Here is a 54,900-nt window from a genome sequence, read left to right on the forward strand (position 1 = left end):
GTACCGTGCAGTCTGGAGCGGTCAGTTCGAGTACTACGAACGGGCCAAAGCACGACTTTTGATTGTTGTGCCGTTGACGCTCGTGATCATCCTTTTGCTGCTCTACCTCAATTTTCAGCGCGTGACCGAGACGCTGATCGTCATGCTCTCGCTGCCGTTCGCTCTTGTGGGCGGCCTTTGGCTGATGTGGTGGCTGAACTTCAATTTGAGTGTTGCGGTGGCGGTTGGCTTCATTGCGCTGGCCGGAGTCGCGGCCGAGACCGGCGTGATTATGCTGATTTATTTGGACCACGCCTGGCAGCATAAACGCGACGCAGCAGCCTCGTCGGGTCGAGCGTTGACGCGCGCGGACCTCTACGAGGCCATCATGGAAGGCGCTGTCGAGCGCGTGCGGCCCAAGATGATGACCGTGATCGCCATCATGGCCGGTCTGCTGCCGATCCTCTGGAGCCACGGAACCGGCTCCGAGGTCATGCAACGCATCGCCGTGCCGATGATCGGCGGCATGGTGTCCTCGACCGTGCTCACTCTGTTGGTCATTCCGGCGATTTACGCCCTGGTCAAGGGCTACCGGCTGCCCAAGGCAACCGCTTCAGAGGTCGTCCAGGCGGAGGGCGTGGCATGACAACCCGTGGGGAAAGGCCAGACCACCGGCAACGTCGAACCCGCTTGGCCTATGATGGGCCCGTGATTCGCCGTGCGGGCGTCGACGCCATGGGAAGGATGCGCTCTAGTCGTATAGGGGAACCAGCGAAAAGGGGAACTGCGCATGCGTAGCGCAATGCTTCTGTTGACCTTGACCCTTGCCGTTGGGGCCGCTACCGGAGCGCACGCCTCAGAGCTGTCGGCGGCCTTCGAAGCGGCCTGCCTGCGCGTTCCAGAGATCCCGGTGCTCATCGCTCGCAGAGCCGAGGTGGATGCCCGCGCACGCGCTGCCGGTGCCCTGCTGCCGGGCGGCCCCTGGGTTACGGTCATGCATCGCACCGACGCGCTGACCCACGACCGCGGCACGCGCGAGTACGAAGCGGAATTCGGCATCCCGATCTGGCTGCGCGGCGAGCGGGGCGCGAGTCTCGCGGCGGCCTTGACCGAGGCTGAGCGGCTGGAGGCCGAGATCAGAGCGCGGCGGCTGGAGGTCGCCAAGCGCGTGCGTGAAGCCTACTGGATGGTTGCGGAAGCCCGCGAGAGAGTCGCCGTCGCGGAACGGAGACGGTCGACGGCCGCAACACTTGCCCGAAGCCTGCGCGAGCAGGCCGGGGCCGGACAGGTCGAGCTCATGGAGACCAAGCTGGCCGATGCGGACCTGCGCGATGCCGAGGTCTCCCTTGCCGGACTCCGCAGTGAGCTCAATCAGGCGCGGATCGCATTCGGCGTACTGACTGGCTTCGAGGCGCCTGTTGGCTTTGGGGAAAGGGGTTCGGATGCCGCTACTCCCGCCAATCACCCACGTATCGTACTCAGGCGTGCCGCCACCGAGAATGCCCTGGCAGACGAGCAGCTCACCTGGACCGTGGATCGCGAGCGTCCCGAACTGAGTGCCTTTGCCAACAACAACACCGACACCTCGGCCGAGCCGAACGTCACGTCGCTGGGTGTCCGCTTCAAGATTCCCTTTTCCTATGACGCAGTAAATGAACCCAAGCGGGCTGCGGCCGCTGCCGAGGTCATCGCAGCCCAGGAGGAACTCGCGCTTGCCGAACGGGAGGTTGGCGGCGATGTCGCTCAGGCCCGCGCCAAGCTCGATGGGGCCCGGCAGCAGCTCACGGGCATCGAGGCCCGCCGCGCCGATCTCGCGGCGGTGTTGAAGCTGACCGAGGAAGCGCAGCGGAGCGGTCAAACGACATTCAACGATGTCATCCGGGCACGTCTTCAGCTCTACGAGTCCGATTTGGCGCGCGCTTCCGCGCGCGTGGCCGTCGAGCGGAGCCGTTCCGATGTCAACCAGGCTCTGGGACTGGAGCCCTGAGCGCTTAGAGTATGGAGTATGGCACCATGATCAAACCAACGCTTGTCGTCGCCTTCCTGGCCCTATTTGCAACCGCTTCGATTGCACAGGACAACATTCCAGCAACGCTCTTCAAAAATGCGGGGTGCAAGTGCTGCGACCACTATGCCGACTATCTCAAGGCCAACGGCTTTAGCGTGACGGTGATTGAGCTTCCGAACATGTCCGCGATCAAGCGGAAATACAGTGTGCGCGAGGACCTCGAAGGTTGCCATAGCACAATCATCGGCGACTATGTGGTCGAAGGCCATGTGCCCGTCGGGTCGATCAAGCGTTTGCTGTCCGAGAAGCCGGCCATCAAGGGCATTTCATTGCCCGGCATGCCCGAGGGCTCGCCGGGCATGAGCGGGGAAAAGGCCGCTCCATTCGAAATTCTCTCCATTACCGGCGATGACAAGCCCGCACCGGTTTACGCCACGGAGTGACCTGCCATGATGCATGAAGGCATGGGTGGCATGATGTGGGGCATGGGGATCGGCCATGTGCTGATCCTTGTGATCGCCCTTCTCGCCATTGCGGCGCTGATCAAATACGTCTTTTTCCGATGAGCCAGGCCTCGGAGAAGTGTCCTCAAGAAGGTGCAGGCTCGTGGTTCAGGTCGCCTCTGGGTCAAACGCTGCCAATGACGGGAGGTGGATGACGACCGGATCGCCCTCAACAGCGTAGGAGGATCAGCGCCTTGGCAACGAACCGGTCAACGGTGACTTGCGTCGATCGGGGCAAGCGCTTCGATGATCCGGCAATTCGCAATGGTGCCACAGCCGCACTGTCGGATAATGCTGTCGAGCTCGCTTCGCAGCGCCATGAGGTCGGCGAGCTTGCTATCGACGTCAGCGAGGTGCTGGCGCGCGATGGCATCGATCGCCTTGCAGGAACGCTTCTTTTTCTCCGAAAGGCTCAGGAGCGCCCTTATCTGATCAATGCCGAACCCCAGGTCTCGGGCTCGGCGTATGAAACTCAACCGACCAAGCTCAGTGTCGCCGTAGGCGCGATAGTTGCCGGCAGTGCGCGCCGGCGGCGCAAGCAGGCCGATCCGCTCGTAGTAACGGATGGTTTCGACCTTGGTGCTGGTCGCCTTCGACAGATCCCCTATCGTCAGGATTCCTGAGTTCATGCCGCTTGACCCTGTAGTTGCTACAGGGTGCAGTATGGGTGGTGAACGAAAGGAAGTCTAGGAGAGCATGACCGCTATCGAACAACCTAATGCCAAGGGGCCGACCCTCAATATGCGCGTCGAAGGCATGGATTGCGGGGCTTGCGCGCTCAAGATCGAGAACGCCCTGATGCGCCTGCCAGGCGTCAGTGACATCAACGTCAACTACGGGACCGGGATGCTGATCCTGAACCACGATGCAGACCGGACCTCGCGCCAGATCATAGAGTACAAGATTCGCGATCTAGGCTACACGCCGCGGCCAGCGGCAGCCGAGGACGCCACCCCAACTCGCTTTGGCGAACAAGAAGACCGGCCCTGGTGGGAAACCCGAAAGGGCCGGCTCGTGCTCGTCACCGCGGGCTTGCTGGCGGTCGCGTTTGGCGTGGCTTGGGTGGCGCCTTCCCTTTCGTTTTACGCCTACCTCGTAGCAGCCATCGCTGGCCTGGTGCCGATTGCCCGCAGAGCGCATGCCGGTGCCATGTCCGGGACACCATTCAGCATTGAAACGCTGATGAGCGTGGCGGCGGCTGGGGCGATTGTTATCGGCGCGGCCGAAGAAGCAGCGGTTGTGATCTTCCTCTTCGCCGTCGGTGAGCTCCTTGAGAACGTCGCTGCGGGCCGCGCTCGTGCCGGTATCAAGGCGCTGATCGGGCTGGTGCCACGCGTCGCCCAAATCGAGCAGGGCGGCGAAGTGCGTGAAGTGCCGGCTGAGCAGTTGCGCGTCGGCGATGTCGCAGTGGTGCGGCCGGGAGACCGTGTCCCATCGGACGGCGAGATCCTCGAGGGCCTGTCAGAGCTCGACGAAGCGCCTGTCACTGGCGAGTCGGTGCCCGTCAGCAAAACCGTCGGTGCCTCCGTCTATGCCGGCAGCATCAACGGCAACGGTACACTCAGGATATCCATCACCAAGACTGCGGCCGACAACACCATCGCCCGCATCATCCATATGGTCGAGGATGCTCAAGCATCCAAAGCCCCCACGGCTCGCTTCATCGACAAGTTCGCTGTTTATTACACGCCCGCGTCGATGGCCGCCGCCGCATTGATCATCATGGTGCCGCCGCTGCTCTTTGGAGCGGATTGGGGAACGTGGATCTATCGCGGCCTCGCTACTCTGTTGATCGCGTGTCCCTGCGCGCTCGTCATTTCGACGCCTGCCGCCATCGCGTCCGGCCTCGCGGCGGGGGCTCGTCGCGGCTTGCTGGTGAAGGGTGGGGCTGCGCTCGAAACTTTGGGCAAGATCACGGCAGTTGCATTCGACAAGACCGGCACACTTACCGTCGGCAAGCCACAAGTGACGGACGTTGTCGCCATAGAGAGCGACGAGGACGAAGTGCTAGCGAGTGCCGCTGCGGTCGAGCAGGGTTCCAGCCATCCGCTCGGGCTTGCGATCATCGCGGCAGCGCGGGCGCGCGGGCTTTCCATCCCGCAAACCTTCGGCGGCGCCTCGGCCGTGCCGGGCAAGGCGGTTGTTGCACGCCTGCGCGATGGGTTTGTATCGGTCGGCTCGCCGCGCCATGCAGCCGAGTTCAACCTCCTGCCGGACGCGTTCAAAGATCAGGTGCAGCGGTTGGAGGGCGACGGCAAAACCGTCGTCATCGTGGCCATGAAGGACCGCGCGCTTGGACTGATCGCTCTGCGCGATGAGCCGCGACCCGACGCGGCGGCTGGTATCGGCCAACTCAGGGCACTCTGCCTTCACACCATCATGCTGACCGGGGACAACCGGCGGGCCGGTCAGGCTGTTGCCAGCGCGCTTGGCATCGATGTGCGCGCCGAACTCCTGCCCGACGCCAAACTGGACGCTATCGCCGAACTCAAAGCCCATGGTCCGGTGGCCATGGTCGGCGATGGCATCAACGACGCACCGGCGCTTGCGGCATCTTCTGTCGGCATCGCTATGGGCGGGGGGACGGATGTGGCGCTCGAAACCGCCGACGCTGCCCTGCTTAGCAACCGCGTTAGCGGCGTAGCCGAGCTCGTCGGCCTTGCGCGAACGACCCTATCAAACATCTGGCAAAACATTTTCATCGCACTTGGACTGAAGGCAGTGTTTCTGGTTACGACGTTGCTCGGAATCAGCTCGCTGTGGATGGCTATTCTCGCGGACACGGGAGCCACTGTGTTGGTGACCGCAAACGCCTTGCGGCTGCTCCGCTTCCGGCCAGCAACAGCGGCATCTCCCGGAGAAAGCGCATGAACGGTCCCACGCTCACGCCGTTGGCGACGCATCGCGCTGCGAGATTAAGCGGGTTGGTGGCAATCCTCGGCGCTTTTCTGCTGGATCAAGCGACAAAACTGTCGGCACTGGCGGCACTCGGGCGCGGCGACGTTTTCGCCGTGCTCCCGATCTTCAATCTGCGCCTCAGCTTCAACCAGGGCATTTCCTTCAGCCTATTTACCGAGACGTTCACGGATCGGCCGTTCATGTTGGCCGGCATCACCCTTGCCTTGACGGCGCTGCTCGGGATTATCTTGATGCGATCGGCGACGCGTTTGGAAGCCGTGGCGCTCGGCGTGATCATCGGAGGAGCCCTTGGCAACGTCTTTGACCGTTTGCGCATCGGCGCTGTCGTCGACTTTCTGGACTTCCATGTCTGGGGTTTCCATTGGCCGGCGTTCAACTTTGCGGATTCTGCAATCGTGATCGGCGCAATGGCACTCGTAGCAACAACCTTCATCGGGAACCGCCCAGACCCCGCCTCTGAGGAGACATCACCATGATGGCGCGTACTGTGTATTCGCTTCGCCCCGTTTGGCTGGCTGTGTTGACCATCATGTTGCTTCCGGTAACGGCTTTTTCGGCGTCCCTGGAGATGATGACGACCGGGGGCTGTGCTTGCTGTCATGCGTGGGCTCGCCACCTGCGGGAGGCCGGCCAAGAGGTCGTCGTCAAAGATCTTGCCATGGGGCAACTCATGAAAATGAAGCTCGATGCAGGCATTCCCGCAGCGCTTGCCGCCTGCCACACAGCAAGGGTCGAAGGATATCTGATCGAAGGGCACGTGCCCGAGCGGGAGATTCGCAGGCTGCTCGACGAACGTCCTGAGGCGCTCGGTCTCGTCGTGCCGGGAATGCCGGTCGGGTCGCCGGGCATGGAGTCAGGGAGCAAGCGCGAGCCTTACGAGGTTCTTCTATTGAAGAAGGATGGCAGCACGGAAGTCTTCGCCCGCTACGACGCGCAATCCGAGTGACCGGAGGATTGCGTTTCAGTTGCAATGACCGACAACTGATCGCAGCGATGGAAGCCTGAGGTTATGAAAAACCACGTCTGAAAGATCACTGGGTTTCTGCGGCTTTAAGCCGATGTGATAATGTAATTTATGTAAACAGATTGTATTATGGAAAATAATATTTAATTTGAGGAGGGGTTTTTTGCGTCTTGCGCCGCAAGTGTCGCCATCGCGGGCATCAGGTGTTCTACCATCGAAAGGCGCGCTTCCATGGCGGTAAGCCGATTTTCGAGTTGGGTAATATACGCAAATGCTAATTCAGATGACATTGTCGTTTTATTCTATTGTTCGGGGCAATGGACTGCAAGTGAAATATCAGCACGCAGATAATCGAGGGGTTTCTGCGGCCTTTGACTGATGAAGTCGGCATAATAGATATGTATACGGAATAATGTTATATTGTCTTTATGAGAACTATCGATGAAGCCATTATCGAGTCGGTGAAAAAGCGTCCCGTCAGTTTTACAGTCAGAACCGATCTGATGAAGGAGGCGCGGGCCTTGCGCTTGAACACGTCGCGTGCCGCTGAAGCGGGCATCGAAGCAGCGGTCAAGAAAGCGAAAGAGGATGCCTGGCTCTCAGAGAACAAGGCGGCCATCGAAGCGTACAACGAGCGCATTGCTCGATCGGGCACGTTGCTCAAACCGATTTGGCTTTCAGAATGACGGACCGGTGTACGGAGAACGGCCGTCCATCTTCTTGGCCGACGTCACGGGATCCGGTTGATGCAACTGTTCGCGGCAGGATCGTCACCAGGGCCGAGGATCTGGACGATGCGATGCTTGAAGCGATTGCGTCTGCCGAAGTGCCTCAGCCTCACAAGAACGGACGACGCAGGGCGCAACGATAGAGGGAGTCTGGGAAATTGAGGCGCGACGTCTCAATTTTGCGAGTTTCGGCCACTTGGAGGTTTGGTGTTAGTCGTCGGGGTAATCCCCGAGTGCGGCCCCGTGGTATTTGACGGTCAATCAGAGATAGATCGCCGGGCGATACGGTTGATCGGGGACCATTGGAAACCGCTATCGACGCGCAGGTGATGGCCTTGGCGTTTTTTCCGGAGTCAGTTCGGCGAGCGTCTTTAGCGATATCGCCGGCCTGTCTGGAAACTTGACCATCAACGTGAGATCTCCGCCAAGCGCTTCGACGTACTCGCGCAGTGTCGAGAGCAGCAGATCGGAACGCTTCTCGATGTTGGATACGCTCTCCTGTTTGACACCAAGAAGGTCCGCCAGCTTTTGCTGGGTGAGTTCGCGAGCCTTTCGGATATCGCTCAACGTCAGTTCTTCCGCGATCAATTCGCGCGCCCGTGCATTGATTGCCTTGCGGCGGTCAGGCGAGACGCGGTTCATGGCTTTCTTCAACGATACGGTCATCTCTTGCCTCCCGGGCGCTTGTTGAGCGCTGCTAGGTGTTGGTCGAAGCGATCGTCGGCTTTGGCGATCAGCTTCTTATAAAATCTGTCTTCGCTGCCTCCCGACTTGTCGCCTGCTACGAGCAGAATAGCTTCGCGGCGAGGGTCAAAGGCAAAGGCCACGCGCCAAACTCCGTCAGCGGCCTTGAATCTAAGTTCCTTCATGTTGGCGTGCTTCGAGTCATCCAGCGTGTCGCAATGGGGTCGCTTCAAGGATGGTCCGAACCGCTCGAGCAATTGGGCAACCGCCAGCAGCTCGTCCTGGACCGCGTCCGGCAGCTCTAGGAATTCGCGATCGAAGTCATCGTGAAAGGAGACGGACCATGCCATTGCTTCAGTATCGCATAGATTTGGATATAATGTCAAAGCTATATAGCGTTGAACCTATATATGGCAATGTAGACCCGATCGGATAGTGGACGAGGCGCGACAAGTGTTCCCTTTTTGTTCTCGCCGTGGTACGAGGCTGAAAATCAGCGAAAAAGGGTAGCAGCCATGACGCAGTTCAACCTCGTTCACGCCGCGCTGTTCGATGAGCTCATTGAGCGGCAAGGTGTGCACGGTGTCGACATCGCGCGCCTGACCCAGGCCGTGCTGACCGCAACAGAGATCATCGAGGCCAACGCGCCGCACGGCCCTTACCTGCGCTGCGCGAATGGCGGTTGCGATGAGTAATACCGATGGGCCGGCGGAATGACGATCGGCTGGGTATACCGTTAGGTGAGGTGCGCCGGCTGCGCGCGGAGCAGCGCGCGCGGCTGGAGGCAAGCCGGCGCAATGATGCAGCATATTGGGCGCCGACCTTGCACAATATTGGGGAGACCCGAAGGAGCTACTACTGGGTCTACGTTTACTGCGGGCGATGTCAGCGTTGCGCTATTTTTCCGTTGGTGCCGCTTATCGTGCGATGGGGGCCGGACGCGTCGCTCGATCGCCTGCGCAGTGCGGCGCGTTGCATGACGTGCGGTCACAAGGGCGCAACGTTGAGCTTCAGCAACAGCGCGCGTCCGGATGCGCCGTGGCAGCCAATGTATGAACGCAGCCGATGGACCGGGAACGAGGTCCCTGCTCCGACCCACGTGCTCGCCGACAAAGCGAGCGGTTTTCGCGGTGAGATCGACTGGCATCCTGACCTCGGAGCACTTAACTTCGACGCCATGTGCAACGCCTACTCCATGACGCGATCGCGCGATGAGATTCGCAGACTGTTTCGCGTGCCGGATAACCGTACCGCGCAAATCACGCCACGTGCCGAGATCTGGCCGGGATACGAAGCGCCCGTTGTCCGTCTGGCCCCCGACGGCGAGCGCGAGATCGTCAACATTTCGTTCGGGTTTCCGCTGATCCGAAAGGGTTTCGCACCGAAGCGTGTCAGCAACGTACGTGATGACACGGCACGTGAGAAATGGTTCTGGCGTGAAAGCTATGAGCGGCGACGCTGCCTTGTGCCGGCGACGAGCTACCTCGATCCCGACAACAACAAGCCTGTGGCGTGGCATTGGTTTGCGCTCGAGCCCGCAGAGGACCGGCCATTGTTTGGCTGTCCCGGTGTTTGGAAGCGCTACATTGGTCAGGTGAAAAAGGGAGAGCCAGACGTCGACATCGAAGTGTTCTCGTTCATGACCACGCTGCCCAATCCGCTGACTGCTTCGATCAATCACGAGCGCATGCCCGTGATCTTCACCGAGGAGCACGAGTTCGAGACTTGGCTGACGGGCACGTCTGACGAGGCGCACGCATTGGTGCGGACGTTTGAAGCTGAACGTATGCGGATTGTACAAAGCGGAAAGAAGGGGCCGGATCTGCTAGGGGCGACCGTGTTGCCTTGATCAGGTGGCCGGCATTGTACGCCGCGGAAGCGAACAAAAAACGCGGCTCCGGGGGTGGAGCCGCGTTCATTTCTCAGGGGAGAGAAAGGTCTAGGCTGCAGGCGCTTTCGGGCCGGCGGCCTTCTTGCCGTCCTGCTTGCCCTCCGGCTTCGCGTTGGACTCGATTGCCTTCTCGCGGCGGGTGATGACCTGGTCGGCAGTGGCCGTGGATAGCAGCGTGCCGGCACTGGTTTCGACGCGCGAGCGGAAGGTGTGGCTCAAGGTGTAGTCCTTGCCTTTGACCTTCTCGGCGTCTTCCTTGGTGAACGGCTCGGCCAGCTTGATGTTGACGGCGGGCACGTAGGTCTCATTGCCGATATTGACGAGGGCAACCCCCTGCCCGCGCAGATCGTCAAGGGATTCGGCGGTGAGTTTCGTCGACTTGTCGGCGAACTCGATCTGCAGCTGGAATTTCGCCGCGTCCTCAATCTGGTCGTAGCGCTCGGTGATGCGAGCGCGGTCATCATCTGTCACCGGGCGGATACGGCGGATGTTTGAAACGGGCACGACAGTCGCGCCGTTGATCTTCAATGTTTTGCTCATGTAATTCTCCAGTAATATTTGTTTACAACTTGGCATTGTGTTGGCAATGTTGCATGGACACTATGCTCAAGGGTGGTATACGTCAAGATTAAATGAGATATTACATGGTGTTATATTGTTATGGGCGGTCGTTTATTGAACAACCACAGTTTGCAACGTCGGCCTTCCCTCCCCTTTTCCGGGCCAAAGCGCGGAGGTCCCTAGATGCGTATCGACATCCGCGGCAATTTCCGGCTCGAGGACCTGGTCGTTGTGGCGCAGCATCTCACCGCCCAACTGGAAGCGCTGGGGGTTGCAGCCGTCGAGGATGTCTCAATCGAGCTGACGCCGCTCGCGCCGACGAACCGAAGACTCCTGGTTCGCGACGACGCCGGTAAAGCGGAGCACCTGGAGCTGGAAATCACCGATCTGATGCGTCCGTGCCTGGGTACCGGCACGCTGCGTGTGGTCGAGACCCCTGCTCCTAGGCGCGGATCCAAAAATGCTCCTCGGCGCAAGTATGGACGCGCGCGTGGTTAGCGGTCACGGCTCCGCGTCAGGGATCGCAACCCGCACGGGCGGAAACCCGTGTCCCCTGCCCTCGCGGGGTTCCGGGGCGCGGCGCTACACTCCGCGGTCTAGAGCCCGGCCGGCGGCGCGCCGCCGGGACGCCACGCATCTTAGCGAACGCATATCGATACAATGACGGATGCTTGAACCGCGGCTTGCAATGCGTAGGTGTCAGAATGAATCCAGACCTGGAAACCGGATGAACAGTATCGGTTTACAGAGCGGCCAGTAGCGCCTGATAGGCGTCCGGCAGCCCGTGATGCCTAGCCCCGCTGCGAATGAGGTCGAGATATTCCCGGGTCGGGGGCGGCGGGTTTGCCGTAGCGACGGCGATGTAGGTTTCGACATCGGTCGGCACTCCGTCCATTTCGACCGAGATTGGCATGCGATTGTAACCGTTGCTCTCGGCAGGGCGATCAGAGCGAAAGCCCTCTTCTCGATCGAGCGAGGCAAGGTCTTCCTTGTTGAGACGATGCACGACACCCCAAACGTCATGACCGATGGCCTGGATGACGGAGGACACCCCGCACCCTCTATTTTTCGATAGACGAGGAAAGCAAAGTTGATAGCCGCGTAAAGCTGCGATTCCGACAAACGCGGCGTTCGGGCAGCGCTTCTTCAATTGTGCATCGTCCATATTAGAGCCGTATGCGAACACGAGCATGCCCCCTCCTCCGGGTTTAGACCGTTCACGTTTTTCTGCGCCGTCCGTCCTCGATGAGATCATCGGGCTTGATAGCGATGCCGAACTGATCGAGCGCCTTGAGAAGAATGTGGTTGATCGTGACCTCGTCGCGGACGGCGCGGGATTTTAGCTCACGCATGGCGTAGTCGGGGACGGCAACCTTGGTCGAATGCAAGCGTGGCCGTGGGGCAACGACCGGTGCTACCGTCGTCGCGAGCTGGTTCTCTCGAGTTGGCGGAAGTTCGGGTTCTGGCAATGACAGGTCACTCTCCTGCCCTGCGGGTGAAGCAGCTGGGCGAGTCATGGCAGGCCTCAGTGAAGACACACCCTTGCGGGCGGCGACGGCCTCGATGGCCTCGTCGTCGATCTCGTGTGCGATGGAGACAAAGGGTTTGCGCGGCTGGTTCATCGCTTACTCCGCTGCCTGGAGTGGATGGCGGTCGGCGGGGGCTGCGTCCGGGTAGACGATTTCCTCGATCTCGTCGAGGAGCGCGGCGATCTCCACGCCGGCCCCCTTCCCCGTGTCGTGTTGGGTTGGCGGTTCCCCGTTCAGGAACATCTCGCGGTAGGCTGTTCGCTCGACGAGGACCGTCTTGAACATCGGCAATCCTTTGCGTGCCAGCTCTGAATAGGCGAAGTCGCTGACGCGGTTTCGCAGCGGAAACATCTTGGTGAGCAGCAACCGGTAAGGGATTTTTCGGCCGGCGGTTTCCTCGAGGTCGCGGACGTCGCCGGCGATGACGAGTGCTTCGCGGATGTCAGGCTCCGAGGCCTGCGCCGGGATGATGACAAGATCTGCGCGGCTGATGGCCTTGAACATGGTCATTTCACGCACACCCGCGAGATCGATCAGCACGTGATCGTAGTCTCCTGAAGTGAGGCGGGATTTGAGCACGGTCGGAAAATCATCGGGCGCCGGGGCTTCGACGGTAAGGCCCGGGATGGAGAATTTGCGGCTCCATCGGTGCAGTGTGCGGTTCTGGTCGAGGTCGAGGATGAGGACGCGGGAGTTTTCGAGGGCGAGAGCTGCGCCGCAAGCGGCGCATGTGGTGGATTTTCCGACACCTCCTTTGGAAGACGCAAAAACGAGAATCATGACGTGTGGGCCTCCGTGCCCGTACCTCCGAGGTTGATGATCAGCAGATGGACAAGTGGCAACATGGGAAAGTGGGAACGATTGAACTTGGGAACGCGGGCAATTGGACTCATGGCCAGATGGCTATCATCAGCATACAGAAGATTCGCGGGATATCCAAGACGATTGCGAGGCTCCTGAGCCTTTTGCTCGGCGGACGCGCGGCATGTTGCCATAACTGATTGCAAGCAGGGGAAAGGGGCCAGGATTGAATGTTCTCTTCTTCCCACCTGCGAACTTTCCCACCTGCCCACTTGGGAAGACGGCTTCTTGCCCATGAGCGAACCTTCCCAAGTGTCCATCTTGGCCCGCCATTGATTGCTGCGGCAGAGCGCGACGCGAATTTTTCGTTCACAACTCGTGCATTCGTTTGATAGGCGACGGAGCCGGTGCGAGGGTCGGCAATTGGTGACGCGGAGGAGCACATGTGCCGGCAAGCGATTTGGCATAAGGCGACGATCGTTCTAGCGAGCCTGCTGGCGGGCACGAACGTGCGGGGTGCCGAGCTCGGCGGTGTGAAGCTGGAAGCACCTGCATTTTCCGCCGTGATGCTGCACAACGACGGCTGCCGCCGTTCCGACCGGTTGAGTCAGACTGACGCGAAATCGGTGCACGGGGTCTACGAACAGATTGCCCTGTCGCTGGTATGGATCGAGCTGTCGCGCGTATCAGAGCGGTTTGGCGTGAAGGGTTTCATGCTGGCCGCGGACATTCTCGAGGAAACGTTTCTTTGCGAGGACCGGCGATTCTACATCATCGCGTCGGAGAGGGCAGGGGAGCAAAGAGTCATGGGTGTGACGCTCCTCTATTGCTCGGGCGATGAAGGGGCCGGGGTTGATGTGCTTTACGACAAACTAGGCATCGAGAAGCCTACGGGCGTGCAAGGAACGGGCGTTCCGGAGGCTTCGCTGTTCGGGTCTGAAACGAAGGGCTTCCAGAAAGCGATAGACCCGTTCTCACCTGCCGTTGCGGAAAACATCGCGGTGACGGCGTTCAAGCAACCCGGTGGCTGCAGGGGGGCTGGGCTCACCGGCGCTTTCATGTACGGGCTGTCGTTTATCTCCAAGCCGCTCTACGCGGAAGCGGCGGCCAGATACAAGGCGCAGCAGGCAAAAGAACTTCAGGCGATCAAGCCGCCGCCCCGACTTTAGCGCCGGGGCCTAGCTGACCCCTCTGGGTTGGGCAGCTCAGCTTCGTTACGTTCGGACGGATCCCAAACAAAATGTCCGGCGGTAGCCGGGCAAGAATGAGGGTCGGCCTATTTTCCCAGCAGCCGCCTGCAGAGAGCCGTTCGTGGATTGGCATCCCGGATTAGGGCAGGGGGCGATCGCCTGCTGTGTGGCCCTGGAATCGCGGCCGGGCAGGGTTTCAGTCGTGACCTAGGGGTTGGGCGGGCCCGGAAGGTTACCCAAAGCACCAGCTCGCCAAGCAATCTTGACGGACGTTCCGCTTGGAATGGCGGTGATGGCTGACTTCCGGTGGAGCCGTATCCCAAAAATTTAGAGACGGGCCTTGGCCCGTCCGTTGTCAGGTGCGGCGCAGTGAGGGCAAAGCCCGAACGGAGGGTGAGGGGAACCCTAAGCATGGCCGCGTATGCGGCCATTCCTTCTTGCTGAGCGAAGCGAGGCCTATAACTTCAAAATTTGCGACGAAGAAAGAAGAATAAATGGAAGGAAAGGATATCGGGGTGCCGGGTTCCGAGTCGTCCGCGGAATTCTGCGGGTTTGCGGGGATCGTGTTGCACGCTGTACCTCCTATAGCGGGGGGCGTGCACGCTCCGCCTTCCGTGTCGGAGAAGCTTGAGGGGCGGAACCGAGGTCGTTGCACCCTCCACCTTCCATGATCTCCACGCGGATCCGGGCCATTGCATGCCCCGCCTTCCATGATTTGGGTCGAAACCGTAAGTGCGGAGGGGGCTCGGAATCGATCTGCACGCTCTACCTTCCATGGTCTGCACGTTCCGCCTCCTGTGATCTGCACGCTCCGCCTTCCGAAACGGCAATTGTCGCACGTGTGACAGGGGAACGGATCCCGAGGGAGTCTATTGCACGTTCTACCTTCTATGATCAGGGGGGATATCGGCGGAATCCTGCATAAAAAGGTGTTCGCTGGAGAGGGGCGTGGGGTCGCGACTCGGATTCCGAGTGCATCAGTATGTCGGAATTGCACGCTCTGCCTTCTGTGATGGGAGTGAGAATTGGCGGTTTTCCGCGGTTCGTCTGCGAGACGGCGTTTATTGCACGCTCTACCTTCCATGATCGTCACGCGCGGGTGCGCGGAGAGCGGAAGGTCTGCGAGACTTTCTTCCATCCTGTGCCGGGATCGGGTCTGGGGTCTATCATCCCCGCCTTGGTGAGGATGTCGCGGGACTGTCCGGCGCGAGCATTGGCCGCCTTGATGTCTGAGACGAAGTCGGAGTTCGGGATCAGGGTATAGAGGCAGTCTTGAACGGCTTTACCTTCCGTGCGGCGTTCCTCTGTGAAGGCGTAGAGGACGTGTGCTTTGATCAGGTCTTCGATCGCTGACTTGACCGCGGACATGTTGGCGCTGCGGCGCGAATGATTGAGCATGCCGCTGTCGCGCTCGATCGTCGAGAACAGGATCTGATACGGATTGTTGAGGTGAGCGTTCGTGTACTCGTGGCTGAGCCGCTTGTGCAGCCACCGGGCAAGCTGGCTGTCGAGGCTCATGAGCACGCCGTAATTGAACTGCCGGTAGGTGAGCGTGTTGATGCTGGCGCTGAGAAGCCCCGGCAGGCGGACCATCCACATGGCCTTGCGGTCTTCCTTCCACTGGTCGCGGGTTACGCGTGTGAGGTCGTTGATGATTGGGTTGGTATAGACGGTCTGCTTTGAGCCGCGCCCTTCAATAGTGACGTCGAGGACGGTGCGGGAAAGAATTTCGAGAGAGCGTTTGATCTCCTCGATGGATCGCGTCCGGCCGCGATTGGCGAGTTCGGCGCGGATCATGTTCAGTGAAAAGCGCACCCAGCTTTCGCCGCGGGCAGGGTCATGGAATCCGAAATTCTGGTCGGCGAAGATTTTTCGTAAGACTTCCTCGACCAGTTCCTCGTCGGTAGATGGGTAGCAATCGATGCGCTCGCCATCGATGATGACGCTCGCAGGCTGCAGCTGGACGGTGCAGGTGAAGGTCGGATTGTCGCCCTTGGGCGAGGGTCGATGGTGGAAGGTGCGCTGGTAGACCGGCAGGCGGCCGGAGGCATCGCGCAAGGCCGACTGAGCGCGGGCCGAGCAGGAATACTTTGGGATGGAGTCCCACAGATCGATGGTGTTGGAAAGGTTCTCGGGCTTTCCGAAAAACTTGGCGAAGAGGTCGTACTGCACGCTCCGGGAGACGGTCGCGAGCGTGGAGGCCGATTTTTCATCGGACGTGGATTGAAGCTCGTTTCGATCGGGTGTCGTGAAAGTCACGAAAATTATTCTGCTGGCATACGCAACTCAGTCAATACGCGGCAAATAGTTATCCCGAAGAGTTGTCGGACGGTTCGCTGGCATCCTGGGGCGGCGCAGGCATCCCGAAAGGGTCAGGGGTCTCGTCTTTACTCGCGCAACCGCACCTTGATACCGGGCAATCTGGCGCTATGTTCTATGTTTGTTCGTTGGTATGCCGACTCCATTGTATTGGGCTTTGACGCCGCAGAGCCGGCGCGAGCGATCCTGTTTTGGGGGGCATCAGCGGAATGGAAAGGGCGGGCTGGGCCGTGGACCCAGGGAAGACGTGTGTGCGTAAGGAGCTCATATGACATTGAGCAGACCCCTGAAGAGCGATGCCGACTTTAAGCGGGTCGAGGAGCCGGAAGCCAGGAGCGAGACATATCTGACGACGAGTGAAGCGGCAGCTGTTGTCCGACTGGCGTCACGCACCCTGGAGCGGCTTCGGTTGGAAGGGAAGGGACCCAAGTACCTGAAGGCTGGTTCGGGGAGGCGGTCGCGCGTTCTGTACCGTCGCGTCGATCTGATTGATTGGATCGAAAAGAGAGGTGAGTATCTGTCGACGTCGGAATACTAGCCGGCTCGGTCGTGAGAAAAAGCGGGGGCGTGATCTGTCACGAACCCCGCTATCGTCCGAGTGACACGCGAACGAGGGATCGGTTGCCCGGATGTTTGACGATCGTTCTAGAGCAAGGCATTTGCTTAAGGGCTTTGACTTTGACTCTCAGTTGGCGGCGGTGAAGGTGCTGCTCAAGGATCTTCGCAAAGTCGACGAAGCGCATACGCAGAGGGTGAAAGAACTCAGCGCACTCGCTGATGCGGAAACAGGCGACGAGCATGGTTTCCCGTGTGCCGATGCCTATGTCGACCTGTGCCACGAGGGGATCTACATGGCGGCGACGCACAGCATGGCCGCAGTAAGCATGCTCGCACCGCTGACCGAGGGTCTGTTTGTCGGCCTCTTTCGAGGGCTGGGAATTCGCGCAGAGAAAAAGGGCATGCCTGTCGGCATGGACGCCCGCAGGCGGGCGACGCCGGAACAGCTCTGGGACCCGCACTTTGTTTTCAAGCCCGGAAGCAAAGGCGAAAAGAGTATCGTCCGGGGGATCGAGCAGGTGGCTGTGTGCAGCGGCCTGGTTGAGCATTTGCCCAAAGACTACCTCATCAAACTTGATGCGCTCTTTGCGTATCGCAACAAGATGCTGCATTGCGGGTTCGAGTGGCCGGAGGATGAGCGAGCCGCTTTCGCCAAGCGGCTCCCAGACTGGCCGGTAGATTGGTTTCAGCTGGCGAGTATCAACGACAAGCCGTGGACCTTCTACATGAGCTGGAGCTTCATCGATTGCTGCATTGCGTTCGTCGATGACATTCAGCTCGGCGCGGGCGCGTTCATTCGCAACGCGGACGGTACTCTCGGCGAAATTCTGCGCCGGCATTAATCTAATCGACTGCGAACCGGGCGTCATGACCACAGAACGAGTTATGTCGCCCGGTCCTGAGGGGAACTGCAAAATAGCGCGTTCGTTAGGCAACCTTCGCTGCAGGCGTTTCCTTGATCGGCTTCATCAAGAATTTGAAGTAGTCGTCCGCGATATCTCTTGCGACCTCAGGGAGCAGGCGCTCGATGGAGCCGACCATCGCGGAGCCCTGGTATATAGGCCTTCCGGGACCAGGATAGGATCGCGCCTGGAAACAAGCGAACATCGCTCGCGAGAGATCCGCATCGCGGCTGTCGTCGTGTCTGGAATCTTGCGAGATGCAGTCCCAGTGCAGTTCCGCGTATTTTGTGCGCATCTCGATCCGAATGTTCGGGATGTCACGACGTTTGCATTCGCGGAACCAGCGTTCGTTTGAGGCTCTGTCGCCACTTTTAAACTCGACCCAGGGGAGCAGCGGAACCGCTGTCGATCTGGGAATTCGTGAAAGCGCGCTCTCGTCAACGGCAAGGTAGCCAAGCTGCGCGAGCCGGCTCGAAAATCTATCTTGCACAAGCGATGCAATGGATGGGAACGCCACCACTTGCTTTGAGACGGCGAGCATTGACGCGTATGTGCGGAAATTTAGTGCAGCCGCGAATGCCTCGAGCCGATGAGAGGTTCGAACATCTGGCCATGCTTGGCGCACTTCAGCCTTGGCGAACTCGATGTTGTCGTCTGTGACAAGAAAAATCGGCATGCGATCGCTCCTGATTCTGGATCATCAGCCGCCGATTACATGATGATCCGAAGGAACGGATCACACCGATATGAAACGTGCTCCGTTAGACAGGGCGGCTAGTCAGGTGGAGCAACCAATCAGAATGCTATGCGATTCGGTTGGGCCGTCGCTATTGGCTTCGAGCAAGCAAGGGGTCCCGGCGGAAGGTGGTCGCCGGACCCGTCTGATGGTCTTTGGGCGCTCTCACTGCTATGCTGTGCCAGGGGGCTGACATGGGTTTCTTGGATTGGCTAAGCAGGAGAGAGAAGCCGCGTACCGGACCGTACGCGGAAGCTAGTTTCTTCCATATTCCGGACAGGGATTACTTTGGCTGGTACGCGACGTCACCGGACGGCGGGTTCACCCTGACCTGGCGCGATGCCAATGATGAGGGCACTCATGGCGGCGCGCGAGCATCCGGCATGGGGCGCTACTTTTTGCTGGCAGGCGACGCGATCATTGCCGAGGGGCAAATCGAGCGTCCGAATGACGGCAAGGTCGCGAGCGACGGCACATTCATCCTGAACGATTGGAGGTTCAACTCAGAGCTCGGAGGCGCCTTTTGCGCGTTTCGCGCTGACGGCAGCCCGATCGTATCGCAACGCTTCACCGCAAATCTGCTCAACAACGGCTTGTCGGCGAACGGTCGCCTTGCCGTCTGCCAAACCTGTAATTCACACACTGACGATGCATCCGTCCTTGCTGTGTTCGACCTTACGCAGGGGCGCGAGATCGTGCGGTGGAAACCCGAGTCCGGATGGGCCGAGTCTTACGCATTTGCAGATGATGGACAGTCGATACGACTTTGCTATCCAGGCGGAGCGTCGCTCGCCTATAGCCTCGATGGTAGGTTCTTGGATCGGGACCTTTGGATTGAACGCAGTCTTGGCCGGGGCGACCTTGCCGTTATCCAGCAGCTAATCGACAGCGAGGACAAGAAGCCCTCCGCCGAACTGGCGCGCAGACTTGTGGCGGGGATCGACGTTGCGCTCAAAGCAACCAGCGACGATCACATTTGCGCCTGGGCCTACAAGCTTCGCGGAATTTCTCTTGAGGCCGAAAAGAACTGGCCAGAAGCCTTGCGCTCCTATGATCTGGCGCTCGGATTGGATCCGAAGATTGGCGTCAAGCGCCGTGCCGATGCGCTGCGAAAGGCATCGAACAAGTAAAAACAGGGCTCGCGAATAGGTCAAAGGGGCTAGGGCAGGCGACGCAGGTACGAACGCGCCGTCACCAGCACCACATGCAATCGGAAAGCACTGTCGTCCTCGTCCGAAAGTCCCGCGTGTGCGCCTTGCGGATGCAGTCGCTTGTAGAGCCCATGTGTAAAGTCCTTGCCGTCGGTGCGCCATTCGTTGCGAGCAACGGACAGGAAGTCCTTCTGTCCGAGAAGGGTGAGACAGGCTTCGAAACCGATGGATTCCGCCGCACCGTAGAAGCCACGTCCGATATGGAGCAGTAAGCTTTCGAAAAAGGCGCGCAGCTGGGCATTGGCGGAGGCCCAGTTGCCTTGCCGGTGAGCGTCGATGGCTTGGTCGAGGTGCCCCAAGGGCTCGGTGAAATTGAGATCCTTCAATCGCCGGTGCACCTCATCCTCGACGGCAGGCAAATCCAAGTCCAGCGGCACCATTGGTAGCAAGGTAACAGCGCTCGTATTGGCATCGACATTCAGGCTGTAGCCATCCAACGCGAGGGCTCGCCGGAACACCGCGTCGGCATCGGATGGATAATGAGGATTGTATTGTTTGACCGCTTCCTCGACGAGCACGGCCGACCGCGTTTTGTTTCCGTCGGCAGTCGGCAGAAGCGCCGCGGGCTCCTCGAGCACAAATTCTCCAACGGTTCTAGCTTTGATGGAGAGGTTGGGCGCCGACGCCGTGGGTATCTGCTTTTCGAGGCCGAACTTCAGAGCCAGAAGCGCAAATGCACCGTGACCGACGCGAGTGATGAGCTCGGTGGCAGCAATGATGGTGGGTCGGCTAAAGGTAGCGGGCATGGGGCTCCACAGCGGTTTTGGTGGGCTTGAGACCTCTGCGCGCCGTCCGTCAAAGAGTCTGAAGGACGAGAGCACCGAATTTCTTGAACGCGTGCCGATATTGCTCGCCCCAACCCGGTGATCACAAGCAGATAGGCGGAGCGGATCTGGTCAGTCCACGGCAATCAAGTACCTCGGCAATGCGATCAAGCTATCCTAGTGCCTCGGCCTTGGCGGTCGGCTTGAACCGGAGCGGTCTTTTTTTCAGACGTGATTTGAGGCCGGGGGACGGGGATTGCTCTTGCATCGACAGAGCGATCAGATCGCCGGTGGCGTTGACGAGTTCGACGGCGCGGCTGTCGGAGACGTGGGCATAGATGGCAGTTGTTTCTTCGTCGGAATGACCGAGAAGTTTGCCCAGTACTCGCGTGGTACCACCGGCGTCGATAGCCTTGTTGCCGAACGAGTGGCGTAGGTCGTGCAATCTGAGACCGGGCAGCTGCGCCAGAGTCCGAATGCGGTTCCAAGGTTTTGCGATGTTGACGAGGCTCCTGCCCGTGATGTGTCCGACAAACACGAAGGGATTACCTTTAACCTTTGGCAATCGAGCGAGCACGGCGAGGGCGTACCTATTTAGAAGAATGGATTTCGGCCCCGTCTTGCTGTCGGGGAGATTGAGGAGCATGCGCTGTTCGTCGACATAGGTCCATTTGAGCGAGAGCACTTCATTGCGCCGCGCACCTGAGAAGATGATCAGCCAGATGGCGGCGATGACATAGACACTCTCGGATTTGTCGCGCTCAAGGTGCCTGAGTGCGTCGCCCAGGCGTTTTGCTTCGTCCGGCGAGAGATATCGGTTTCGGTCGATTTCTTTGTAGCGTGCGATCCCTTTACAGGGGTTTGAATCCTTGTCGCGCCATCCGCGCTCCATGGACCAAGTCATCAGTTTGGAGAGAGCTGTCAGGACGTTGTTGGCGTTGCGGGGGGTGGCGCCCATTTTTTCATGCATCGTCCTGACATCGGCCTGCGTCAGTGCATTGACGGTCTTTCGTTTGAAGCGCGGCGCCACGTGGAGTGTGAGCATCCGCTCGTATTCTTCCTTGGTTCGAGGCTTGAGCCTCAAGCCGTATATCTCGATAAATTCTTTGACGGCGTCCTTCAGGAGGGGCGACGGGACGTCGGGTTGTTCGGGTTTGGGCTCGATGCCCTTGCGTGCGGCGAAGGCATAGTCTCTGGCGAGGTCGCGCGCCTTTTCTACGGTCAAGGTGCCTTGCTTGCCGAGGGTCAGGTAGCGCTGACGGCCTTTCACTCTCGTCTTGAGAAGGAAGGAGACGCTGCCATTGGCATTTCTGCGGGCATGGAAGCCCGGAACGTCCTTGTCCCAGATGATCTCTCCGGCCGTCAGCCGGCCAACACGATTGAGCGTGATCGGTGCATCTGACATCGATAAAACCCCCGAAATCCGCTATACCACCCTTATACCACGGTGGAGTGAAGGCGAGGGTAGTACGGCGTGTCAACGGCACGTAACAAGCCATATTTAGCGGGGTTTTAGGGGGTGCAGAGTAGGGGAGGGTAGCGGGAATGCCAGTCTGGGGGACTGGGGGTCGGAGGTTCAAATCCTCTCGCTCCGACCAATATTTTCAAAGGCTTAATACGAAGCCTTCATCCTCAAAAATTGACGTGGGACGCACATGGGACGCAAATCTCATGCGTTTCCTTGAGCGCACTTGGTTCGCTATGAGCGGCCCGCTGCTTGGTCCGGCATCTCTTCCGGCGAGGCCAGGCGATAGCTTGTGCTGCGGCCGCCGCCTGGATTCTGAACAAGAATGCCGCGCTCTACCAGTTCGCGAATATCGCGCAGTGCTGTGTCGGACGACGACTTGGTGATCTTGGCGTACTTGGATGTCGTCAGGTTGCCCTGGAAGCCGTCGAGAAGCCTGTTGATGATTGTTCGCTGGCGGTCGTTGATCGGCTTGCGGTTGATGGCCTCCCACGTCCTGGCTTTGATTGTCACCGCCGTCAGGGTGCCATCGGCGCGCGTGAGCGCGCGATCAAGACATGCCAGGAACCAGCTCAGCCAGGTTGTGACATCGAGCGTGCCGCGCTGCTGCGCTTCGAGCTGCTCGTAGTACTCCCTGCGCTCAGCCTCGATCTGAGAAGACATACTGTAGAAGCGGTTCCTGGTGCGGTCAGCTCTGGCGAGGGCCATGTCCGCGATGGCGCGCGCTATGCGGCCATTGCCATCCTCGAAAGGGTGAATGGTCACGAACCACAGATGAGCGAGGCCAGCCTTGAGAACAGGGTCCAGATCGCCTCCGGCATTGAACCACTCGACGAAGCGCGTCATCTCACCGTCGAGCCGATCGGCAGACGGCGCCTCGAAATGAACGCGCTCGCGGCCAAAGGGGCCGGAGACAACCTGCATCGGTCCCGCTTCGATGGGACGCCACGCGCCGACGGCAATACGGTGCAGTCCGCTGCGGCCTGTTGGAAACAGGGCTGCATGCCAGCCGAACAAGCGTTCGGCAGTGAGGCGGCCCTCATAGTTCTGCGTGGCGTCGAGCATCATCTCGACAATGCCATCCACGTCTCGGCCGACCGGAATGTAGCCGCCGACATCCATACCAAGTCTGCGCGCAATCGATGAGCGCACTTCGTCGGCGTTGAGATCTTCCCCCTCGATGGCCGAGGATTTCACGACATCGGCCGTCAGTGTCCGGAGCGTGGCTTCGGCCTGCAGTTCAAAGCCCAAAGCCTCCATCCTACCCAGCAGGCGTCCCTGCCGGTGGCGCACTTCCGCCAGCGGCTTTTCAAGGGTCTGAGCCTCCCATGCGAAGGTCGGCCAGTCAGGTCTCTCGTGAATATAAGGCATAATCACCGCATCTCCTGCGGCGATTATGCCAGTTAATCGCCGCAGAGGCAAGTATCGCCGCAATTAATGCGGCGAATGAGCTGTCCAATCACCGCACAGGCCCGGATTTGACATTGGCAGACTATTTTGTAAGAATAGCTGACATGGAGATTCGATCATGAGCGATGGACCGTTCAAAAGCCCTCTGCCGCAAGACTGCTGGCGACCCGTCCTGGAGCGGGCCGAGAACGAGGGATTCACGATCGAGCAGCTCCAAGAAGCCATCCCCCTCGCTCTGGCTGCAGAGTGCCGAGATTTGCCCGACGGGTTTCTTGACCGCGCCAAGCGCACCCTTGAAAGCGCCCGGCAGCCTTCGCTTGGTCTGCCGGATGAGACCAATGCGGTCGATGCCCTGGCGGATGCAGCCGAAGGCAATCCTCTGGCTCAGATACTGGCCCGCTGGGTTGAAGACGCTCTGGCCTCCAGCATCACCAGCGACGATGCCACGCTCGATGTGCTGACGGCGGCGCTCCGCCAGTGCTGGAGCGAGCGGGCGCGTTCCATGGAGGAGCATGCCCAGCGGGAAGCAACCGATCGGCATATTGCCCCGCGTGTGCGCGAGCGGCTCAACCACTCAGCGCCTTCGGATGAGCAGCTGAGGAAAGTCGCCAAAGGAATTCTTCGCGTGGAAGGGGAATCTGTCCCGCGGTCCGCTCCCAAGCATACCGAGATCGAGGATGGCCCAGCCATCGAGAGTGGCGCCGATGAAACGTAACGGAGCCCCGCCCGTGAGAGCGATCGAAGTAGTTCCGCGCGGCGTTGCGAGCAGCGCCGGCTATGGAGCCTGTGAAATCGGCACGCACATCAAGCTCGATCCCGAGCAGCTGGTTTCCTATCGGCTCGCGAAGTGGGAGCCAGTGATCGAGGATGCCCTCGTCGTCTGCGCGGCGATTGAATACTGCGACCGGCGTCAGAGCAGACCACAAAAGGCTTGGGGGCGCGAGTTTCCACTGCGTGTGCATGTCCACGAACCCGCGCGCTGGTCAGCACCGCAGGTTCAAAGCGCACTGGCGGCAGCTCTGCGCTGTCTGACCGGGGACGTATGGCGGCTTGAGTTCGTCCAGAGGCAGAAAGATCCAGAAGACATCATCCAAACGAACTTTGAGATTCCTGAGCCCAACTCGCTCATGATCCCGTTCAGCAATGGCATGGATTCCTGGGCTCTGTGGCAGCTCGTCAAAGAACAAAATCCTGTTCTGGTTCGGCTTGGAGGTGGGTCGAATAAGAGCCGTCGGCGCAGGGGAAAGCGTGAGGCGTTCGAGCGCATTCCCTTTCGAGTGCCAGATCAGGATTTCAAGGAGCGGTCAGGGCGGTCGCGAGGGTTCAAGTTTGCGATGGTCAGCGGCCTCGCTGCATATTTGTCCGGATCGACGAAAGTGATCGTCCCTGAAAGCGGGCAGGGTGCGCTGGGTCCTGTGCTCGTGACCCACCGTTACGGCGACTATCGCTCGCATCCCGTTTTCCTCAACAAGATGGAGAAGCTCTTTCGTGCGCTTCTCAACTATGAGCTTCGCTACGAGTTTCCGCGCCTGTGGTCGACGAAGGGGCAGACGCTGGCTGCGGCAGTAGCGAAGACCAAAGATGAGGGGTGGAGGAAGACGCGGTCCTGCTGGCAGAAGCCCCGGCAAATCCGTGTGGGAAAGAACCAGCCGCTGCGACAGTGCGGGTTTTGTGCCGCCTGCATCCTGCGCCGGATGAGCGTGCATGCCGCCGGTCTTGAAGAACCTGCGAACACGTACGCTTTTGAAAACGTGTCGGCAGCCACGCTCTCGGCGGGCATGGCCGAAGGGTTCCCGGTCGATAGCTTGCATGGGAATCAGCATGCCTATGCCGTGGCAGGTGCCATGCATTTCGATCATCTGGCCGCACTCCGTCGGTCGGAGGATTCGGCCGTTCTGTCATTGCAGGCACGTGAGTTGGCGAGAGCGTTGGGTGAGGATGAAGTGAGCGTGAAGCAGAAGCTTGACGGACTATTGGCGCAACACGAAGCGGAGTGGGACGCGTTTCTCAAGTCGCTCGCACCCGGATCATTCATCCGGCAGCGGAGCGCGGGGGTGTCATGACCTCAGCCCTCGACCAGTTCAAACCAACGGAAGTCGGCGAGCGGTTGCGGATTGCGCGTGACAACGCGAAGCTTACTCAGGCTCAGGCGGCAGAAGCGATTGGCGTTGCCCGCACAACCCTCGTGGCGATTGAAGCAGGACAGCGGCGCATAAAGCTCGACGAACTGCGAGAATTGGCGCGGGTCTACGACACGACCGTCAATGCGCTGCTGCGTGTGGAAGCCGTCCATGCTGATTTGATGCCGCGCTTTAGAAAGCTCACCACCACCATTCCGGCGGGCGTCGATGACGCGGCGCAGTTACTCAATCATCTAGCCCGCGCCGAGGTCGAGCTTGAGAATCTGCTGGGTATTAGGCGGGCACGCAACTACCCCGCCGAGCGGGCGATCCTGCCGGGCGATGTAAAACTGCAGGCCGAGCAGGATGCGTTGGAACTCCGCCAGCAGCTGGGCCTGGGTATCGGGCCTATTCAAGACATCGTCGCCTTGCTGGAGCTGCAACTCGGCGTTCGCGTTTTCGTGCGCCGGTTACCGGATCGCATCTCCGGGCTCTTTGCTTTCGATGAGGCGACGGGTGCCTGCATACTGCTGAATGGTAACCATCCGCGCGGACGCAGAGCTCTGACCGCAGCCCATGAGCTTGGCCATTTGGTGACCCGTCAACCCGCCGAGGTGCTCGACGAGGAGCAGATCGAAGAAAGCAGGGAGGAGCGGTATGCCCATGCTTTCGCGCGAAGCTTTATGATGCCCGCGCGCGCCGTGATGGCTCATTTCAAAGAACTGACGGCAGGCGCGAAGAATTTGAGCAGACGACACGTCATCGAGCTGGCGCATCTTTTCGGCGTTTCGCGAGAGGCACTCGTCCGGCGATTGCAGGAGCTGCGGCTGGTTCCAGCAGGAGCCTGGGACTGGTTCGAAAAGAACGGCGGCATCTCCAATGAGCAAGAGCGAGAAGTCCTGGGTGACCGGGTCGTCAACGACCGCCTGCGCGAGGAAACGAGGTTGCCAACCACGGTCCGGCTTAGTCTCCTCGCCGGCGCGGCTTCGAGGCAGGGACTTCTGAGCGAAGGGCAGCTGGCAAGCCTTCTGCATCTTGATCGGGTGGAGTTGCGCCGCATGATTCAGGCCGACGAAGCAGAGGGGAGCAATGGCGATGACGCCCCCGAGCTCCTGGCCTGAGTTAGAAATCCCGATCGTGCTTGATGCAAGTGCGGTCATCAATCTCAACGGCTCCGGCGCGGCACTTGCGATCCTTTCTGCGATCGGCCGTGATTTTGTCGTGCCTCAAGACGTCCACGATGAGCTGAGACGTGGCGCGTCGAGCGTGCGCCGTGATTTCGAAGTGCTGGACGATCTGATCGCTCGGAAAATCATACTGCGTCAGGACATCAGTGCTGCCGGAGCCGACTTGTTTGAATCTCTGACGGTCGGGCCGTCGGCGATGACGCTGGACGACGGCGAAGCGGCGACCATCGCTCTGGCGTTCGAGTTGGGCGGCGCGGCGGTCATCGATGAGAGCAAAGGCAGGCGTTTGGCTCTCCAGTTCGCATCTGGCGTGCCACTGCTGGCGAGCGTGGAGTTTTTCAGCCATCCGGTCGTCGAGAACGCGCTGGGTCGCAATCTGGCCGATGCCGTATTCAACGCCCTGCAACAAGCCAGGATGCAGGTTCTCCCATCCCATCACGATTGGATAGTGCAGCTGCTGGGCCCAGAGCGCGCGCCGCTCTGCCTCAGCCTGCCTCGATCTGTACGTCAGCCATAAATTTCACAGCCCTTAGAAGCACTCGCCAGCCGGCGGTCTTGCCGTGTGCGTGATCCGCTGTTTTGCGTCGTTTCCTCCTATTCAAGACACCCAACCATCGGAGCCTTCCCTCGGGGCATGGTGGCGGCGGGAGCCCGAAAGGCTCCGATGGTCGGGGCCTCCTTTGAAAACGGAGGAAACAACCATGCTCATCATCTCACGCAACAAAGCGGCGTCCTGCACCGACAGCGAGCTGCACTCTTTCCTGAGAGTGCTGTTCAACGATCTGGCCAATGACGCATGCGATGAAAGCAGTCAGCGCTGCTGCCACGCCTCGATCGAGGCGGTGCGCGCAGAGCAGGCACAACCGCGGCGGGGCTAATAGCCCCGCCGTCTAGTCGCGCTCCCGCCCCCGGTCGCGGCCTCGTGTATTACTCTGCTCGGCGGTCTTTTCCCGCTCAGCCCTTGCCATGGCCTTGAGCTTTTCGAAATAGCTCTCCGCACTTGCTGCCTGTTTGAACGTCTCTCGATGTTCGTGCGAAGCGCGCAACTGCGCATAGGCCTCAGCGCGTTCCTGCCGGAGCGCCGACCATTGCGCGCGCAGTTTGGCGCGGTCGGCGCTGTGGCCAAGAACAAGCGAAGAGCGTTCGGCGATGAATAACTTTGCCGCCGAATGAAGCCGCAGGCGGTGCTCGGCATGAATCGGCAGGACTTCGCGGCGGATGGCCTGGCGCTGGCGATTCTGCATCGCCGCCCGGCGCATTGCGTGCTCTTCCTGCAAAATCTGCTTTCGCGCCTCTGCCGAGAACATGCTGTTCCAGATCAGGCTGGCTCCCTGGATGCGATCGCCTTCCAGTATGCTCCGCCAGTGGCCGATCGTCCGAAGAACCGAACGGGCGCGGCCCAGCAGGGACCGCTCGTCCTGCGCCAGACGCGCCAAGTCCTCCTGCTCGCGGCGGCGGTTGTCACGCCAGAGCGGCCTGAACTCCTGCACGATCAGCTCTCGCGCCCGGACGCGCGCCTTGGCAAAAGACTGTGCGATCTCGCGGCGTTGCACGCGAAATCCATCTTCCAGCGCCTGCCATTCGCGGCGGTGACGATTGATGGTGGATCGCATCGACCGGCCGACAACGACCATGCGGGCGCGGAGCTTCTCGCGGATCTGCTGTGTCTTGTCCGGATTGTCGTTGGCGGCTTCGCGCGCGAGACGCTCGGCCTTCATGATCTGCCACGGGATGCCCTTCGCGGCGCGCGTGAACTCACCGCGCTCGCGGGCCTCGTTGTTGAGGACGCGATCCTCGCAATAGATTTTTCCGCGCTCCTCCTCATAGCGCTGTGCCCATTTGGAGAGTTTTAGCTTCTCCTTTGAGCTGGACAGCATGCGTCCGTCCCGCGGCGAGACGCGGTTGATGAGCAGGTGGATATGCGGATGGGCCGAGTCGCTATGGGCAATGATAAGGGCCTGCCTGTCGGAAGCGCCGATGGCCTTGAGCGCGCCTTCGGCAGCGGCCAGCATCTGCTCGCGGTCGAGGTGCTCTGCTTCTTCGGGATGCCAGGACAGGACGAGATGCAGGACGCTCTGGGCGCTCTTGCGGCCTGTCGCCTTGATGCCCGCATTCTCCTTCAGCCGCTCGGCGTCCATCGCGGTCGCGGCCATCACGCGCCAGGCGGTTTGCGGGCTGGACGAGGCGAGATTGCGGACTTCCGTCCATGCCACGCGGGCGCGCGTATCCGCACCGATATCCTGAAGCAGATAGCCGGCTGCGCCTTTGAACGAACTGCCGCGGATAAGCTTAGGAACCATAGCGCGCCGCGACCTCGTCGAGCAGAGTGGTGAGGCGGCCGGCGATGGCTTTCCAGAATGGCGGAAGGTCCCGGCCGCGATGCACGGCGCGGGCGAGCTGGTTCACGTTATTGCCGATGGCATTGAGCTCGCTGATGAGAGCGGCGTCGGCGCGGGCGCGTGCGGGCTTGACCGCGAGCCCGATGGCCGCGCGGCGCATATATTCCGCTTCGGTCAGGCCGGCGGCCGCAGCTTGCACGCGAATGTATTCCGCCTCCGCAAGGGTGAGGCGGATATTCATCTGCGAGCAGCGGCGTTCGTTCGGCTGCTTGACCGGTCGGCCTGTCTTTTGAGCGGGGCCACGCATTTCTCTCCTTCCTTTCACTGCCCACAACACACGTCCTCGCAAAGCAGAGCGGGTCCAGGGCACGCCCTGGCCGCAGTGGAGCGGCGGTCCGCTCCTCGCAGAGTGCAGAGACGGCGAAGACTGTCTCTGCCCTGGGTTGTCAGGGGCAGGGACGCTCCTGACTCGGCACCGGGGCCGAGACGCCGGTGCTGGGTTGAGGGGCAGGCACACGCCCCTTATCGCGGGTCCAGGGGGTGCGATCACCCCATGGGCCGAGAGGGTTGAGGGAGACGGGCAACGTCTCCTCACCAGATGAGCCGGAGGATGGGAGCAGTCAGGAACGGAAAGCGCAGCTTTCATCCTGAATTGCGACCCCGAAGGCGGAGTTTTTGCATAGCAAAAACACATCTGGCTCCTCGTCAACGAGGGTAATTTGCCATAATGCGTTTATTGATCTCAAGGATTATGAAAAGAGAATTGAATCAGATCGCCGCAACACTGCAGCTTATATGATCAAATCGGAATCGCAATTTATAACAACATACATGCTGATGTATGCGATTGCTGAATTATTCTTCGTCTGAGGGTGAACGGCTGGGCAGGTTCGTTGAGGGTGAGTCGTCAAGCGCTCTCACAAGAATTGCGCGGTCGTAGCGAGCGCGGTCTGACACGCGGCCCCAACTATGGGCACAGTGGGGAGCCAGCTTTAGTGGCTGAGCAGCTAGCTCCTTGTCGATGCCTGCAATCTCATAACCATGATGGAAACGCGCGAGCCACGGCCTAAAATGCGGAAGCATGCTGGCGTTGGAGTTAAACGGCATCGGGAAGTTTGTGGAAAGGGCATAGTGGTTTTGCTCCGGCAAATTAAAGAAGCGGCAGGTGGTAGTAACAATATCGGGAAAGTCGAGGCACCTGAAAGCGTCATCCTCGAAATAGGGTATCGTTCGCCTGACCAGGGTGATAGCCGCGTCGGGCCAACCGAATATCCGGTTGCCTGCAGAGGTCACCATCAGGTAGCCCGATAAAATATGGAAGAAACCATCGCGGCCAATATCAAGACAATCAAGCAGGTCTTCACCCATGTAGTTCTTGGCGAGTTCGGCTTTGGAAGGACGGGCCGCAAATACATCGACCGGCCCAAAGCCATCGCTCACTTTTCCAATCTGGATGAAGAGCAGCCACGGGTAGATAATCATCTCCTCGATATGCCGGACCTCCCGTTGTCCGGGGACTTCACAGAAGAGCTGGCCGTAGACAGTGTGGCTGAGGAGAGTGTGGAGCGCCTGCTTCTGTTCGCCGGTGTAGACGCTGGATCTAAGCGCGCGGATCATCGCATCCCGCAGATAGCCCTCCTGCTGTTCAAGCAGCACATGGCGGATATCGTCAGGAAGGGTCGTTTGGTCGAGCGAGCGGATGAATTGATCGACATACTGAAACTTCCGGTCTCCGAGGATGCTCCGGTAGCCGAGCCAGTGCTTGAGATCGTCTTTGGTTAGGACCTTGCAGTCGCGGCCAGCAATGGCAATACGCAGTTTCTCCATGCCGAAGCCGGTGTGCTGCTTGTAGAGCAGCAGGATCTGGCGCGCCGTCTCCTTCATTGCGTCGGGAAATACGAGGCTCGACCGGTCGTGCAAGGCGGGCCGGGCGGCTCGTTCGGCTGACGGTACAGAAGCTGATTTGCGGCCGAGGGGAACAGTCTTCCCCGTGAACTTCCCCGGAGTGTTCCCTTCATTGTCTCTCATGTCCGACCGTCCGCTTGTGGGCTTTCGGCGATGTGAAGGCACGAACATGAAGACTTCAACACAAAAGAGAAGCCTGGGGGGCGGCCTGCGGAGCTGGATGCCCGACTCCCTGTGCAATGACGCGGAATGCGTTGGCGCATTCACGGCTCTGTGCGTGGGCAAGGGCGCGCAGCTCCTACAGGCGCAAGCACGCCGCGGGATCGCCGTCGAGCGGATCGGCGAAGTCCCGTTCTCAGCCATCATTCCCAACACGCTTAGCAAGCAAGATATCGAGCGCATCGCTTTGCGCGTCGGGGCCGATGCCATGCACGCCTATGCGCTCCGCCGGGTACTGGCGGAAGGCGGCGATTCCGAACTTCCAGAAATCAACCGACTGGTGCGGCACGTGATGTCTGCCGCCGCAGCCGACCAATAACGAGCCGAGAGGAGGCGAGTTTCCATGTCCATTTTTAGCAATCGCGGTCAGCCGAAGGCTCCCACACTCAAGTGGAAGATCGGCATGCACCCCGATGATGATCCCGAGCACCAAATGATGGAGCGCGAGCGGCTGTGGGAATCCGCGGGCGCTCAGGCGGCGTTGAAGGTCACGCTCGTTTTGCTCACCTTCATCAGCGGCTACATGTGCTTCGAGGGCGTGCTCGCGGAACGCGAGCGCGACATGGGCCTGAGCTTCGAAGCCGTGACGCATGCCGTACTGGTAGCCGCGGCCGTTACGGTCACGCTGTTCGTCGGCTGGCATATCATCCTGGGTCTGACACCCCGCATGCGCCGCTGGTACCTCCGGCTTGCAGCGTATGTGTTCGCAATCATCTTCACGGCATGGGCGCTTGCCGTTTCGACCTGGTACAACTTCGTCGGCCTATCGGGTCACGCCTCGCTCATCCTGTATATGAGCGAGGCCGTCGACAACATGGCTGAGACGGTCGACACGGTTACTGCACAGGCCTCCCGGGCTCGTGCCGTTATTCCGGCACTGCAGTCCGTAGCGGCCAGCACGTGCGCCTCTTATGAAGCGGAAATCACGCAAGGCCTCGGCACGGGCAGCAAGGGCGTGGGCAAGTACAGCCAGGCGCTGCTCGCAGCGTGCACGGCAACGCGCACATCGGCAGAAAGTCTCGACGCGAAGTCATCGGAGATCGAGCAGCAGGCCGCGGGCCTGGGCACCGCGCTGCAGACGCTGTCGAGCGCCGTCAACGAACGCGTGGTTCCGGTGCTCGATCGCGAAGCGGCGTTCCGCAAGGGTCAGGCGGATGTTGAGACGCTGCTGCGCAGCGTGCGCAACGCGCGCCTGCGTGAAACGGCAGAAGCAGCGCTGGCTGCGCTCAAGTCCAGCGTGCCGAACATGCCCGATGACGGAGGCACCTTCGGCGCGAAGCAGCGTGCGCTGCTGGATGCGCTGCGCGAGCAGGTTTCCGGGGCAATCACAGCGCTCGAAGCGGTGCTTGCCGCAATGCCGGACGACAACGCGGGCTCATCTCGTCGCGCCGAGCGCGTCACGCTGACGGACGTGTCGCTCCGCTACATCCTGCGCTCGATCCCTAATCTGGCGCTGGCTGTCGGCATCGATCTCTTTCCGCTCATCATGATGGCCTTCCTCGAACTGGCGGCGGCCGGCAAGCGCCGCCGCCAGCAGAAGTCGAGATTCAACGGCTTCCTCGATCTCGATCCGACGATCCCGGACGCGCTGCTCAGCAAGTCCGGATCGGGCTCGACGAAAGACAGCCGTGGAAAGGATCGCGGCTGACGCTCACGCAAAATGGGCGGGTCGCCGGCCCGCTCAATCCCCACAGCTCTTAAAGGGTCAAAACCATGAAGATCATCAGCAAGTATGTCGGCCGTGCGCTGCTTCTCAGCGTCCTCACCATTGTGACAATGGCGGCGGGCTCACTCATCGCCTACGCCATCGCTCACAAGTTCATTCCGCCGAATGATCCGTTTTGGACCGATGCCCGCTGTGCGCTGGGCCTTCCAACCCAGCAAGATGTCAAGTGCATCCAGGTCGAGATCGACGCCGCGGTGCAGCGTGGCAAAGAGATCGAGGCCAAGCTGAATGCCGATATCAGGGCGCAAACCATCGCGAAGGAAGCCGCCGAACGTGCTGCGGCGGGGAACGACATGGTGTTCGAGAGCGGCGACGCTCACAACGGCAAGACCCTTGTAGTCGGCGCTCTCTACTCCGACAGCGCGGCGCGTTCCGGTCTGCTTGTGGCCTATTGCTGGGCTATCGAAGACCAGGGCGGTCTTGACCCGCGCGTACCGCTCGCCCGGCGTGAAGCGGATGGAAGAATAGTGCCGCTGCCTGTTGATGCGGCTGGAATGGCGCGCTTCCAGTGGAGCGCTGCCGATTTGGAGACCGCCCGCAACCTTTGCCCGTGGTCGAAGGTCTCGTAATGGCCGAGGAGCGCAATCAGCCAAGGCCGCTGATGAAGCCCGCGCTTGTTCTGTGCGGACTTCTGTACCTGGCCTACGGAACGCAAACGCTCGATGGCCTGCCGGCTGACTGGCAGGCCATCGCACGACCAGTCGTCTGGGCGATGATTGTCTTGTCGGCCGGAGCTGTAATGCTTGGACTCCTGAGCACGCTACCCGAGCTGCTGCGCAGGATCAAAATGGCGACCCCGACAATCGTGCATGGATCGGCGCGCTGGGGGGACCAGATCGATGCGCTCAAGGCAGGCCTTTACAATAGAGGGTGGCTCTTCATCGGCCTGCACGAGGGCCGGGTAGCCACCTTTGAAAACGAAACGCATACGCTGATCGTAGCCCCAACGGGTGCAGGCAAGACAGTGAAGTTCGCCATGCAGCAGCTGCTGATGGTTGAGCATTCCATGTTTGTGACTGACATGAAAAAGGAGTTGTCAGAACAAACGAAGCGGTACCGCGCCAAGCGGTTCAAACATCGCATTGTCATTCTCGATGGCACGAGCCCTGACGCCTACAATGTCTGCCAAATCGTGCTCGACGATCTGGCGCTCTCCCCACAGGATGCAGTGGCTGATGCGCGTGCCATCGCATTCCAGATCCACAAGGACCCGCCAACCAAAGATAAAAACCAGCACTTTCGCGACGGCACCAGGAGTCTGATTGTGATTTGCATTCTGGGCTTGGCGGTCCGCTCACCAACGGAATGCACGCTTGTCACAGTCCAGCGACTCGTGACTGACAGACGGCAGCTCATAGTATTTCTCAAAGACATCAGAAACGAGCAGGCTCTGAACGGCGACATTGCGGCGATGGCCGAAAGCCTGCTGGCTAACCACGAGGACAGCTCGGGAGAGTTCCAGTCCTTTGTCAACGGTGCTGCGCTTGCGCTTGCGCCCTTCGCGGCATCAGGCCGACTGGCAAAGATGAGCCAGTCCTGCACGTTCCGATTCTCTGATCTCAAGCGTCAAAGAATGACGGTCTATCTCTGCTGCGACATGACCCGCATGAAAGCCTATGCGGAGTGGGTCGCGCTTATGAACTGGGCGGCGATGCTGGAGCTTCAGCGCTGCAACAATGCGGTGCCAGTGGTGGCGCTGCTCGACGAGGCTGCAAATTTTGCCGTCGAGAATCTGCCGGGACTTCTTACGGTCCTTCGCGCCTACGGTGTGCGGGTCGTCATCATTGTGCAGGAGTTAGCAGATCTGGCTCGAGTCTATGAAAGAACGGGGCAGAGCGTAATCGAATCCCAGACGAAGGTAAAAATCTTCTTCGGCTCGATTTCTGCTGATACGGCCGCACGGCTCGTGCCGATGCTCGGTAGTCATACAACGCAGGCATCGAGCTTCGGCATGGGCAACACGAGCGGCGTGTCGGAAAATGCGAGCGCGGTTGCGCGCCCGCTGATGACTCAAAGTGAACTGCAACTTCTGCCAGATGGCCAGCAAATCGTTCTGGTCGGTGGGCATCCGCCCTTCCTGTGCCGCACGGTCGGCTGGCACGAAACATGGCCGGAGCGCCGGTATGTTGATGCCAATCCGCTGCACGGGGCCAAGCGCTTTCGCGCCCGGTTGAAACTGATCCGGTCGCCGTGGCCAATCGTGCTTGGCGAGGCGCGCGAAAGCCTGCTTCCGAAACCGCCGAGTGTCAGCTGGAGCGTAGCCAAGGTTTACCTCATGCGCGCACTGGTTCCGACAGCGCGGCTGATGATTGCTGGTGTTCTGCTGTACGGGTTGTTTTCCCAAGGCTCGCCGCATCTGCGAGTCTCGTACAAGGCTTACGGCACGTACGACGCGCCGGTCTATGTCTCGTGTAATTATCTGGGCTGGTACAGCCATCATCGGATGGGACCGGATTGCCCGCTCATCCTCTGGCGAGCACATGATTGATACGCTGCCGACAAGGCGGGGGCCCGCGCTTTGCAGCGCGGGCCTGTCCTGTTGGCGGGATGGTCTAGGCGGGAGGGGCTGCCTCGTCCGGCGCAGCGTCATCTTTGCTGCCGACGGGGTTGAGGAACAGCACACCTTGTCGTTGGGTGAGCTCGATCGGGATGATGTCGAAGCGGATGATCGGAGCCTTACCGTCCTTGCGGGGCCAGACGCTGCCGATCTCGCGGGCGGAGCCGAGACGGTCGTTGCCCTTGTCGTCCTTGCCGATGAAGCCGGCGAAGCTGACGCGGTAGAGGGGTTTGGATTTGGGTTGTGAGTTGCTCATGATGGTCATCCTTTCGTTTTGTCTTTTATCGGGCTGGATCATCCAGCCATGCGCGAACCAGATCGCGGCGCTGAAAGCCGGATCGTCATGCCCTACACGGTCCTGCGCAGCAGGAGTGGTGCGGGCCGGGCATTGACGAAGGGCGCACGCCCGTGCCGGCGGCGTCCGCGATAAGCGCGTGGCTCTAAGGCTGGATATCCCTGCGCCGACGAAAGGGCTGAACGGGATGCGCTTGAATGCGCGCTACCAATCCTGCTTCCACTCGGATTATCGCTCCGCATCGGCTTCACGCCAACGATACGAAGCGGCCAGAACGTGCTGCCAGCGTTTCTGAAGTGAACTTTCCCCGCCATAGGGTAGGCGATCAAACGTCCGCCCAATCCATCCGACAGCTCTCGACTGGCATGTGTGCGTCCATGCAATCGTATGCAGCAATGCAGCGCGCCGAAAAAAAGTTTTGCCCTTTGCGCCAGCCCGCGAACCGACGCGGAAACGCTCACTCACCGCGGGCTATCGTTAGACAAGCGCAATTGTTATTTACGCCAGAAAACCGAATTGAAATTTGGAAATGCAAATTTTATTTGAACGGCAATTTCTACTTATGGTAATTGTATATCAATTATGTAAACAACCCATACTTGTAAAGGAGTACTTAAAATGACTAGACACGTAAAAGTAAAAACGACCAGCGGCGAAGCCAAAGAAATTCCTCTTGGGGTGATCCGCTACTTGAAGATCGTCGATGGCGAAAGCCGCGACGGTCCTCAGAAAGCGAAGATCGTAATGGCGGGGGACTCATCCCCTGTCATGACCGAGCAATCGGTCGCCGATCTTCGCAGCGGCGAGTTTCCCCTCGTATATGTTGGCGGGGGCGTCTACGTCCCGCGTGCACATATCCGGCAGGTTGAGCCGCTCAGCGAACGCGACCGCCAAGGACTGGCGGATGCCAGAAAGATCGATGCCTCTAAGTTCAAGACGCGCATCGTTCTCGCAGGCGATCTAACATCCGTCTGGGGGACAAAAAGCATCGAGCAGCTCAATGAGCGCAGAATGCGGTTCGTACCCGTCGGCAACGGGGCGCATGTCCACCGCGACAATATCCGCAAGATCGTGGAGCTGGATGATCGCGCCCGCGCGCGGATAGCGGAGAAGCTCCGCATCGATGCGTCTGCGTTCCGGGCGCAGGTCGCATTAGAGGGCGATGACAGGCCCAAGCTGAGCCGCCTCTCGATTATCGAGATGAAGGCCAAGGGCCTCGATCTCGTGCCGATCCAGCCGGGCGAGTATGCCGTGCGCGGCAACGTCAAATATTTCCGCTCCTTCTTAGAGGAGGAGCAGGAAGATCTGGCGCGGAAGTATCCGGAAGCCGATGCGGCGCGCTTCGCCACCAAAATCGTGATGGCGAGCGAGGATGCGATGCTCTCGACCACCAAGCCGGAAAGCTTGCAGGCAGCCTTCGCGGCGGTGAATGTCGGCTATGACCGGTATGTGCCGGCGGCCAACATCGTGCCGGATCGCGTCACCGCGTTCTCGAAGGACGAAAAGAAGGGGCTGAAGGATGCTGGCTATGCGATGGAACGCAACTGGCGTTCCAGCATCGGCCTCATCAACGGCCGCATCTTGAGCCCCGCCACGGCGGAGCAGATCAAGCAGAGGCGCGAGGCGGCGCTGGCGAAAGCCGAAGCCCCGAGCAGCCCGCAGATCGCGGCAGAGTAGGGGCGGAACATGGCCCTCAACGATGCCTTCCGCGTGGCGCACGCGCCGGGCCGGAGGTTTGACAAGCAGTTCAAAAACTCCGGCCCGCAGCCGACCCTAAAAAGTCGCCGCCGCAAGCGACGTTTCCCGCGCCCGAAAATCTGATCGGGCGCGGGATTTTTTCATCCGGATTGATAATTGTTTCAATTATGACGAAAAAAATATAGAATAGAAGAAGTTGGAGTTTTCCAGCCGGGGTGTGAGAACCCTTTATGTAATGCGGTTGGCATCAGCCGTTACTTGGTGCGTCTTCCTCACAAAATGGCGAAGCGCGCCATGGATGTCGCTTCTCGGGAATTGGACCGGGAGGCGGCAGTGCATGTTCAGGCTTGCCGCCTGCACGGTCTCGTACCGACAGGTGTGGCTAAAGACTGCCGCACCGTTGTCATTACATAGCGGTTCTCAACTCCCGGTCACCAGAAGGCAGCCCCTTCCGGTGGCCGTTTCGTTTTGAACAGACATTTCGAGGGGGAGTTTATGCGTAGATTTATTGCATCCGTCGCCGCTCTGGCGGCCATCGTATTTCCAGCGTTCGCGCAAGAGGCCGCACAGCAGGAAGCCACGCGGCTCAAGATCGATCAAGAGGCTAAGGCCTTCATCTTCATCATCGACAATGAGGCTGTGGCTCTCCTTGACAAGGCCGGTCTCCATGTCGTGAACGGCATAGAGTACGGCAGCACCCTGACCGATACCGGTCCCGACCACATCAAGATGCGGATCGCTGCCGCGCGAACGGAGGCCGAAGATGAATAGGCTTCTCCTCGCGCTGTTCATTCTGATGACAACAGCCGCGCCAAGCTGGGCGCAGCTTGCGGGGACGGACACCAAGCCGGGTGATCCCTGCACCGCCGCCGAAGAAGGCTATGTGCGCCGGAACGCCAGCGTTGCCCGGGATTCGAGTGAGATCACCCTCATGTGCGATGGCTCTGCATGGCAATCGGCGACGGGCTCGGGCACAAGCGGCATCACGGCGCTGACAGGCGATGTTACAGCCTCCGGGGCGGGATCGGTTGTTGCGACGATTGCCACGAACGCCATCGGCTCAGCCGAGATAACGGATGGCAGCGTAGCGAACGCCGACCTTGCAGGCTCCATCGCACTGTCCAAACTCTCGATCACAGGCACGGCCAGCAGTTCTGTCTTCCTGCGCGGGGACGGCACCTGGGCCGCGCCTTCGCTCAGTGAAACCGATCCGCAGGTGGGGACGACCACCGCCAGCAATTTTTGTAAGGCAAATGTCGGCGGCACGGCGATTGACTGCGCAACCGCCGCGATTGCTTCGGCGGATATCAGTGATGGCACCGTGGCGCTGGCCGATCTAGCGGCGAACTCGGTCAACGCGTCAAAGATCGTTGATGCCACCATTGCCCTTGCCGACCTCTCCGCCACAGGCACGGCCTCAGCCACGACCTTTCTGCGCGGCGATAACACCTGGGCGGCGCCTGCGGGCGGCGGCGGAGCTGGGGATTATCAGATACTCACAGCGAGCGGTACGTGGACGAAGCCGGCTGGAGTCGATCCGAACCAGGCGATTGTTGTCGAGCTGTGGGGCGGTGGCGGTGGTGGACACAGTAATTCAAGTGCCGGCGGTGGCGGAGGCGGGGGCGCATACCGCAAGCTTGAGCTTCGCGCCGGCAATGTCCCCGCCAGCGTGGCGGTTACCGTGGGTGCAGGAGGTACGGGAGGCGCTATTCCGACCGTGGGTGGCACCAGTAGTTTTGGAAGCTTCCCCCCTGCATATGGAGGCGGTAAGGGACATTACAGTAGCATAGCCGGCGGTAGTGCAGGAGGAGGAGGCAACGGAGGGAGCATCGTCGGAGCCGGTACGACCGATCCCGATGCGGACGACGGCTCAAGCGCCGCAGTTTATGGCGGTGGTGCAGGTGGCGTAACCTCATCGATCTCGTCCGCGACCCACGATTGCTCATCGTCTGTCTTTGGAGGCGGAGGCGGCGAACGCGGCAGCAAGAACGCATGTTCAAGCGAGTATGGCGGAGGCGGCGGCTCGAAAGCCGGTGCTGCAGGAACGTCGCAATACGGTGGCAACGGCGGCACCGCGAACGTGGCAGGCACTGCCCCCGGCGGAGGCGGCGGACACAATGCCGCCGGCGCCCGTGGCGAAGTGCGCGTGTGGGTTATTCCATAGGGGTGCGATGGTGGTGGTGAGCTTGAAGGCGGGCTTGTGTTTGTGGGGCTTCCGGGCGCTCACGTGCTACCGCCAGCGGACTAAAAAACGTGTCCGGGGACAGAATAACTATCTATCGTGTCCCCAGCGGGTTCTTAAGCAGATAGCGGCGGTAATCCTCATATAAGCGCAGCTCTGGATGCGCGTGCGGTCTTGCGCCGGGGATGAACTCTGCCATCTTCTGGAGGGGCTCTCCAGGCCGTAGGGCGGTGAAGGCATCGGCGATATGCGCCAGAAGTCGCGCGTCAACCTCCACACCCCTCAGATCAAGCGCGCAGAAGATGCGCACGGCTTTTTCCAGCAGGAAATGCTGTTCATCGTCACCCGAGCGAAGGCCCGGCGCGTGGCGTTTGATGTAGCGGCTGAAGCGCCGCGTGCGCTCGATGCCACGTAGAAAACTCGACTGCGCCGCCCGAAGGCGCAGCCGAGGAAGCAGCCTAGTCGGCTGTAGGTTTGACCCGCATGGATACAGGCAGCCAGCCAGTACCGGCCAACAAGCGCTCTGCGTTCGCAGCAAGCTCAGATTTCTTTAGCTTCTCAAATGCAGGTGCATGCGAACCTTTAGCTTCGTCAATTGCCTCAAGGATCTGCGAACGGTTCACCCGGCTGAAGTAGTTATCCGCCGTGGGCGTGAACCAGTCCGTCATATCGAGCGACAGAGCATTCGCCATGTCGTCAGCATATAAGAGGCGCGGCGCATTGCATCTGTCAGCCTTGCGCTGCACAGCATCAACGCTCGCGCCGACCAGCACAGCCAACACATTGAGCAACGCCTCCTGCGATTGAGTACGGCACCAGTGCCAGAGCTCGTCCGGATCACCCGGAAGCTGCTCGCGGAGCGCTGTGACCGCTGTGTGAAGGCCAGCGAGTCCCTTGCAGGTTTCCGCCGTGACGGACTTCGGCAGGGCCGCGCCACCGATTGAGAGCTTGAGGCAGCTATCATCGCGGTTGTTACGGTAGAATGCCCGCAGGATAAGTGCATGCACGACTGCCGCCAGCGCCACCTCTGCATTCGAGCAGAGCGCCGCTGAAAGAGCTGCGCTCTTGTGAGCAGTGAGGCTTTCGATGAGACCGGAGGAAAATTCTGGCTTTGGTGCGCCTGGTACGTCCGCTATGCCTTTGCGCAACTGGGCTGCAAGCTTTGCATCCTCGTTACGGACAAGCCCACGAACCACATGCACATCGCCGTTGTGCAAGAGGCTGACGACGGCTCCCGCCACTGCCAGCTTACCTGCTGACCATACGTGAGCACGCGCCTCGATCGCACCCATGCGGGATTCGATCTCATTCAAGCGATCGCAGTCCTCGTCATCGCTATCGACAAGGCTGTCGTATTCGGCGGCAAGGCTATCGAGTTCGGCTTGTTCTTCGTCGGTGAGATCGGCGCATTCCGGATACAGGCGGTGCTGCATTGAGAAGGAGGAATAGTCGACATCTGATATGACCTCGACCCATTTCCAGCCCTCGGCTGCGACTTCCTTCGCGGTGCCTGCAAGCTTTTCGCTTACAAGGCGCTCCAGAAGCTCGGCATCCTGTGCAAAGGCGGTATCATCGTCGCTGAACAGGTCACGGCGTATCACGCCGCCAGCGGCCTGATAGGCTTCGACGCCGATGAATTGCATGCGCTTGTCGGATGTCGGAACCTCGTTTTCGGTCAAGGCACGCCGGATCGTCTGCGGATTGAGACGCCAGCCGGATAGTTCCGCCAGAACGCGTTCCTGCGCCTCGTGGTCGTCGACCAATGCGAAGGCCTGCGCATCCCCAAGGTCGATTTCGCCGTTGCGATAGGACGCAAGGACAACCGGGCTTAAACGGCCAAGCTTCATGCGCTTCGTGACGATGGCATCGCTGATCCCAAACCGAGCCGCTACGTCGGTGATGGTTGCGCCGTCGTCTATGAGCTTACGGAAGGCTTCGAACTGGTCAGCCGGATGCATGGGTGCACGTACGACGTTTTCGGCAAGGCTTAGCTCGGAGGCTTCGACGGCATGCGTCGCAAGCGTACAGCTTACAACGTGGTTCTTCGCTAGCTTGCCAGCCTTTGCGAGGGATTTAAGCGCATGAAAACGCCGTTGCCCCGCGACGATTTCATAGCCGCGCTCCGCTTTGCGAACAAGCAATGGCTGTAGCAGGCCGTGAGAGGCGATAGAGGCTGCAAGCTCGGCGATGCCGTCTCGCGCGCCGGTCTTCCGGACGTTGCCACTCCATAGCGTGAGTTTGCTGAGCGGGATGGTGAGTGTGTCTGACATGAGGGTCTCCTTTCGTTGGTTTCTCTTTCAAGACGCCAACAAAGGGAGCCGGGGGCTTCAGCCGCAGCGGTCATGCCCAACACGGGAGCGAGGCCCCTGGGCCGCGCGAATGGAGCGGGCGGGGCATTGACGGCCAGGCGCGCCCGGCCAGACTGGCGTGATGATTGAAAGAGAACCCGCGAAAGGAGAGCAGGGGAGATGCACGGCCTTCCTGCGAGGCGCGGTCTGGAAAGGCGCAATGCCGAAAGCCGGATGTGAATTTTGACAGAAAACATCCGTATACGATACAATATAGTCATAATAGCGAAGGGTGTGGCTTAGGAATTGGGATACGATACGGGTGAACTGAAAGCCGCTTGGGAGACAGAGGCGGCAGCCAAGCGTGAGGAAGATCGGCGCGACTATGAGCGCGAGCTGGCCGGGATCGACATCGGCCGCGCCGCGCGGTTCCACACAGCAGAGTATGTCGAGCAGCGCCGCCAAGGCCGATCCGGCGCATCCCAAGATCAAAAATCAGCGCAGCGCGACTACGCCTCCCGCCTCCAGATGCTGCTGGCCACCAATGCGGCTTACGCAAACCTCTACAACGGCACGATGGACGCCTTAGGCGATGCGGAATCCGCTACCGATCGCGCCATTGCCAAGGCACAGGAGGCCCTGACCGAGGCACAGGTGCAGCTTGAGCAGACACTCGGTCGAGCCGCCAAGCTGCCGGATGGCACGCGCGTCTTCCGCGACGAGCGCGGCCAGGTCTGGACGGAACACGGCACCCAGGTCAGCGAGACGGACGCCGCCGGTATCGAATGGCGGGGCGATGAGCCTGCTTACAAGCAGTTTTTAGAAGAGAGTGAGTCTGTCAGAGACAGACTCACTCGCCTTGAAGCGCTTCAAGGCTTTCGCGTCGATACGCTGGGCCGCTTCCGCGACCGGATGGATGACCCCGACAATCCGCCGACTGCCAAAGAGATGCAGCAATACAGACGGGAGATGGAGGAGAAGATGCCCGAAGCGGTTAGGGAAGAACTGCATCGGACGACGGCTTCCATAGCCCCTACGATGAGCGCTGACATCGCGGCCCCGGTTCGGGCGCTCTGAGCCTTAATTCACATACTTGAACGCGCCACACTCCTTCTGCAAGACCGCAAGAATCAGTCCCGTTGGATGATCGTCCGGGTACTTTCGCATGGCATCCAGAACAGGCTGATAGCCACTGGCGCGATGCTTGGATACCCAATCGCCAAGGCACTTGGCCTGTGTCGACGAATTGAGCGCAGCGATGCTTGCGGCTGCGACAGCAGACGTAGAAATGTAGTTTGCTTGGGCCTCAGCCGTGTAGGTCAAGAACCTGGAGCTCTTGAAGTCCTCCGCCGCCGCGTCCGCAGCGAGGGCGCATACGATGGTACTCAGGCTTGCAATCGTGAGGGTCTTTCTGCTCATCTAAAACGATCGTTATTGTAGAGGAGGGAAAACTAGCACGAGAATGGTAGGACGACACTTTGGAACTGGCGGAACTCCGCCGATCTTGGGCGCTAGCACTAGCGCCCCTAGCACCTCGTCAAAAGGGATCGATTTTGACGAGGTGACGTCATGACGAGATTCTTTCTCCCAAGCATAGAGGTGACCGGGCGCAGGATAGGCTACGCGCGGGTTTCCACCGCCGACCAGAAGCTCCGCATGCAGCTAGACGCGCTGAAGGCCGCGCAGTGCGAGCGCATCTTTAAGGACCACGGCGTTTCCGGCGGCAAGGCCAGCCGCCCCGGCCTCGACAAGGCGCTTAATACGTTAAGGCGCGGTGATGCCCTAGTCGTCCTCAAGCTCGACAGACTTGGCCGCTCAGTTCAACACCTCTCCGACCTGCTCGCGCGCTTTGGAAATGATGGCATTCACTTCTGCTCTCTGGCCGAAGGCATCAACACCACCACACCGGGCGGCAAGCTCGTCTTTCATCTCTTCGCCGCCTTCGCGGAATTTAACCGCGACATGATCCGGGAAAACACGGTCCTCGGACTAGCAGCCGCCAAACAGCGCGGCGAAAAAGTCGGCAGGCCGCGACTCCTTGATATCGAAGCCATCCTTGAAGGCCACCGCTGCGTGACGCAGTTCGGTATCCCCATTGGGCAAGTGGCCGAACGCCTAGAAGTTTGCCACGCAACGCTGACGCGCGGGTTTAAACGCGAGGGCCTGACTGTCTGTCATTAAATCTATCGCTAGGCGGAGTAACATCTTGCAAACCCGGCAGAGCTTTGTCCCAACCGGGCAAAACCCAACGCACTACATCGAAAAAATTTCAAGCGGTGATCGGCTATGCTTTGCAAGATGCTACGCTCTGCAGATGACCGTTTCCCGCCGCGCCGACCGCGGGTCTGCTAGTCAGCGGGCCTTCGTGGCAATGGGACAGTGTGGAGCGCAGCGTGCTGCGATCCTGACTCGGGATAGACCCATATGTCTGCAGGTAGCGGGAGCAAAGGACGCCAAACGAGGTTCGTGCCTGTGCCGCAGAGCACATGGAGATGCGCGGGCCCGATATCGCTCAGAATTGCAACTGATCCGCGGCGCTGGATGACCTGCAGGAAGATCTCCTCTGTTGTGAGGTCCGGTTCATCGGTCTCGATGAGGTCGGGGAGAGGCCAGGTGCCGGCGTAAGACCAATCGAGCGTCAATTCGGCCGGCACAGCCGCAGGGAGAATGGCGAGCAGGGAGAACGGGCCTTGCTTGGTGCTCTTGGCGAGGAAAGATCCAAGGGGATGCACGCAGACCCATTTGCGCTCCGAATATCCAAACGCCGCAATGAGCTCGTCATGCGGGCCGGAGCCGGGGTTTCGAGCTTCAAGCGCGGACAGTGCGATTTTCGCGACACTCGTGTGCTCTGTCTCATGGACGAACAAGGCGTAGCGCGAACAAAGCCGATCGCGGAGGCCGTGCCTGCTGCCCCATATTTCTTGCTGAAGCGGTGTTGGGACTAGTGGGCGGTTCATGAGCCGTCTTCCGATGTGCGGGTAGGTGGGACGGGCCCATATGCCAGTAACGCACTCGAGGCCGCAATCATATTGCGCGCAGATAACGAGTGACACTCACTACTATTCAAAATCAAACATTCAAAATCTGCCAAGCCTTGCAATTCGATTAAGTCAGCATTGCGATAATATCTTGCGAAAGCAGGATAATTATTTTGACATTTCAATGAAATATTCTGCATACTGTTTATATCGCGTTTTATGTTAAATGCTATAACTAGAAACAGAAAGAAAAGGAATGAGCGTCAAGCGTATATTTGGGTTTGATACAAATGTTTCCAGGCTTGCCCTGATGATCGCGCAATCAGCCTATGGGGCCTTTGCAAATAGCGGGAGGAAGACGGGGCGCAGCATATCGGCCTCATGGCCGGGAGCGCGGCAGAGGAGGCGCGGAAGGCTCTGCTTTACCGGCGTCAAACGCAACAGGGCTTGACGGAGGTCTGGGAGGCACCGAGCGGGTTCCGGGAACACCGGGTCGATGGCGTGACCGAGCGTTTCGACTTTGACGGGCGCATCATTCCGATCGGCGAAGCTCTGATCGAGCAGCTTCCGGGGCACGTTATCAAGACGCGCTCACGCGGCATTCTTTATATGCCGGACCTGGAGAAGAATGGAGCGCCCCCGGCACGCATCGGATGGTATGGCCTGTTGCCGGGCGCGCTGCCGAAGCCGCCCGTGCATGTGCCGCAGGCGCAGAGCGCTGCAAGCTCCGAAGAGGCGCCACAGCGCGAGAGCTTCTATCGACCTTTGCCTGATGTCTGGCGTTCGCAAGCACCCTCGGAGCTGCAAGAGAGCTTTTACCGGACCTTGCCGGAGAGGGCGACAGGGCCTCTTGCAGAGACGCCCAATCGGTACAGCACGGATCACCTCTATGTTCCGGAGCCTGGCGTGAGCGATCGCCGGATTCGCGGCGATGACAGTGAGCGGCAGCGGGAGCGGGAATGGATGCCCGAAGAACCCACCGGCGCTGGTGCCGGATGCGATCCCGAGGCTTATGAGAACGCGCGCGCAGCGGGCATCAAGAGCCTGGACGATACGGGCGGAGAGGTAGCTTTGATCCGCGTAATCGCCGATCCGCGCGGGCAACTTGAGCAGTTCGTGATGCCGGATGGGATTCGGGAATGGCACCTCAACGGTAAGCTGATTTACGCGGACGATTGGGGCCGTGGTGCGGGGCAGGACTATTACGAGGAAGCCCGCGCGCGCGGGCTCAGTGTCGATCTTGAGCCCTAGATCTACCGGGCTGGCGCTGTTTGGATAGGTGTGAATGGCGCGCCATTGTGCCAATTGCGCGCTGCCGACGGTCCGTTGTTTAGGCCTAGCGCGCCTAAGGCAACACCGCCTGTCATCGCTGCGAAACGCGGCCCGGCACCGATCATCCCCTGCCGCCAATGCCCCGGCCTCCCCTTCGCCCTTTCTTTTCCGGCCCGGCCTTGGGCGCAGAGACCTTCGAAAAGCAAAGCGAACTTGCGGTGGCCCCGAGCATCGAAGGATCCGGGAGCAATCCTCTAGGCACCGTGTTTGGCGGCCTGGAACGCACCCGTGATTGCGGCGATGACGGCTTGGCTGGAGGTTCCCGCAGGGGGAACGATGCGATCGGCCTCGATGAGGAATCCAGCCTTACGGAGTCCGGCAAGCGTTCTGGCGCTTATGGCGTGGTTGTCCTGAGCGGCCAAAGCCAGATGCGGATATCCGGTGATGGGCAAGCGTTTTGACAGCATGTGGTGGTGGTAAAATGCTTCGGTGCCACTCGCAAATGTGGAAGTTTATGATTCACGCCCGGTGCTAAGAGACCCTCCTTGCGGCAACGATCGTCACCCGCATGGGCGGAGACGCGGCTCAAGCGGCTCCGATAGAGCGTGACCCTGCCTGTAAAGGGAGGGGGACGCCCCCGCACCGCGATTGAATGACTCTCAAAGATGTCGGCTGTTCGAAATGGGGGAGAAATTCCGACCGATGGCCTTGAGCGTGACAAGCCGGTTCTTGCCACCAGACGGGATATCAACAGAAGGAGAGAAGGCGGAGGACAGGGGCAGGTTTGCCCGGGCGCGCGCAATGTTTCCGGGATAAAGTAAGCACACGGCGTATCTCGGAGAGTGAAGGCGTTGCGTAGAGGGAGATTGCAATGAGAAGCCGCAGCAGAACGTTCGTCGAGAGTTTCAACGGGCGGTTTCGCGACGAGCTGTTGAACGAGACGCTGTTCTCCACGCTGCGCGACGACTACACATGGTCACGCCACGCACGACGCGTCGCGCAACGCGATTATGCGGGTTGGCAGCGATCTTCGTCGCGTTTGCGCTGGATCAGGCTACAAAGCTTTGGGCGCTGGCAGCACTTGGGCGTGGCGACGTTTACGCGGTGCCCCCAATCTTCAATCTGCGCCTCAGCTTCCACCAGGGCATTTCCTTCAGCCTGTTTACCGAGACGTTCACGGAGCGGCCGCTCATGCTGGCCGGCATTACCTTGGCCATGACGGCGCTGCTCGGGGTTCAGTTGCTCCGATCACCTGTGCCCATGCATCTTTACTGGCTTGGCGGCAACTTTGCCAGCAGGCGGCTTCGCGTGGTCATGAGGAACGGCATACGGCGTGCTCTTGGGAGGGTAACGCCAGATCGTATTGGCCTGGGCGCCGCCAACGAGTGTTGCGGAACTGATAGCAGCGGCTGCGAAGGCGAGAATAATCCGGTTCATGTTTTTCTCCTGTGCAATGGAGTTAGATTTCTTAAGACGCTCGGCAGCGAGATCGGTCTCGTTTGCGATGTCCATGCACAGAAGTTAGGTGAAGGGTGCTACCGCGAGATTGCGCGAATGTTTCTTTTGATTGCAGGGACGGTGAAAATTTTGAACTCGCGGAACCGGCAGGGTCGGTCTTGAGGGCTTAGGAGCGCTCCACTTTCGCCAAAACCACCCTCACCAAGAGGCCGCCTTGGGGACGGTTATTAAGCTCTAGTGTACCGCCGTGGCTTTCGATGACGCTTTGCGCAATCGTAAGACCGAGCCCTGTTCCGCCGGTATCGCGGCTGCGTGAGGCTTCGATGCGATAGAAGGGCGCGAGAACTTTCTTCAGTTCATCCTCGGGAATGCCCGGCCCCTCATCCTCAATCTCCAAAGTGACGTTCTGCGACGTGGCCAGCACGCGAACAGTTGCGTTTTGACCGTACTTCAAGGCGTTTCCGATCAAATTTGCGAATGCACGCTTAAGCGCAAGGCGGCGGCCGGTAAAGATTGCCTTGTCTTGCCGTTCGAGTGTCACCGCCTGACCCTGATCAGCAAAGTCATCGCAGATGGTCCGGACAATGGCGCCAAGATCGAGCCGTTGGCGCTCTTCGCCGGTATGATCGCTGCGCAGGAATTCCAAGGACGAGCCGATCATCTGCAGCATGTCATCGAAATCGGTTTCGATGGCGCGGCGCACGTCTTCGTCGGCAACATCCTCCAACCGCAAGCGCAACCGGGCTAGTGGTGACTTTAGGTCGTGGGAAATCGCTGCAAGCATGAGGGTGCGCTCGTCAACGAGTTTTTTGACGCGCAGTTGCATTTCATTGAATGCAGCCGCCAACTCGCGCACTTCTTTCGGGCCGTCGACTGGGATCGGCTGTGGTTCGCTTGCGACGTAGACACGTTTGGCCTCTTCGGCGCATTTACGGATTGGTTGTGTCACGCTCCGGGCCATGCCGAGGGCAATACCCAAGACTCCAAGCGCCATCAGAGCCGTTGATACAATGATCGCCCCCGTGGAATTATGCGAACCGCCAAGCACTGCGATGTTGGTGTTGACCCACCCGCCATCTGGCAATCGCATCGAAACAAGGGTCAAGTGCGGATCGGTGCGGGTGCCTGTTCCTTGCGCTGGCGTCCCGACGATGAGGCCGCCGTCCCGATGGGTTTCTGTGCGTTTTTCGATCTCAGACTGCAAAGCGCGGGCTGAACCGGTCATAACCGGAGGGGCAACAGCCAACGGGACCGTGCTGTAGTGAACCTCCAACGCGCCCCCGGAAAGTGTATGGGCGGTTTCCTCTCTTTTTTCAGCGGGAAGCCAGCTTAGCGTCGATTTGATTGAGACGAGCCGCTCTGCCGTTCGCGCGGCGTTCGTCAATCCCACTTCCGAATCAAGACCTAGTTGGTAGGCCCATATGCTGGCCAAATGCAGTGCTATGAGCCCAAGCAAAAGAACCGCGATCGTGCGCCCGGCAATGGTGTCAGGTACCAGTCTCATGCGACCTCCGCCCGCAGGCGTATCAGACGCGCTTTACTGTCGGCACGAACATGTAGCCTGCGCCGCGTACCGTCTTGATCATTCCGCCTTCATCCGCACTTTCAAGCTTGCGCCGCAAACGGCTGATTTGAACGTCTATGCTGCGATCAAAACCCGTTGCGACCCTGTTGCGCGAAAGGTCGAGCAACTGTTCCCGCGTCAGAACACGCTGCGGGCTTTCGACAAAGGCTAGCAGCATATCGTACTCGCCCGTGCTGAGATCAATCACGATCCCTTCGGGGTTCAGCAGTTGTCGTTTGCGCGTATCCAAAACCCACCCCTCAAACGCGTAGGCGCCAGCGCTCAGCGGCTGAACGATGTGCGGGGACACAGAAGCTCGGCGGAGAAGGGCACGGACTCGCGCGAGCAATTCTCGTGTGCTGAAAGGTTTGGCGAGATAATCGTCAGCGCCAAGCTCCAGTCCAACAATCCTATCGGTTTCATCCCCCTTTGCTGTCAGCATCATTATGGGGGTCGAGGATGTTTTGCGCAGTTCCCGGCAGAGGTCGAGGCCTGAAGGCCCAGGCAACATTACATCGAGGATGATAAGGTCAAATACCACGAGCTTGAGGGTATCATTCATCTCACGCCCATCGCGGACGCCCGTCACGCGATAGCCTTGGGCGCGGAGAAACTTGGCGACGAGCTGGCGAAGTTGTCCGTCGTCATCGACAATCAGAACATGGGCATCCGTGATCGAGGCCGGCGGCGCACTGGCATCGCGCTCATCGCGCTCTGAGGCTGGAAGATCTGAGGGAGACATGCGTGTTTCCGCCGGGGCAACATCTTTATTCTGCAGATCATATTATAACAGCCCAGGCCGGTTGTGCGTCTCTCGGTCGACCTGGGCTGCGCAATCAATCATTTGCCTTTTTCGAGGCTCATTACGGTCAGCTGACCGTTGACCTTATCCGCCGTGAACTTCACGGCGTCACCTGCCTTTGCAGCCTTTAAGAGCGCAGTATCCGATGCTTTGAAAACCATGGTCATCGGATCCATCTGCAAGTTTGGAATGGCCTGATGATCGATCGTGATCTTGCCGGCGGCCTCATCAACCTTCGTCACGGTGCCGCTGACCTGCGGCAGGGACGCGGCCGGCTTTTCTGCAGCAGTCGTATCCGCCGCCTGATGCATCGCGGGGTCATGAGTATCACCTGCGCTCGCCACGCCCGGAGGTCCGGCGAGAAGCAAAGTAGCAACGGCCAGTGCGTATCCGATTTTCATGTCTTGAACTCCTTCGTTTGAATTAATCGTGTTGCGTTCGATATTGATTTATTTGTCCGATACGACGACAACGCCCTTCATGCCGGCTTCGGAGTGGCCGGGAATAAGGCAGGCGAACTCGAAGGTTCCGGCCTTGGAGAATTTCCACACGATCTCTGCCGAGCCGCCGGGTTTCAAGCGGCGTCCGTTGGGATCGTCATGCTCCATCTCCGGGTTTTTCTGCATAGCGATGCGGTGCTTCGCATTCTTCTCGACGCTGTCGAGCATGAACTCGTGATCGAGCGCACCGCTATTGGTGATCACAAACTTGACCTGCTCACCGGTCTTCACGATCACTTCGTGCGGATCGTAGGCCATGGCGCCATTGCCTTCGGTCATGGCAATAGCGATGGTCCGCGCCGGCTTAGCAGGATCACCAGGCTCGCCCGCGTCGAAGGCTTTGTGCGTATGCCCGGTCTCTCCCGGCTCTGCCGCGACTATCGTAGCGGCAAACGGCAGAGCCAGGGTTGCTGCCATTAACAGCAGACACTTCGACTTCTTGATCCGCGTTCTCATAGAAATATCCCTCAACCAACTGCACCGATCGCGCCAAATGACGCTAAGGACCGCGCTCTACCGCTTTATGTCTCGATTGTTACAAATTGTTTCTTTGCAGCGTTTATCGCGTCCTTGCGACGACCGGTCTGTGAGCTCGCAAGGGGGACGGGCGATGCGTAACAGCCGGTTCAGAGGGGAGCATCGGCTGCAACCGGAAGCGAGGCGTTAGACAGCGGACGTGTGCCGCAAGCACCGCATCAGCGGCCGCACGGACCCGGTACCCCGTCGCTTGAAGGCGCTTAAGGTGATTGCGAACACACGCGAAACGGTAGGGACGAGATCCGCCAATCAACCTGGGCTCACGTGAGCAGCCTACGTGAGTAGAGATAATCAAGCAGGAGATGGCAGCTGAACAAGAACCGGAGATCAAACCGACACGGCAGCGTTCGCGGGAGCCTGCAAAAGCTTAACGTTGTGCCTGAAGTTCGCCTATTATCGCTCGCATCTGAGCAATTTCACTCTTCTGCGCGCTTATAATGCCGTTGCAGAGTTGTTGCACTTTCGGAACTTGAAGTTCGGCCTCTTCACACATGAGGATGGCGCCAGCATGATGCGGGATCATCGATTTTAAGAGCTGCTGATCGTCGATTGCGACTTGCTCACGGATTCCCAGCCAGAAACCAAGAAGCGCAATCAGCCCGACAGCAGACAAAGCAATATTCAGCTGGCTGTTAGGGTACATTGACCGCATCAGCCATAGCTCGATCAGCAGCATTGGCGCAGTCATCAGGCCAGCCATATAAAATTGGTTTATGTTCGGAACGACGTTCTCGAAAGTGTTGACCATCGCGTACATCAGCGTGAACATTGCCGCGAAAGAAATCAGAAGCATGAGTGCGAGACGCCAATACGGACTGCCAGTGTGGGCGCCATGGCCCGTCGCGTTGTCGCCGCTGCCAACCGCCGATCCATGCCGCGCAGTTCCGGTTTTTTGAGGAGGAGTGGTGGGATTGTGGGGCGTGTGTTGATCGCTCATGCGCGACAGCTCCTTACTCTCTAGCACTGACAATTGCACTTAGTGACCAGAATGCCCGCCCGGCTTGACAGCCTTCAATTCGATTTCCGAGGCGGGCGCGCCAGGTTCGGTCGTCGCCGCTGGTTCTGCCGGACCGCGAACGGGATTGGAAAGTTTTGACGGATCGCCCGTCCACTTGAAGGCGACGGTACCTTCCGGATTCTTGTACCAGCCGGGGTCCTTGTAGTCGTTGCGGTCAAGCCCCTCGCGTACTTTGACGACCGAAAACATGCCGCCCATCTCGACCGGGCCGAATTGAGCGAACCCCGTCATCATGGGCAACGTATTGTCCGGAAGCGGCATCTCCATCTCGCCCATGTCCGCCATGCCGGCGCCCCCCATCGGCATATAGCCTTTGACCATCTGGGACATACGCTTCTTAAGCTCGGATTGATCGACGCCGATGAAATTTCGCAACTCATGCCCCATAGCGTTCATCGTGTGGTGCGCCTTGTGGCAGTGGATCGCCCAGTCGCCCTCGTAGATCGCGTCGAATTCGTAGGCGCGCATTTGTCCAACGGCGCAATCGATTGTCACCTCAGGCCACCGGGCTTCGGGACGCACCCAGCCGCCGTCCGTGCAGGTGACCTCGAAATGATAGCCGTGCATGTGGATGGGATGGTTCGTCATCGTGAGATTCCCGAAGCGGACGCGCACGCGATCGCCCTTGCGTACGACAAGCGGGTCGATCCCAGGGAATACGCGGCTGTTCCAGCTCCACAGATTGAAGTTCAGCATTTCCGCAACGCGCGGGACATAAGAACCCGGATCGATATCATAGGCGTTCAGCAGGAACACAAAATCACGGTCGACACGCATGAACTTCGGGTCTTTGGGATGGACGACAAAGAACCCCATCATGCCCATGGCCATCTGGACCATCTCATCGGCGTGTGGGTGATACATGAATGTACCGGACTTCGCGATCTGCCATTCGTACACGTATGTCTCGCCCGGCTTGATGTGGGGTTGGCTCAATCCGCCAACGCCATCCATGCCGCTCGGCAGGATCTGCCCGTGCCAATGAATGGTCGTGTGCTCGGGGAGTTTGTTGGTAACAAAAATCCGCACCTTGTCGCCCTCCACCACCTCGATCGTCGGGCCGGGGGACTGACCGTTGTAGCCCCACAGGTGCGCTTTCATTCCGGGCGCCATCTCGCGCACGACCGGCTCAGCGACCAGATGGAATTCTTTCCATTCGCCATTGATCCGCGGTGGGAGTGTCCAGCCGTTCAGCGTTACGACCGGCTGATAGTCCGGTCCGCTCGCTGGAGCTACCGGAGCCTGAGTGGCCGGCGACCCTTGAAACTGCGCTTCTGGCACGGCAGCATGGGCCGACCGCCCGGTGAGCTTGGCCGCACCCAGCAGCGCAAGCCCGCCCGTCGCGGCCATCATGTCTCTACGAGATACCGTCATCTTGAACTCCTTTCGCGATGCCGTTATCCGCCCGAACCAGCGGCCACCGCTGTTGGTGCAACACCGCTCTCGCGTCCTCCGAGCACGGCGGTGTGCAAATCGACTTTGGCCAGCCAGAAATCGCGCCGCGCGGTCGCAGCCTGCACATTCGTGTCGATCCGGGCCCGGGCGTCCGCGAGCAACTGGAAGACATCGACAAGCATCCCATTGTAATTCAGCAGGGTTTGCTCGGTAATAATCTGGCGAAGCGGCAGGATCTCCCGCTCGTAGTGACGAACCACATCATACGTCCCGCGATAAGCCTGATAGGCCTGCCTTGCCTCGGACCGCACATTCACTGCTTTTTCGATCAAACGGTTGACGGCGCCCATATAGGTTTCTTCGGCACGTCGCGTCCGCACTTCGCCGAAGTCGTAGATTGGAATCTGGAAATCGACATCGAAGCCGCGCCAGCGAACTTTCTCGGTCCGCTGCGTTTCTGTGCGAACCAGCGTCGGGCCCGGTCCGAGCGCGTAGTCGATGTCCGTAACCTTGTTCTTTTCGATACGACGAATGCCCCGAACCTCCAGCACATCGATGAATCGAGTTGCGCGCGTGAGGCCGAATTCCTTGGCCAGGATAGCGATCTCCATACGTGCGATTTCTAGATCGATGCGGGAAACCACAGCCTCGGTTTCAATGTCGTCTTCAAATTTCGGTTTCGCGGGAAGGGCGGGCAGTTTATCCGGCAGATTATATTTGAGCTGAACCCCCCACAGACCAAGGCTCTGATTGAGCCGCTCCCGTTCCAGACGCTGTGTCAGGCGCGCCTGGGCCAATTGGCCGCCAACCTCAGCCGTGAAAGCGTGCTCGCGTGCTTGATCCAGCTTTGCCATGCCGCCTGTCTCGCCAAGCTTCTTGGCGAAATCAGACACGGTTTCGGCCGACGTTACAGCCTGTCGCAAGAGGACGACCTGCTCGTTTGCCGCCACTGCCCGATAGTAGCCGCGGCGCGCATCGGCCGCAATTTTGAGTGTCTCATCGACCGCGCGTTTTTGTGCCTGAAGGAAGCGATCTTCTGCTATCTCGCGCCGGCGTGGCAGGGTCAGAAGACCCAACACATTCTGCAGGATCTGCGCCTCAATCTCGATCGACGAGGGCTGGATGAGGCGCGACAAAGTGACGGTTGGCGAGGGCGGCAGGCTCGCCTCAACCATCATCGCTTCCGACACGCCGAGTTCGTTGTAGGCGGCTTGCAGTCCGCGGTTGTTCACAAGCGCGATTTGTACGGCCGCATCGGGCGTCATCGTGCGCGAGAGAAGCTCGGCCACGCGCGCCTCCGCCGCAGCGGCGTCATGCTCATCGTGAATTTTCGCGGCGGGTTGACCAATCGCCGCGGTCGAAAGGTCGCTCACAAGGCTCATGCCGCCATCAGGCGAGAACTGCGCGCAGCCTCCCGACACTACGATCGAACTTGAAGCCAACCCCATCATCAGTCTCTTCCAAACGCCACGATGCCTGCCCCAACCCATGAGCGATCCCCCGGTGGTCCGTAATATCGCGACGCCTTCCCCCGAAGGCCCACGTCGTCAACGAATCAGCTTCTTCAGTGTTGCATGCCTGGCATGGGCTCCATCGCTTCCGGCTGAGCCGGGGCTGGCGAAGGATCGGGCGTCGTTTTCGGCTGCTGCTGGTCGGGCGGTAGTGCGCCCGGTGGCGCCACCTGGCGATTGATCTGACCCCAAGGCCGCGGTTCAACAGGCCGATAGCTTTTGATACC

Annotated in this window: 57 protein-coding genes, 1 tRNA gene and 1 pseudogene; 34 read left to right on the forward strand and 25 right to left on the reverse strand. The window is 59.8% G+C overall.

Annotation, left to right across the window (positions count from 1 at the left end; genetic code table 11):
* The 3 genes from K2Y42_RS20480 to K2Y42_RS20490 all read left to right on the forward strand — a co-directional run.
* Positions 1-625 (forward strand): efflux RND transporter permease subunit (locus K2Y42_RS20480; protein ID WP_291156417.1); only part of this gene is annotated, 625 nt, incomplete at its 5' end.
* A 144-nt stretch (positions 626-769) separates the two neighbouring features.
* The gene (locus K2Y42_RS20485) at positions 770-1,966 is read left to right on the forward strand and encodes a TolC family protein (RefSeq protein ID WP_291156420.1); all 1,197 of its coding nucleotides are present in this window, start codon (positions 770-772) and stop codon (positions 1,964-1,966) included.
* Positions 1,967-1,992: 26 nt separating this feature from the next.
* Positions 1,993-2,430, forward strand: coding sequence for a DUF411 domain-containing protein (locus tag K2Y42_RS20490; RefSeq protein WP_291156423.1), 438 nt, complete (start codon positions 1,993-1,995; stop codon positions 2,428-2,430).
* A gap of 269 nt (positions 2,431-2,699) precedes the next feature.
* Here the strand turns inward: K2Y42_RS20490 and K2Y42_RS20495 are convergent, their stop codons facing one another.
* Entirely contained in the window at positions 2,700-3,119 is a 420-nt protein-coding gene (locus K2Y42_RS20495) for a helix-turn-helix domain-containing protein (protein WP_291156427.1), read from the reverse strand.
* Positions 3,120-3,231: 112 nt separating this feature from the next.
* Between K2Y42_RS20495 and K2Y42_RS20500 the strand changes: the two genes are divergently transcribed.
* From K2Y42_RS20500 to K2Y42_RS20515, 4 genes are all read left to right on the forward strand, one after another.
* Complete coding sequence (locus K2Y42_RS20500; RefSeq protein WP_291156431.1) at positions 3,232-5,361, forward strand: heavy metal translocating P-type ATPase; 2,130 nt, start codon at positions 3,232-3,234, stop codon at positions 5,359-5,361.
* Positions 5,358-5,885, forward strand: a complete 528-nt coding sequence (lspA, locus tag K2Y42_RS20505) for a signal peptidase II (protein ID WP_291156433.1) — start codon at positions 5,358-5,360, stop codon at positions 5,883-5,885. Before K2Y42_RS20500 ends, lspA begins: the two co-directional genes overlap by 4 nt.
* Positions 5,882-6,355, forward strand: a complete 474-nt coding sequence (locus tag K2Y42_RS20510; protein ID WP_291156436.1) for a DUF411 domain-containing protein — start codon at positions 5,882-5,884, stop codon at positions 6,353-6,355. The genes lspA and K2Y42_RS20510 overlap by 4 nt, the downstream gene beginning before the upstream one ends.
* Positions 6,356-6,801: 446 nt before the next feature.
* On the forward strand, positions 6,802-7,059 hold the full coding sequence (locus K2Y42_RS20515; protein WP_291156439.1) for a type II toxin-antitoxin system CcdA family antitoxin: 258 nt from the start codon (positions 6,802-6,804) through the stop codon (positions 7,057-7,059).
* A 354-nt stretch (positions 7,060-7,413) separates the two neighbouring features.
* On the opposite strand, the gene K2Y42_RS20520 is transcribed toward K2Y42_RS20515, so the two are convergent.
* Complete coding sequence (locus K2Y42_RS20520; RefSeq protein ID WP_291156442.1) at positions 7,414-7,767, reverse strand: XRE family transcriptional regulator; 354 nt, start codon at positions 7,765-7,767, stop codon at positions 7,414-7,416.
* Positions 7,764-8,135, reverse strand: a complete 372-nt coding sequence (locus tag K2Y42_RS20525; protein ID WP_291156444.1) for a type II toxin-antitoxin system RelE/ParE family toxin — start codon at positions 8,133-8,135, stop codon at positions 7,764-7,766. The genes K2Y42_RS20520 and K2Y42_RS20525 overlap by 4 nt, the downstream gene beginning before the upstream one ends.
* Positions 8,136-8,300: 165 nt before the next feature.
* Here K2Y42_RS20525 and K2Y42_RS20530 point away from each other — a divergent pair, with 165 nt between their 5' ends.
* Positions 8,301-8,480 carry a hypothetical protein gene (locus K2Y42_RS20530; protein ID WP_291156446.1) on the forward strand — a complete coding sequence of 60 codons (180 nt, stop codon included), beginning with the start codon at positions 8,301-8,303 and terminating at the stop codon, positions 8,478-8,480.
* Positions 8,481-8,788: 308 nt separating this feature from the next.
* Positions 8,789-9,634: an SOS response-associated peptidase family protein gene (locus K2Y42_RS20535; protein ID WP_291156449.1), complete on the forward strand. Its 846-nt coding sequence runs from the start codon at positions 8,789-8,791 to the stop codon at positions 9,632-9,634.
* Positions 9,635-9,724: 90 nt separating this feature from the next.
* Here the strand turns inward: K2Y42_RS20535 and K2Y42_RS20540 are convergent, their stop codons facing one another.
* Complete coding sequence (locus K2Y42_RS20540; RefSeq protein ID WP_291156451.1) at positions 9,725-10,204, reverse strand: hypothetical protein; 480 nt, start codon at positions 10,202-10,204, stop codon at positions 9,725-9,727.
* A 216-nt stretch (positions 10,205-10,420) separates the two neighbouring features.
* Between K2Y42_RS20540 and K2Y42_RS20545 the strand changes: the two genes are divergently transcribed.
* A complete protein-coding gene (locus K2Y42_RS20545) occupies positions 10,421-10,735 on the forward strand; it encodes a hypothetical protein (protein WP_291156453.1) in 315 nt (104 codons plus the stop codon).
* Between the two features lie 244 nt (positions 10,736-10,979).
* Here the strand turns inward: K2Y42_RS20545 and K2Y42_RS20550 are convergent, their stop codons facing one another.
* The 3 genes from K2Y42_RS20550 to K2Y42_RS20560 are packed head-to-tail and all read right to left on the reverse strand — an operon-like array spanning position 10,980 to position 12,546.
* Positions 10,980-11,429 carry a gamma-glutamylcyclotransferase family protein gene (locus K2Y42_RS20550; protein ID WP_291156454.1) on the reverse strand — a complete coding sequence of 150 codons (450 nt, stop codon included), beginning with the start codon at positions 11,427-11,429 and terminating at the stop codon, positions 10,980-10,982.
* A 25-nt stretch (positions 11,430-11,454) separates the two neighbouring features.
* Complete coding sequence (locus K2Y42_RS20555) at positions 11,455-11,859, reverse strand: hypothetical protein (RefSeq protein ID WP_291156457.1); 405 nt, start codon at positions 11,857-11,859, stop codon at positions 11,455-11,457.
* Positions 11,860-11,862: 3 nt separating this feature from the next.
* Positions 11,863-12,546, reverse strand: a complete 684-nt coding sequence (locus K2Y42_RS20560; protein ID WP_291156460.1) for a ParA family protein — start codon at positions 12,544-12,546, stop codon at positions 11,863-11,865.
* A 464-nt stretch (positions 12,547-13,010) separates the two neighbouring features.
* On the opposite strand from K2Y42_RS20560, the gene K2Y42_RS20565 reads away from it, so the two are divergent.
* A complete protein-coding gene (locus K2Y42_RS20565) occupies positions 13,011-13,736 on the forward strand; it encodes a hypothetical protein (RefSeq protein WP_291156463.1) in 726 nt (241 codons plus the stop codon).
* A gap of 1,110 nt (positions 13,737-14,846) precedes the next feature.
* On the opposite strand, the gene K2Y42_RS20570 is transcribed toward K2Y42_RS20565, so the two are convergent.
* Entirely contained in the window at positions 14,847-16,016 is a 1,170-nt protein-coding gene (locus tag K2Y42_RS20570) for a hypothetical protein (protein WP_291156464.1), read from the reverse strand.
* A 328-nt stretch (positions 16,017-16,344) separates the two neighbouring features.
* On the opposite strand from K2Y42_RS20570, the gene K2Y42_RS20575 reads away from it, so the two are divergent.
* Both K2Y42_RS20575 and K2Y42_RS20580 read left to right on the forward strand, forming a co-directional pair.
* Positions 16,345-16,614, forward strand: a complete 270-nt coding sequence (locus K2Y42_RS20575; RefSeq protein WP_291156467.1) for a helix-turn-helix domain-containing protein — start codon at positions 16,345-16,347, stop codon at positions 16,612-16,614.
* A 91-nt stretch (positions 16,615-16,705) separates the two neighbouring features.
* Positions 16,706-17,476 carry a hypothetical protein gene (locus tag K2Y42_RS20580; protein ID WP_291156470.1) on the forward strand — a complete coding sequence of 257 codons (771 nt, stop codon included), beginning with the start codon at positions 16,706-16,708 and terminating at the stop codon, positions 17,474-17,476.
* A gap of 85 nt (positions 17,477-17,561) precedes the next feature.
* Here K2Y42_RS20580 and K2Y42_RS20585 read toward each other — a convergent pair whose 3' ends face one another.
* Positions 17,562-18,212 carry a hypothetical protein gene (locus K2Y42_RS20585; protein ID WP_291156473.1) on the reverse strand — a complete coding sequence of 217 codons (651 nt, stop codon included), beginning with the start codon at positions 18,210-18,212 and terminating at the stop codon, positions 17,562-17,564.
* 254 nt (positions 18,213-18,466) lie between these two features.
* On the opposite strand from K2Y42_RS20585, the gene K2Y42_RS20590 reads away from it, so the two are divergent.
* Complete coding sequence (locus K2Y42_RS20590; protein WP_291156476.1) at positions 18,467-19,402, forward strand: tetratricopeptide repeat protein; 936 nt, start codon at positions 18,467-18,469, stop codon at positions 19,400-19,402.
* Positions 19,403-19,431: 29 nt separating this feature from the next.
* Here K2Y42_RS20590 and K2Y42_RS20595 read toward each other — a convergent pair whose 3' ends face one another.
* Both K2Y42_RS20595 and K2Y42_RS20600 read right to left on the reverse strand, forming a co-directional pair.
* The gene (locus K2Y42_RS20595; RefSeq protein WP_291156479.1) at positions 19,432-20,229 is read right to left on the reverse strand and encodes a hypothetical protein; all 798 of its coding nucleotides are present in this window, start codon (positions 20,227-20,229) and stop codon (positions 19,432-19,434) included.
* A gap of 190 nt (positions 20,230-20,419) precedes the next feature.
* Positions 20,420-21,652, reverse strand: a complete 1,233-nt coding sequence (locus tag K2Y42_RS20600; protein ID WP_291156481.1) for a site-specific integrase — start codon at positions 21,650-21,652, stop codon at positions 20,420-20,422.
* Between the two features lie 125 nt (positions 21,653-21,777).
* On the opposite strand from K2Y42_RS20600, the gene K2Y42_RS20605 reads away from it, so the two are divergent.
* Positions 21,778-21,845 (forward strand) — tRNA-Leu (locus tag K2Y42_RS20605).
* Between the two features lie 101 nt (positions 21,846-21,946).
* On the opposite strand, the gene K2Y42_RS20610 is transcribed toward K2Y42_RS20605, so the two are convergent.
* The gene (locus K2Y42_RS20610) at positions 21,947-23,083 is read right to left on the reverse strand and encodes a Fic family protein (protein ID WP_291156593.1); all 1,137 of its coding nucleotides are present in this window, start codon (positions 23,081-23,083) and stop codon (positions 21,947-21,949) included.
* 157 nt (positions 23,084-23,240) lie between these two features.
* Between K2Y42_RS20610 and K2Y42_RS20615 the strand changes: the two genes are divergently transcribed.
* The 5 genes from K2Y42_RS20615 to K2Y42_RS20635 all read left to right on the forward strand — a co-directional run bounded on the left by K2Y42_RS20615 (position 23,241) and on the right by K2Y42_RS20635 (position 27,307).
* Positions 23,241-23,837: a hypothetical protein gene (locus K2Y42_RS20615; RefSeq protein WP_291156484.1), complete on the forward strand. Its 597-nt coding sequence runs from the start codon at positions 23,241-23,243 to the stop codon at positions 23,835-23,837.
* A 13-nt stretch (positions 23,838-23,850) separates the two neighbouring features.
* A complete protein-coding gene (locus K2Y42_RS20620) occupies positions 23,851-25,185 on the forward strand; it encodes a 7-cyano-7-deazaguanine synthase (RefSeq protein WP_291156486.1) in 1,335 nt (444 codons plus the stop codon).
* Complete coding sequence (locus K2Y42_RS20625; protein ID WP_291156489.1) at positions 25,182-26,363, forward strand: XRE family transcriptional regulator; 1,182 nt, start codon at positions 25,182-25,184, stop codon at positions 26,361-26,363. Before K2Y42_RS20620 ends, K2Y42_RS20625 begins: the two co-directional genes overlap by 4 nt.
* The gene (locus tag K2Y42_RS20630) at positions 26,332-26,946 is read left to right on the forward strand and encodes a PIN domain-containing protein (RefSeq protein ID WP_291156492.1); all 615 of its coding nucleotides are present in this window, start codon (positions 26,332-26,334) and stop codon (positions 26,944-26,946) included. Before K2Y42_RS20625 ends, K2Y42_RS20630 begins: the two co-directional genes overlap by 32 nt.
* Positions 26,947-27,130: 184 nt before the next feature.
* The gene (locus K2Y42_RS20635; RefSeq protein ID WP_291156495.1) at positions 27,131-27,307 is read left to right on the forward strand and encodes a hypothetical protein; all 177 of its coding nucleotides are present in this window, start codon (positions 27,131-27,133) and stop codon (positions 27,305-27,307) included.
* A gap of 12 nt (positions 27,308-27,319) precedes the next feature.
* Here K2Y42_RS20635 and K2Y42_RS20640 read toward each other — a convergent pair whose 3' ends face one another.
* From K2Y42_RS20640 to K2Y42_RS20650, 3 genes are all read right to left on the reverse strand, one after another.
* Positions 27,320-28,729, reverse strand: a complete 1,410-nt coding sequence (locus K2Y42_RS20640; protein WP_291156498.1) for a relaxase/mobilization nuclease domain-containing protein — start codon at positions 28,727-28,729, stop codon at positions 27,320-27,322.
* The gene (gene mobC, locus K2Y42_RS20645) at positions 28,719-29,075 is read right to left on the reverse strand and encodes a plasmid mobilization relaxosome protein MobC (RefSeq protein ID WP_291156500.1); all 357 of its coding nucleotides are present in this window, start codon (positions 29,073-29,075) and stop codon (positions 28,719-28,721) included. The genes K2Y42_RS20640 and mobC overlap by 11 nt, the downstream gene beginning before the upstream one ends.
* 548 nt (positions 29,076-29,623) lie before the next feature.
* Complete coding sequence (locus K2Y42_RS20650) at positions 29,624-30,796, reverse strand: hypothetical protein (protein WP_291156502.1); 1,173 nt, start codon at positions 30,794-30,796, stop codon at positions 29,624-29,626.
* A gap of 46 nt (positions 30,797-30,842) precedes the next feature.
* Here K2Y42_RS20650 and K2Y42_RS20655 point away from each other — a divergent pair, with 46 nt between their 5' ends.
* The 4 genes from K2Y42_RS20655 (at position 30,843) to K2Y42_RS20670 (ending at position 35,106) form a co-directional block, all read left to right on the forward strand.
* Positions 30,843-31,211: a hypothetical protein gene (locus K2Y42_RS20655; protein ID WP_291156504.1), complete on the forward strand. Its 369-nt coding sequence runs from the start codon at positions 30,843-30,845 to the stop codon at positions 31,209-31,211.
* Positions 31,212-31,235: 24 nt separating this feature from the next.
* Positions 31,236-32,540 carry a hypothetical protein gene (locus K2Y42_RS20660; protein ID WP_291156506.1) on the forward strand — a complete coding sequence of 435 codons (1,305 nt, stop codon included), beginning with the start codon at positions 31,236-31,238 and terminating at the stop codon, positions 32,538-32,540.
* A 65-nt stretch (positions 32,541-32,605) separates the two neighbouring features.
* Positions 32,606-33,187, forward strand: coding sequence for a hypothetical protein (locus K2Y42_RS20665; protein WP_291156508.1), 582 nt, complete (start codon positions 32,606-32,608; stop codon positions 33,185-33,187).
* Positions 33,187-35,106: a type IV secretory system conjugative DNA transfer family protein gene (locus K2Y42_RS20670; RefSeq protein WP_291156510.1), complete on the forward strand. Its 1,920-nt coding sequence runs from the start codon at positions 33,187-33,189 to the stop codon at positions 35,104-35,106. The genes K2Y42_RS20665 and K2Y42_RS20670 overlap by 1 nt, the downstream gene beginning before the upstream one ends.
* Before the next feature lie 64 nt (positions 35,107-35,170).
* On the opposite strand, the gene K2Y42_RS20675 is transcribed toward K2Y42_RS20670, so the two are convergent.
* The gene (locus K2Y42_RS20675) at positions 35,171-35,431 is read right to left on the reverse strand and encodes a hypothetical protein (RefSeq protein WP_291156512.1); all 261 of its coding nucleotides are present in this window, start codon (positions 35,429-35,431) and stop codon (positions 35,171-35,173) included.
* Positions 35,432-36,088: 657 nt separating this feature from the next.
* Here K2Y42_RS20675 and K2Y42_RS20680 point away from each other — a divergent pair.
* From K2Y42_RS20680 to K2Y42_RS20700, 5 genes are all read left to right on the forward strand, one after another.
* Positions 36,089-37,147: a hypothetical protein gene (locus tag K2Y42_RS20680; protein ID WP_291156515.1), complete on the forward strand. Its 1,059-nt coding sequence runs from the start codon at positions 36,089-36,091 to the stop codon at positions 37,145-37,147.
* A 9-nt stretch (positions 37,148-37,156) separates the two neighbouring features.
* Positions 37,157-37,291, forward strand: a complete 135-nt coding sequence (locus K2Y42_RS20685) for a hypothetical protein (RefSeq protein ID WP_291156517.1) — start codon at positions 37,157-37,159, stop codon at positions 37,289-37,291.
* A 372-nt stretch (positions 37,292-37,663) separates the two neighbouring features.
* Entirely contained in the window at positions 37,664-37,939 is a 276-nt protein-coding gene (locus K2Y42_RS20690; protein ID WP_291156519.1) for a hypothetical protein, read from the forward strand.
* Positions 37,932-39,332 (forward strand): glycine-rich domain-containing protein, encoded by a 1,401-nt coding sequence (locus K2Y42_RS20695; protein ID WP_291156522.1) that lies wholly within the window; start codon positions 37,932-37,934, stop codon positions 39,330-39,332. Before K2Y42_RS20690 ends, K2Y42_RS20695 begins: the two co-directional genes overlap by 8 nt.
* 265 nt (positions 39,333-39,597) lie before the next feature.
* A complete protein-coding gene (locus K2Y42_RS20700) occupies positions 39,598-39,765 on the forward strand; it encodes a hypothetical protein (protein ID WP_291156524.1) in 168 nt (55 codons plus the stop codon).
* A gap of 43 nt (positions 39,766-39,808) precedes the next feature.
* Here K2Y42_RS20700 and K2Y42_RS20705 read toward each other — a convergent pair whose 3' ends face one another.
* On the reverse strand, positions 39,809-41,620 hold the full coding sequence (locus tag K2Y42_RS20705) for a ParB/RepB/Spo0J family partition protein (RefSeq protein WP_291156527.1): 1,812 nt from the start codon (positions 41,618-41,620) through the stop codon (positions 39,809-39,811).
* 324 nt (positions 41,621-41,944) lie between these two features.
* On the opposite strand from K2Y42_RS20705, the gene K2Y42_RS20710 reads away from it, so the two are divergent.
* Complete coding sequence (locus tag K2Y42_RS20710; protein WP_291156530.1) at positions 41,945-42,715, forward strand: hypothetical protein; 771 nt, start codon at positions 41,945-41,947, stop codon at positions 42,713-42,715.
* A 3-nt stretch (positions 42,716-42,718) separates the two neighbouring features.
* On the opposite strand, the gene K2Y42_RS20715 is transcribed toward K2Y42_RS20710, so the two are convergent.
* Entirely contained in the window at positions 42,719-43,057 is a 339-nt protein-coding gene (locus tag K2Y42_RS20715) for a hypothetical protein (protein ID WP_291156532.1), read from the reverse strand.
* A gap of 150 nt (positions 43,058-43,207) precedes the next feature.
* On the opposite strand from K2Y42_RS20715, the gene K2Y42_RS20720 reads away from it, so the two are divergent.
* The 4 genes and pseudogenes from K2Y42_RS20720 (at position 43,208) to K2Y42_RS20730 (ending at position 47,508) form a co-directional block, all read left to right on the forward strand.
* On the forward strand, positions 43,208-43,819 hold the full coding sequence (locus K2Y42_RS20720) for a recombinase family protein (protein ID WP_291156535.1): 612 nt from the start codon (positions 43,208-43,210) through the stop codon (positions 43,817-43,819).
* 1,298 nt (positions 43,820-45,117) lie between these two features.
* Entirely contained in the window at positions 45,118-45,867 is a 750-nt protein-coding gene (locus K2Y42_RS20725; RefSeq protein WP_291156537.1) for a hypothetical protein, read from the forward strand.
* 892 nt (positions 45,868-46,759) lie between these two features.
* Positions 46,760-46,840, forward strand: a pseudogene (locus tag K2Y42_RS21340) (integrase core domain-containing protein); the annotation flags it as partial.
* A gap of 65 nt (positions 46,841-46,905) precedes the next feature.
* The gene (locus K2Y42_RS20730; RefSeq protein ID WP_291156539.1) at positions 46,906-47,508 is read left to right on the forward strand and encodes a signal peptidase II; all 603 of its coding nucleotides are present in this window, start codon (positions 46,906-46,908) and stop codon (positions 47,506-47,508) included.
* 4 nt (positions 47,509-47,512) lie between these two features.
* On the opposite strand, the gene K2Y42_RS20735 is transcribed toward K2Y42_RS20730, so the two are convergent.
* From K2Y42_RS20735 to K2Y42_RS20765, 7 genes are all read right to left on the reverse strand, one after another.
* Entirely contained in the window at positions 47,513-48,850 is a 1,338-nt protein-coding gene (locus K2Y42_RS20735; RefSeq protein WP_291156542.1) for an ATP-binding protein, read from the reverse strand.
* 22 nt (positions 48,851-48,872) lie between these two features.
* A complete protein-coding gene (locus tag K2Y42_RS20740) occupies positions 48,873-49,652 on the reverse strand; it encodes a response regulator transcription factor (protein ID WP_291156545.1) in 780 nt (259 codons plus the stop codon).
* A 98-nt stretch (positions 49,653-49,750) separates the two neighbouring features.
* On the reverse strand, positions 49,751-50,113 hold the full coding sequence (locus K2Y42_RS20745) for a copper-binding protein (protein WP_291156548.1): 363 nt from the start codon (positions 50,111-50,113) through the stop codon (positions 49,751-49,753).
* A gap of 48 nt (positions 50,114-50,161) precedes the next feature.
* Positions 50,162-50,668, reverse strand: a complete 507-nt coding sequence (locus K2Y42_RS20750; RefSeq protein WP_291156551.1) for a cupredoxin family protein — start codon at positions 50,666-50,668, stop codon at positions 50,162-50,164.
* 448 nt (positions 50,669-51,116) lie between these two features.
* Positions 51,117-51,686, reverse strand: a complete 570-nt coding sequence (locus K2Y42_RS20755) for a DUF305 domain-containing protein (protein ID WP_291156554.1) — start codon at positions 51,684-51,686, stop codon at positions 51,117-51,119.
* 39 nt (positions 51,687-51,725) lie between these two features.
* Positions 51,726-53,141, reverse strand: a complete 1,416-nt coding sequence (locus K2Y42_RS20760; protein ID WP_291156556.1) for a copper oxidase — start codon at positions 53,139-53,141, stop codon at positions 51,726-51,728.
* A gap of 23 nt (positions 53,142-53,164) precedes the next feature.
* The gene (locus K2Y42_RS20765) at positions 53,165-54,613 is read right to left on the reverse strand and encodes a TolC family protein (RefSeq protein ID WP_291156558.1); all 1,449 of its coding nucleotides are present in this window, start codon (positions 54,611-54,613) and stop codon (positions 53,165-53,167) included.
* Positions 54,614-54,900: the final 287 nt, after the last annotated feature.

The organism is Hyphomicrobium sp. (assembly GCF_019744875.1).
Taxonomy (GTDB): domain Bacteria; phylum Pseudomonadota; class Alphaproteobacteria; order Rhizobiales; family Hyphomicrobiaceae; genus Hyphomicrobium_C.

What these genes read in the sequence shown, in the direction of transcription:
- K2Y42_RS20715 (WP_291156532.1), bottom strand. Translation starts at nt 43,057, where the DNA reads ATGAGCAGAAAGACCCTCACGATTGCAAGCCTGAGTACCATCGTATGC.
- K2Y42_RS20740 (WP_291156545.1), bottom strand. Translation starts at nt 49,652, where the DNA reads ATGTCTCCCTCAGATCTTCCAGCCTCAGAGCGCGATGAGCGCGATGCC.
- K2Y42_RS20650 (WP_291156502.1), bottom strand. Translation starts at nt 30,796, where the DNA reads ATGAGAGACAATGAAGGGAACACTCCGGGGAAGTTCACGGGGAAGACT.
- K2Y42_RS20600 (WP_291156481.1), bottom strand. Translation starts at nt 21,652, where the DNA reads ATGTCAGATGCACCGATCACGCTCAATCGTGTTGGCCGGCTGACGGCC.
- K2Y42_RS20495 (WP_291156427.1), bottom strand. Translation starts at nt 3,119, where the DNA reads ATGAACTCAGGAATCCTGACGATAGGGGATCTGTCGAAGGCGACCAGC.
- K2Y42_RS20700 (WP_291156524.1), top strand. Translation starts at nt 39,598, where the DNA reads ATGCGCCAGAAGTCGCGCGTCAACCTCCACACCCCTCAGATCAAGCGC.
- K2Y42_RS20680 (WP_291156515.1), top strand. Translation starts at nt 36,089, where the DNA reads ATGACTAGACACGTAAAAGTAAAAACGACCAGCGGCGAAGCCAAAGAA.
- K2Y42_RS20745 (WP_291156548.1), bottom strand. Translation starts at nt 50,113, where the DNA reads ATGAAAATCGGATACGCACTGGCCGTTGCTACTTTGCTTCTCGCCGGA.
- K2Y42_RS20515 (WP_291156439.1), top strand. Translation starts at nt 6,802, where the DNA reads ATGAGAACTATCGATGAAGCCATTATCGAGTCGGTGAAAAAGCGTCCC.
- K2Y42_RS20585 (WP_291156473.1), bottom strand. Translation starts at nt 18,212, where the DNA reads ATGCCGATTTTTCTTGTCACAGACGACAACATCGAGTTCGCCAAGGCT.
- lspA (WP_291156433.1), top strand. Translation starts at nt 5,358, where the DNA reads ATGAACGGTCCCACGCTCACGCCGTTGGCGACGCATCGCGCTGCGAGA.
- K2Y42_RS20635 (WP_291156495.1), top strand. Translation starts at nt 27,131, where the DNA reads ATGCTCATCATCTCACGCAACAAAGCGGCGTCCTGCACCGACAGCGAG.
- K2Y42_RS20695 (WP_291156522.1), top strand. Translation starts at nt 37,932, where the DNA reads ATGAATAGGCTTCTCCTCGCGCTGTTCATTCTGATGACAACAGCCGCG.
- K2Y42_RS20720 (WP_291156535.1), top strand. Translation starts at nt 43,208, where the DNA reads ATGACGAGATTCTTTCTCCCAAGCATAGAGGTGACCGGGCGCAGGATA.
- K2Y42_RS20675 (WP_291156512.1), bottom strand. Translation starts at nt 35,431, where the DNA reads ATGAGCAACTCACAACCCAAATCCAAACCCCTCTACCGCGTCAGCTTC.
- K2Y42_RS20500 (WP_291156431.1), top strand. Translation starts at nt 3,232, where the DNA reads ATGCGCGTCGAAGGCATGGATTGCGGGGCTTGCGCGCTCAAGATCGAG.
- K2Y42_RS20525 (WP_291156444.1), bottom strand. Translation starts at nt 8,135, where the DNA reads ATGGCATGGTCCGTCTCCTTTCACGATGACTTCGATCGCGAATTCCTA.
- K2Y42_RS20615 (WP_291156484.1), top strand. Translation starts at nt 23,241, where the DNA reads ATGAGCGATGGACCGTTCAAAAGCCCTCTGCCGCAAGACTGCTGGCGA.
- K2Y42_RS20530 (WP_291156446.1), top strand. Translation starts at nt 8,301, where the DNA reads ATGACGCAGTTCAACCTCGTTCACGCCGCGCTGTTCGATGAGCTCATT.
- K2Y42_RS20590 (WP_291156476.1), top strand. Translation starts at nt 18,467, where the DNA reads ATGGGTTTCTTGGATTGGCTAAGCAGGAGAGAGAAGCCGCGTACCGGA.
- K2Y42_RS20625 (WP_291156489.1), top strand. Translation starts at nt 25,182, where the DNA reads ATGACCTCAGCCCTCGACCAGTTCAAACCAACGGAAGTCGGCGAGCGG.
- K2Y42_RS20760 (WP_291156556.1), bottom strand. Translation starts at nt 53,141, where the DNA reads ATGACGGTATCTCGTAGAGACATGATGGCCGCGACGGGCGGGCTTGCG.
- K2Y42_RS20755 (WP_291156554.1), bottom strand. Translation starts at nt 51,686, where the DNA reads ATGAGCGATCAACACACGCCCCACAATCCCACCACTCCTCCTCAAAAA.
- K2Y42_RS20610 (WP_291156593.1), bottom strand. Translation starts at nt 23,083, where the DNA reads ATGCCTTATATTCACGAGAGACCTGACTGGCCGACCTTCGCATGGGAG.
- K2Y42_RS20580 (WP_291156470.1), top strand. Translation starts at nt 16,706, where the DNA reads ATGTTTGACGATCGTTCTAGAGCAAGGCATTTGCTTAAGGGCTTTGAC.
- K2Y42_RS20630 (WP_291156492.1), top strand. Translation starts at nt 26,332, where the DNA reads ATGGCGATGACGCCCCCGAGCTCCTGGCCTGAGTTAGAAATCCCGATC.
- K2Y42_RS20545 (WP_291156453.1), top strand. Translation starts at nt 10,421, where the DNA reads ATGCGTATCGACATCCGCGGCAATTTCCGGCTCGAGGACCTGGTCGTT.
- K2Y42_RS20685 (WP_291156517.1), top strand. Translation starts at nt 37,157, where the DNA reads ATGGCCCTCAACGATGCCTTCCGCGTGGCGCACGCGCCGGGCCGGAGG.
- K2Y42_RS20485 (WP_291156420.1), top strand. Translation starts at nt 770, where the DNA reads ATGCGTAGCGCAATGCTTCTGTTGACCTTGACCCTTGCCGTTGGGGCC.
- K2Y42_RS20560 (WP_291156460.1), bottom strand. Translation starts at nt 12,546, where the DNA reads ATGATTCTCGTTTTTGCGTCTTCCAAAGGAGGTGTCGGAAAATCCACC.
- K2Y42_RS20690 (WP_291156519.1), top strand. Translation starts at nt 37,664, where the DNA reads ATGCGTAGATTTATTGCATCCGTCGCCGCTCTGGCGGCCATCGTATTT.
- K2Y42_RS20750 (WP_291156551.1), bottom strand. Translation starts at nt 50,668, where the DNA reads ATGAGAACGCGGATCAAGAAGTCGAAGTGTCTGCTGTTAATGGCAGCA.
- K2Y42_RS20520 (WP_291156442.1), bottom strand. Translation starts at nt 7,767, where the DNA reads ATGACCGTATCGTTGAAGAAAGCCATGAACCGCGTCTCGCCTGACCGC.
- K2Y42_RS20490 (WP_291156423.1), top strand. Translation starts at nt 1,993, where the DNA reads ATGATCAAACCAACGCTTGTCGTCGCCTTCCTGGCCCTATTTGCAACC.
- K2Y42_RS20640 (WP_291156498.1), bottom strand. Translation starts at nt 28,729, where the DNA reads ATGGTTCCTAAGCTTATCCGCGGCAGTTCGTTCAAAGGCGCAGCCGGC.
- K2Y42_RS20670 (WP_291156510.1), top strand. Translation starts at nt 33,187, where the DNA reads ATGGCCGAGGAGCGCAATCAGCCAAGGCCGCTGATGAAGCCCGCGCTT.
- K2Y42_RS20705 (WP_291156527.1), bottom strand. Translation starts at nt 41,620, where the DNA reads ATGTCAGACACACTCACCATCCCGCTCAGCAAACTCACGCTATGGAGT.
- K2Y42_RS20565 (WP_291156463.1), top strand. Translation starts at nt 13,011, where the DNA reads ATGTGCCGGCAAGCGATTTGGCATAAGGCGACGATCGTTCTAGCGAGC.
- K2Y42_RS20655 (WP_291156504.1), top strand. Translation starts at nt 30,843, where the DNA reads ATGAAGACTTCAACACAAAAGAGAAGCCTGGGGGGCGGCCTGCGGAGC.
- K2Y42_RS20595 (WP_291156479.1), bottom strand. Translation starts at nt 20,229, where the DNA reads ATGCCCGCTACCTTTAGCCGACCCACCATCATTGCTGCCACCGAGCTC.
- K2Y42_RS20555 (WP_291156457.1), bottom strand. Translation starts at nt 11,859, where the DNA reads ATGAACCAGCCGCGCAAACCCTTTGTCTCCATCGCACACGAGATCGAC.
- K2Y42_RS20550 (WP_291156454.1), bottom strand. Translation starts at nt 11,429, where the DNA reads ATGCTCGTGTTCGCATACGGCTCTAATATGGACGATGCACAATTGAAG.
- K2Y42_RS20660 (WP_291156506.1), top strand. Translation starts at nt 31,236, where the DNA reads ATGTCCATTTTTAGCAATCGCGGTCAGCCGAAGGCTCCCACACTCAAG.
- K2Y42_RS20765 (WP_291156558.1), bottom strand. Translation starts at nt 54,613, where the DNA reads ATGATGGGGTTGGCTTCAAGTTCGATCGTAGTGTCGGGAGGCTGCGCG.
- K2Y42_RS20665 (WP_291156508.1), top strand. Translation starts at nt 32,606, where the DNA reads ATGAAGATCATCAGCAAGTATGTCGGCCGTGCGCTGCTTCTCAGCGTC.
- K2Y42_RS20735 (WP_291156542.1), bottom strand. Translation starts at nt 48,850, where the DNA reads ATGAGACTGGTACCTGACACCATTGCCGGGCGCACGATCGCGGTTCTT.
- mobC (WP_291156500.1), bottom strand. Translation starts at nt 29,075, where the DNA reads ATGCGTGGCCCCGCTCAAAAGACAGGCCGACCGGTCAAGCAGCCGAAC.
- K2Y42_RS20575 (WP_291156467.1), top strand. Translation starts at nt 16,345, where the DNA reads ATGACATTGAGCAGACCCCTGAAGAGCGATGCCGACTTTAAGCGGGTC.
- K2Y42_RS20510 (WP_291156436.1), top strand. Translation starts at nt 5,882, where the DNA reads ATGATGGCGCGTACTGTGTATTCGCTTCGCCCCGTTTGGCTGGCTGTG.